The 52,821-nt window shown below is 69.8% G+C and carries 55 protein-coding genes and 1 pseudogene (1 of these 56 only partly in view); 27 read left to right on the top strand and 29 right to left on the bottom strand.

Translation table 11 applies throughout. From position 1 onward, the window contains the following. Both AC07NG_RS18990 and metH read left to right on the top strand, forming a co-directional pair. Positions 1-369: the 3' portion of a DUF4259 domain-containing protein gene (locus tag AC07NG_RS18990; protein WP_110120986.1), read on the top strand. It extends 30 nt beyond the left edge of the window; only the last 369 of its 399 coding nucleotides appear in the window; the start codon falls outside the window, past its left edge; the stop codon is at positions 367-369. Then, complete coding sequence (metH, locus tag AC07NG_RS18985) at positions 366-3,044, top strand: methionine synthase (protein ID WP_494595665.1); 2,679 nt, start codon at positions 366-368, stop codon at positions 3,042-3,044. The genes AC07NG_RS18990 and metH overlap by 4 nt, the downstream gene beginning before the upstream one ends. Before the next feature lie 136 nt (positions 3,045-3,180). Here metH and AC07NG_RS18980 read toward each other — a convergent pair whose 3' ends face one another. Together AC07NG_RS18980 and AC07NG_RS18975 are read right to left on the bottom strand one after the other, a co-directional pair. Further along, the gene (locus AC07NG_RS18980) at positions 3,181-4,302 is read right to left on the bottom strand and encodes a HupE/UreJ family protein (RefSeq protein ID WP_494595663.1); all 1,122 of its coding nucleotides are present in this window, start codon (positions 4,300-4,302) and stop codon (positions 3,181-3,183) included. Positions 4,303-4,552: 250 nt separating this feature from the next. Beyond that, entirely contained in the window at positions 4,553-5,698 is a 1,146-nt protein-coding gene (locus tag AC07NG_RS18975) for a DUF3500 domain-containing protein (RefSeq protein WP_494595661.1), read from the bottom strand. A gap of 204 nt (positions 5,699-5,902) precedes the next feature. Between AC07NG_RS18975 and AC07NG_RS18970 the strand changes: the two genes are divergently transcribed. Continuing rightward, positions 5,903-7,336 carry a GH1 family beta-glucosidase gene (locus AC07NG_RS18970; protein ID WP_494595659.1) on the top strand — a complete coding sequence of 478 codons (1,434 nt, stop codon included), beginning with the start codon at positions 5,903-5,905 and terminating at the stop codon, positions 7,334-7,336. Between the two features lie 121 nt (positions 7,337-7,457). Here AC07NG_RS18970 and AC07NG_RS18965 read toward each other — a convergent pair whose 3' ends face one another. Next, complete coding sequence (locus AC07NG_RS18965; RefSeq protein ID WP_494595657.1) at positions 7,458-8,348, bottom strand: hypothetical protein; 891 nt, start codon at positions 8,346-8,348, stop codon at positions 7,458-7,460. Between the two features lie 295 nt (positions 8,349-8,643). Here AC07NG_RS18965 and AC07NG_RS18960 point away from each other — a divergent pair, with 295 nt between their 5' ends. The 5 genes from AC07NG_RS18960 (at position 8,644) to AC07NG_RS18940 (ending at position 12,629) form a co-directional block, all read left to right on the top strand. After that, on the top strand, positions 8,644-9,339 hold the full coding sequence (locus AC07NG_RS18960) for a tellurite resistance TerB family protein (RefSeq protein WP_487288414.1): 696 nt from the start codon (positions 8,644-8,646) through the stop codon (positions 9,337-9,339). 124 nt (positions 9,340-9,463) lie between these two features. Further along, positions 9,464-9,763 carry a hypothetical protein gene (locus AC07NG_RS18955; RefSeq protein WP_110117930.1) on the top strand — a complete coding sequence of 100 codons (300 nt, stop codon included), beginning with the start codon at positions 9,464-9,466 and terminating at the stop codon, positions 9,761-9,763. A gap of 232 nt (positions 9,764-9,995) precedes the next feature. Further along, on the top strand, positions 9,996-10,286 hold the full coding sequence (locus tag AC07NG_RS18950; RefSeq protein WP_487288412.1) for a putative quinol monooxygenase: 291 nt from the start codon (positions 9,996-9,998) through the stop codon (positions 10,284-10,286). 73 nt (positions 10,287-10,359) lie between these two features. Beyond that, complete coding sequence (gene hisC / locus AC07NG_RS18945) at positions 10,360-11,418, top strand: histidinol-phosphate transaminase (protein ID WP_494595655.1); 1,059 nt, start codon at positions 10,360-10,362, stop codon at positions 11,416-11,418. Between the two features lie 119 nt (positions 11,419-11,537). Continuing rightward, on the top strand, positions 11,538-12,629 hold the full coding sequence (locus tag AC07NG_RS18940; RefSeq protein ID WP_487288410.1) for an NADH:flavin oxidoreductase: 1,092 nt from the start codon (positions 11,538-11,540) through the stop codon (positions 12,627-12,629). 129 nt (positions 12,630-12,758) lie between these two features. Here AC07NG_RS18940 and AC07NG_RS18935 read toward each other — a convergent pair whose 3' ends face one another. The 7 genes from AC07NG_RS18935 to AC07NG_RS18905 all read right to left on the bottom strand — a co-directional run bounded on the left by AC07NG_RS18935 (position 12,759) and on the right by AC07NG_RS18905 (position 18,366). Further along, positions 12,759-13,670: an SMP-30/gluconolactonase/LRE family protein gene (locus tag AC07NG_RS18935; protein ID WP_494595653.1), complete on the bottom strand. Its 912-nt coding sequence runs from the start codon at positions 13,668-13,670 to the stop codon at positions 12,759-12,761. Between the two features lie 80 nt (positions 13,671-13,750). Beyond that, positions 13,751-14,839 (bottom strand): NAD(P)H-dependent flavin oxidoreductase, encoded by a 1,089-nt coding sequence (locus tag AC07NG_RS18930; protein WP_494595651.1) that lies wholly within the window; start codon positions 14,837-14,839, stop codon positions 13,751-13,753. 8 nt (positions 14,840-14,847) lie between these two features. Next, complete coding sequence (locus AC07NG_RS18925) at positions 14,848-15,225, bottom strand: hypothetical protein (RefSeq protein ID WP_487288407.1); 378 nt, start codon at positions 15,223-15,225, stop codon at positions 14,848-14,850. Beyond that, positions 15,222-15,740 carry a dihydrofolate reductase gene (locus AC07NG_RS18920; RefSeq protein WP_492855915.1) on the bottom strand — a complete coding sequence of 173 codons (519 nt, stop codon included), beginning with the start codon at positions 15,738-15,740 and terminating at the stop codon, positions 15,222-15,224. The genes AC07NG_RS18925 and AC07NG_RS18920 overlap by 4 nt, the downstream gene beginning before the upstream one ends. A 44-nt stretch (positions 15,741-15,784) precedes the next feature. Next, positions 15,785-16,624 carry a thymidylate synthase gene (locus AC07NG_RS18915; RefSeq protein ID WP_492855916.1) on the bottom strand — a complete coding sequence of 280 codons (840 nt, stop codon included), beginning with the start codon at positions 16,622-16,624 and terminating at the stop codon, positions 15,785-15,787. Between the two features lie 97 nt (positions 16,625-16,721). Further along, positions 16,722-17,666, bottom strand: coding sequence for a CsgG/HfaB family protein (locus tag AC07NG_RS18910; RefSeq protein ID WP_494595726.1), 945 nt, complete (start codon positions 17,664-17,666; stop codon positions 16,722-16,724). Between the two features lie 145 nt (positions 17,667-17,811). Continuing rightward, positions 17,812-18,366, bottom strand: coding sequence for a DUF924 family protein (locus AC07NG_RS18905; RefSeq protein WP_494595649.1), 555 nt, complete (start codon positions 18,364-18,366; stop codon positions 17,812-17,814). Between the two features lie 105 nt (positions 18,367-18,471). On the opposite strand from AC07NG_RS18905, the gene AC07NG_RS18900 reads away from it, so the two are divergent. After that, the gene (locus AC07NG_RS18900; protein ID WP_494595647.1) at positions 18,472-19,377 is read left to right on the top strand and encodes an RcnB family protein; all 906 of its coding nucleotides are present in this window, start codon (positions 18,472-18,474) and stop codon (positions 19,375-19,377) included. Positions 19,378-19,481: 104 nt separating this feature from the next. On the opposite strand, the gene AC07NG_RS18895 is transcribed toward AC07NG_RS18900, so the two are convergent. Beyond that, a complete protein-coding gene (locus AC07NG_RS18895; RefSeq protein ID WP_487288404.1) occupies positions 19,482-20,006 on the bottom strand; it encodes an inclusion body family protein in 525 nt (174 codons plus the stop codon). Positions 20,007-20,332: 326 nt separating this feature from the next. Here AC07NG_RS18895 and ilvC point away from each other — a divergent pair, with 326 nt between their 5' ends. Further along, a complete protein-coding gene (gene ilvC, locus AC07NG_RS18890; protein ID WP_110117938.1) occupies positions 20,333-21,352 on the top strand; it encodes a ketol-acid reductoisomerase in 1,020 nt (339 codons plus the stop codon). Between the two features lie 100 nt (positions 21,353-21,452). Here the strand turns inward: ilvC and AC07NG_RS18885 are convergent, their stop codons facing one another. Further along, entirely contained in the window at positions 21,453-21,650 is a 198-nt protein-coding gene (locus tag AC07NG_RS18885) for a CopG family transcriptional regulator (protein ID WP_494595645.1), read from the bottom strand. Between the two features lie 94 nt (positions 21,651-21,744). Between AC07NG_RS18885 and AC07NG_RS18880 the strand changes: the two genes are divergently transcribed. Then, positions 21,745-22,191 carry an SRPBCC family protein gene (locus tag AC07NG_RS18880; protein ID WP_494595643.1) on the top strand — a complete coding sequence of 149 codons (447 nt, stop codon included), beginning with the start codon at positions 21,745-21,747 and terminating at the stop codon, positions 22,189-22,191. Continuing rightward, the gene (locus tag AC07NG_RS18875) at positions 22,178-22,522 is read left to right on the top strand and encodes an ArsR/SmtB family transcription factor (RefSeq protein ID WP_494595642.1); all 345 of its coding nucleotides are present in this window, start codon (positions 22,178-22,180) and stop codon (positions 22,520-22,522) included. The genes AC07NG_RS18880 and AC07NG_RS18875 overlap by 14 nt, the downstream gene beginning before the upstream one ends. Here AC07NG_RS18875 and AC07NG_RS18870 read toward each other — a convergent pair. After that, a pseudogene (locus AC07NG_RS18870) lies at positions 22,520-22,696 on the bottom strand (hypothetical protein); the annotation flags it as partial. The gene AC07NG_RS18875 and the pseudogene AC07NG_RS18870 sit on opposite strands and share 3 nt — an antisense overlap. Then, a complete protein-coding gene (locus tag AC07NG_RS18865; protein ID WP_494595641.1) occupies positions 22,669-23,469 on the bottom strand; it encodes a CAP domain-containing protein in 801 nt (266 codons plus the stop codon). The pseudogene AC07NG_RS18870 and the gene AC07NG_RS18865, both read right to left, overlap by 28 nt. 62 nt (positions 23,470-23,531) lie before the next feature. On the opposite strand from AC07NG_RS18865, the gene AC07NG_RS18860 reads away from it, so the two are divergent. Both AC07NG_RS18860 and AC07NG_RS18855 read left to right on the top strand, forming a co-directional pair. Beyond that, the gene (locus AC07NG_RS18860) at positions 23,532-24,095 is read left to right on the top strand and encodes a nucleoside 2-deoxyribosyltransferase (RefSeq protein WP_110121645.1); all 564 of its coding nucleotides are present in this window, start codon (positions 23,532-23,534) and stop codon (positions 24,093-24,095) included. A gap of 172 nt (positions 24,096-24,267) precedes the next feature. Beyond that, positions 24,268-25,635 carry an MATE family efflux transporter gene (locus AC07NG_RS18855; RefSeq protein WP_494595639.1) on the top strand — a complete coding sequence of 456 codons (1,368 nt, stop codon included), beginning with the start codon at positions 24,268-24,270 and terminating at the stop codon, positions 25,633-25,635. A 167-nt stretch (positions 25,636-25,802) separates the two neighbouring features. Here the strand turns inward: AC07NG_RS18855 and AC07NG_RS18850 are convergent, their stop codons facing one another. Both AC07NG_RS18850 and mdoH read right to left on the bottom strand, forming a co-directional pair. Continuing rightward, complete coding sequence (locus AC07NG_RS18850) at positions 25,803-26,705, bottom strand: cobalamin biosynthesis protein CbiG (protein WP_494595638.1); 903 nt, start codon at positions 26,703-26,705, stop codon at positions 25,803-25,805. Positions 26,706-26,861: 156 nt separating this feature from the next. Further along, a complete protein-coding gene (gene mdoH, locus AC07NG_RS18845) occupies positions 26,862-28,856 on the bottom strand; it encodes a glucans biosynthesis glucosyltransferase MdoH (protein WP_492855927.1) in 1,995 nt (664 codons plus the stop codon). Positions 28,857-29,140: 284 nt separating this feature from the next. On the opposite strand from mdoH, the gene AC07NG_RS18840 reads away from it, so the two are divergent. Continuing rightward, positions 29,141-29,491: a copper-binding protein gene (locus tag AC07NG_RS18840; RefSeq protein WP_494595636.1), complete on the top strand. Its 351-nt coding sequence runs from the start codon at positions 29,141-29,143 to the stop codon at positions 29,489-29,491. Between the two features lie 110 nt (positions 29,492-29,601). Here the strand turns inward: AC07NG_RS18840 and AC07NG_RS18835 are convergent, their stop codons facing one another. Then, positions 29,602-30,627 (bottom strand): NADP-dependent oxidoreductase, encoded by a 1,026-nt coding sequence (locus tag AC07NG_RS18835; RefSeq protein ID WP_494595635.1) that lies wholly within the window; start codon positions 30,625-30,627, stop codon positions 29,602-29,604. A gap of 121 nt (positions 30,628-30,748) precedes the next feature. Here AC07NG_RS18835 and AC07NG_RS18830 point away from each other — a divergent pair, with 121 nt between their 5' ends. Continuing rightward, positions 30,749-31,678 carry a Gfo/Idh/MocA family protein gene (locus AC07NG_RS18830; RefSeq protein WP_494595634.1) on the top strand — a complete coding sequence of 310 codons (930 nt, stop codon included), beginning with the start codon at positions 30,749-30,751 and terminating at the stop codon, positions 31,676-31,678. A 111-nt stretch (positions 31,679-31,789) separates the two neighbouring features. On the opposite strand, the gene AC07NG_RS18825 is transcribed toward AC07NG_RS18830, so the two are convergent. Beyond that, a complete protein-coding gene (locus AC07NG_RS18825; protein WP_494595633.1) occupies positions 31,790-32,980 on the bottom strand; it encodes an MFS transporter in 1,191 nt (396 codons plus the stop codon). Positions 32,981-33,109: 129 nt separating this feature from the next. On the opposite strand from AC07NG_RS18825, the gene AC07NG_RS18820 reads away from it, so the two are divergent. Continuing rightward, entirely contained in the window at positions 33,110-34,000 is an 891-nt protein-coding gene (locus AC07NG_RS18820; RefSeq protein ID WP_494595632.1) for a LysR family transcriptional regulator, read from the top strand. Positions 34,001-34,004: 4 nt separating this feature from the next. On the opposite strand, the gene AC07NG_RS18815 is transcribed toward AC07NG_RS18820, so the two are convergent. Then, a complete protein-coding gene (locus tag AC07NG_RS18815) occupies positions 34,005-37,061 on the bottom strand; it encodes a DUF3857 domain-containing protein (RefSeq protein ID WP_494595631.1) in 3,057 nt (1,018 codons plus the stop codon). A 197-nt stretch (positions 37,062-37,258) separates the two neighbouring features. On the opposite strand from AC07NG_RS18815, the gene AC07NG_RS18810 reads away from it, so the two are divergent. The 4 genes from AC07NG_RS18810 to AC07NG_RS18795 all read left to right on the top strand — a co-directional run bounded on the left by AC07NG_RS18810 (position 37,259) and on the right by AC07NG_RS18795 (position 41,808). Next, on the top strand, positions 37,259-37,813 hold the full coding sequence (locus tag AC07NG_RS18810) for a sugar O-acetyltransferase (RefSeq protein WP_494595630.1): 555 nt from the start codon (positions 37,259-37,261) through the stop codon (positions 37,811-37,813). Positions 37,814-37,889: 76 nt separating this feature from the next. After that, positions 37,890-38,297 carry a VOC family protein gene (locus AC07NG_RS18805; protein WP_494595628.1) on the top strand — a complete coding sequence of 136 codons (408 nt, stop codon included), beginning with the start codon at positions 37,890-37,892 and terminating at the stop codon, positions 38,295-38,297. 224 nt (positions 38,298-38,521) lie between these two features. Then, a complete protein-coding gene (locus AC07NG_RS18800; RefSeq protein WP_494595626.1) occupies positions 38,522-40,687 on the top strand; it encodes a TonB-dependent receptor in 2,166 nt (721 codons plus the stop codon). Then, the gene (locus AC07NG_RS18795) at positions 40,687-41,808 is read left to right on the top strand and encodes a PepSY-associated TM helix domain-containing protein (RefSeq protein ID WP_494595624.1); all 1,122 of its coding nucleotides are present in this window, start codon (positions 40,687-40,689) and stop codon (positions 41,806-41,808) included. Before AC07NG_RS18800 ends, AC07NG_RS18795 begins: the two co-directional genes overlap by 1 nt. On the opposite strand, the gene AC07NG_RS18790 is transcribed toward AC07NG_RS18795, so the two are convergent. Further along, positions 41,805-42,323 carry an MOSC domain-containing protein gene (locus AC07NG_RS18790; protein ID WP_494595622.1) on the bottom strand — a complete coding sequence of 173 codons (519 nt, stop codon included), beginning with the start codon at positions 42,321-42,323 and terminating at the stop codon, positions 41,805-41,807. The genes AC07NG_RS18795 and AC07NG_RS18790 overlap by 4 nt on opposite strands. Continuing rightward, positions 42,323-44,734 carry a UvrD-helicase domain-containing protein gene (locus AC07NG_RS18785; protein ID WP_492855939.1) on the bottom strand — a complete coding sequence of 804 codons (2,412 nt, stop codon included), beginning with the start codon at positions 44,732-44,734 and terminating at the stop codon, positions 42,323-42,325. The genes AC07NG_RS18790 and AC07NG_RS18785 overlap by 1 nt, the downstream gene beginning before the upstream one ends. A 112-nt stretch (positions 44,735-44,846) precedes the next feature. Between AC07NG_RS18785 and AC07NG_RS18780 the strand changes: the two genes are divergently transcribed. Both AC07NG_RS18780 and AC07NG_RS18775 read left to right on the top strand, forming a co-directional pair. After that, a complete protein-coding gene (locus tag AC07NG_RS18780) occupies positions 44,847-45,050 on the top strand; it encodes a flagellar basal body-associated FliL family protein (RefSeq protein ID WP_110121633.1) in 204 nt (67 codons plus the stop codon). Between the two features lie 15 nt (positions 45,051-45,065). Then, positions 45,066-45,302, top strand: a complete 237-nt coding sequence (locus tag AC07NG_RS18775; RefSeq protein WP_494595620.1) for a hypothetical protein — start codon at positions 45,066-45,068, stop codon at positions 45,300-45,302. Between the two features lie 148 nt (positions 45,303-45,450). On the opposite strand, the gene AC07NG_RS18770 is transcribed toward AC07NG_RS18775, so the two are convergent. After that, positions 45,451-45,660 (bottom strand): ribbon-helix-helix domain-containing protein, encoded by a 210-nt coding sequence (locus tag AC07NG_RS18770; protein ID WP_110121631.1) that lies wholly within the window; start codon positions 45,658-45,660, stop codon positions 45,451-45,453. Between the two features lie 90 nt (positions 45,661-45,750). On the opposite strand from AC07NG_RS18770, the gene AC07NG_RS18765 reads away from it, so the two are divergent. Further along, complete coding sequence (locus AC07NG_RS18765) at positions 45,751-46,533, top strand: Coq4 family protein (RefSeq protein ID WP_494595618.1); 783 nt, start codon at positions 45,751-45,753, stop codon at positions 46,531-46,533. A 5-nt stretch (positions 46,534-46,538) separates the two neighbouring features. Here the strand turns inward: AC07NG_RS18765 and AC07NG_RS18760 are convergent, their stop codons facing one another. After that, complete coding sequence (locus AC07NG_RS18760; RefSeq protein ID WP_494595616.1) at positions 46,539-47,459, bottom strand: LysR substrate-binding domain-containing protein; 921 nt, start codon at positions 47,457-47,459, stop codon at positions 46,539-46,541. A 95-nt stretch (positions 47,460-47,554) separates the two neighbouring features. Between AC07NG_RS18760 and AC07NG_RS18755 the strand changes: the two genes are divergently transcribed. Next, positions 47,555-47,728: a hypothetical protein gene (locus AC07NG_RS18755; protein WP_494595614.1), complete on the top strand. Its 174-nt coding sequence runs from the start codon at positions 47,555-47,557 to the stop codon at positions 47,726-47,728. 4 nt (positions 47,729-47,732) lie between these two features. Here the strand turns inward: AC07NG_RS18755 and AC07NG_RS18750 are convergent, their stop codons facing one another. The 5 genes from AC07NG_RS18750 to AC07NG_RS18730 are packed head-to-tail and all read right to left on the bottom strand — an operon-like array spanning position 47,733 to position 50,142. Continuing rightward, a complete protein-coding gene (locus tag AC07NG_RS18750; RefSeq protein ID WP_494595612.1) occupies positions 47,733-48,293 on the bottom strand; it encodes a hypothetical protein in 561 nt (186 codons plus the stop codon). Then, positions 48,290-48,442, bottom strand: a complete 153-nt coding sequence (locus AC07NG_RS18745) for a hypothetical protein (RefSeq protein WP_494595611.1) — start codon at positions 48,440-48,442, stop codon at positions 48,290-48,292. Before AC07NG_RS18745 ends, AC07NG_RS18750 begins: the two co-directional genes overlap by 4 nt. Beyond that, positions 48,439-48,615, bottom strand: a complete 177-nt coding sequence (locus tag AC07NG_RS18740; protein WP_110119937.1) for a DUF4169 family protein — start codon at positions 48,613-48,615, stop codon at positions 48,439-48,441. The genes AC07NG_RS18745 and AC07NG_RS18740 overlap by 4 nt, the downstream gene beginning before the upstream one ends. A 19-nt stretch (positions 48,616-48,634) precedes the next feature. Then, on the bottom strand, positions 48,635-49,555 hold the full coding sequence (locus AC07NG_RS18735; RefSeq protein ID WP_494595610.1) for a DUF6807 family protein: 921 nt from the start codon (positions 49,553-49,555) through the stop codon (positions 48,635-48,637). Then, on the bottom strand, positions 49,555-50,142 hold the full coding sequence (locus AC07NG_RS18730; protein WP_494595609.1) for a glutathione S-transferase family protein: 588 nt from the start codon (positions 50,140-50,142) through the stop codon (positions 49,555-49,557). The genes AC07NG_RS18735 and AC07NG_RS18730 overlap by 1 nt, the downstream gene beginning before the upstream one ends. A 155-nt stretch (positions 50,143-50,297) precedes the next feature. Here AC07NG_RS18730 and AC07NG_RS18725 point away from each other — a divergent pair, with 155 nt between their 5' ends. Then, positions 50,298-50,534, top strand: coding sequence for a DUF2171 domain-containing protein (locus AC07NG_RS18725; protein WP_110119940.1), 237 nt, complete (start codon positions 50,298-50,300; stop codon positions 50,532-50,534). A gap of 72 nt (positions 50,535-50,606) precedes the next feature. Here the strand turns inward: AC07NG_RS18725 and AC07NG_RS18720 are convergent, their stop codons facing one another. Beyond that, positions 50,607-51,809, bottom strand: coding sequence for a pyridoxal phosphate-dependent aminotransferase (locus AC07NG_RS18720; protein ID WP_487288373.1), 1,203 nt, complete (start codon positions 51,807-51,809; stop codon positions 50,607-50,609). Positions 51,810-52,095: 286 nt separating this feature from the next. Between AC07NG_RS18720 and AC07NG_RS18715 the strand changes: the two genes are divergently transcribed. After that, positions 52,096-52,680: a hypothetical protein gene (locus tag AC07NG_RS18715; RefSeq protein WP_494595608.1), complete on the top strand. Its 585-nt coding sequence runs from the start codon at positions 52,096-52,098 to the stop codon at positions 52,678-52,680. Positions 52,681-52,821: the final 141 nt, after the last annotated feature.

Raw genomic sequence — 52,821 nt, 5'->3', positions numbered from 1 at the left:
GACGAAGCCGCCGACTTCATCGCCGACCTGGCCGAAGCGCCCGACTGGCGCGCGGTGGTGCTGATCCTCGACCACGTGACCAAGGCCGCCGGCTATCTGGAAGCGCCCGAGGCCGAGATGGCCGTGGCCGCCGCCGCGGTGGTCGCCGCCGCCTTGAGCGAAGCCGCGCTGCTGCCGGCCGACCATCAGGGCCTGAAGGCGGAACTGGGCGCGCCGCCGGAAGGCGCGGCTCGCCTGGCCAAGGCCGCCCTGGCCCGCGTGGTCGGCCCGGCCTCCGAACTCGACGAACTCTGGCAGGAGGGCGACGGTCACGACGGCTGGCTGACCCACATCGCCGGCCTGCAAGCTATTCTGAGCGCATCCCAATGAGACCTGTCTTCGTCAACATCGGCGAGCGCACCAACGTCACCGGCTCGGCCAAGTTCAAGAAGCTGATCGTCGAGGGCAACTTCAGCGAAGCCCTGTCGGTAGCCCGCCAGCAGGTGGAAGCCGGCGCCCAGGTCATCGACGTCAACATGGACGAAGGCCTGCTCGACAGCGAGCAGGCGATGGTCACCTTCCTGAACCTGATGGCCGCCGAGCCCGACATCGCCCGCGTGCCGGTGATGATCGACAGCTCCAAGTGGGAGGTGATCGAGGCCGGCCTGAAGTGCGTGCAGGGCAAGGCGATCGTCAATTCGATCTCGATGAAGGAAGGCGAGGCCAAGTTCATCGAGCAGGCCAAGCTGTGCCTGCGCTACGGCGCGGCCGTGGTGGTCATGGCCTTCGACGAGGTCGGCCAGGCCGACACCGCCGCCCGCAAGATCGAGATCTGCGAGAAGGCCTACCGTATCCTGGTCGACAAGGTGGGTTTCCCGCCCGAGGACATCATCTTCGACCCCAACATCTTCGCCGTGGCGACGGGGATCGAGGAGCACGACAACTACGCCGTCGACTTCATCGAGGGCACGCGCGAGATCAAGAACCGCTGCCCCTGGGCCCGGATCTCGGGCGGGGTGTCGAACGTGTCGTTCAGCTTCCGCGGCAACGAGCCGGTGCGCCGGGCGATCCACTCGGTGTTCCTGTACCACGCCATCAACGCCGGCATGGACATGGGCATCGTCAACGCCGGCGACCTGCCGGTCTATGACGACATCGACCCGGTGCTGCGCGAGGCCGTCGAGGACGTGATCCTCAACCGCCCGCAGCGCGATCCGGTGCAGAGCAACACCGAGCGCCTGGTCGACATGGCCCCGCGCTACAAGGGCGAGAAGGGCGCGGCCCAGCAGGTCAATCTGGCCTGGCGCGAGGGCACGGTGGGCGAGCGCATCACCCACGCCCTGGTCAATGGCGTCACCGAGTTCATCGAGGCCGACACCGAAGAGGCGCGCCTGGCCGCCGAGCGTCCGCTGCACGTCATCGAAGGCCCGCTGATGGACGGCATGAACGTCGTCGGCGACCTGTTCGGCGCGGGCAAGATGTTCTTGCCGCAGGTGGTCAAGTCGGCCCGCGTGATGAAGCAGGCCGTGGCCTGGCTGATGCCGTTCATGGAGGCCGAGAAGGAAGGTCAGGTCCGCAAGGCGGCCGGCAAGGTGCTGATGGCCACCGTCAAGGGCGACGTCCACGACATCGGCAAGAACATCGTCGGCGTCGTGCTGCAGTGTAACAACTACGAGGTCATCGACCTGGGCGTGATGGTCCCGGCCGACCGCATCCTCGACGAAGCCAAGAAGCACCAGGTCGACATGATCGGCCTGTCGGGCCTGATCACCCCGTCGCTGGACGAGATGGTGTTCGTGGCCGCCGAGATGGAGCGCCAGGGCTTCAACATCCCGCTGCTGATCGGCGGGGCCACCACCAGCCGCACCCACACGGCGGTGAAGATCGAGCCGGCCTATCGGCGCGGCCCGACCACCTATGTCGTCGACGCCAGCCGGGCGGTCGGCGTGGTCTCGGGCCTGCTGTCGGAAAGCGAGCGCGACCGGATCATCGGCGAGACCCGCGCCGAATACGTCAAGGTGCGCGAGCAGTACGCCCGCGGCCAGACGGTCAAGGCCCGCACCGCCATCGGCGAGGCCCGCAAGCGCAAGTACGCCATCGACTGGAAGGGCTACACGCCGCCCAAGCCGCTGTTCACCGGTACGCGGGTGTTCGAGCCGAGCCTGGCTGAGCTGGAGCCGTTCATCGACTGGTCGCCGTTCTTCGCAAGCTGGGAGCTGATCGGCCGCTATCCGCAGATCCTGGACGACGACGTGGTCGGCGAGGCCGCCCGCGACCTCTATCGCGACGCCCGCGTCATGCTCGACAAGGTCATCGCCGAGAAGTGGTTCGGGGCCAAGGGCGTGATCGGCTTCTGGCCGGCCCAGGCGGTCGAGGACGACGTGGTGCTGTACAGCGACGAGACCCGCACGGTCGAGATCGCCCGCCTGCACACCCTGCGCCAGCAGATCGACAAGGGACCGGGCGAGGGCAAGGCCAACCTGGCCCTGTCGGACTTCGTCGCGCCCGTGGGCGGCCCGGCCGACTATGTCGGCGGCTTCGCGGTGACCGCCGGTCACGGCGAGGACGAGATCGTCAAGAAATTCAAGGACGCCGGCGACGACTATTCGGCGATCATGGCCTCGGCCTTGGCCGACCGCCTGGCCGAGGCCTTCGCCGAGTGGCTGCACCACAAGGCTCGCGTCGAGCTGTGGGGCTATGCGCCGGAAGAGGGCTTCGACGCCGATCGCCTGATCGCCGAAAAGTACCAGGGCATCCGTCCGGCCCCCGGCTATCCGGCTCAGCCCGACCACACCGAGAAGGGCACGCTGTTCCGCCTGCTCGACGCCGAGGCCGCCACCGGCATGGCCCTGACCGAGAGCTTCGCCATGAGCCCCGGCGCGGCCGTCTCGGGCCTCTATTTCAGCCACCCGCAGAGCCACTATTTCGGGGTCGGCAAGATCGACTTCGACCAGGTCGAGGACTACGCCCGCCGCAAGGGCTGGGACCTGGCCACGACCGAGCGCTGGCTGTCGCCGATCCTGAACTACGACCCGCTGGCCCGGGCGCGAGGGGCGGCGGCGTAACCCACTTTCCCTCCCCCTTGATGGGGGAGGGGCAGGGGTGGGGGTGGCTGCGGCGGTTGATGCTTGGCGTCGTCGCCGGCTCAGCAGGTCACCCCCATCCCCGACCCTTCCCCCATCGAGGGGGAAGGGAGCAGGCCTACGCCAACCGCGCGTACAGCCACACCATCGACGCCACGAGCGCGCCGGCCCCCAGCGCCCAGCGGGTCCACACGCCCGCCGCCCGCCGCCGCAGCACGAACACCACCGGCGCCACGGCCGCGACGATCAGCAGCTGCACCAGCTCGATCCCGAGGTTGAAGCCCAGCGTCGCGGCCACCAGCTGGCCGGTCGAGAGCTGCAGCGCGCTCAGCGTCTCGGCGAAGGCCAGGCCGTGGACGAGGCCGAAGCCGCCGGCGATCCAGGCCTCGCGCCGGGGGAAGATCGGCCGCAGGGCGTGCAGGGCCGAGATCCCGACCGACAGGGCGATCAGCGCCTCGACGATCTTGCCGCCCGGCGGCAGCCAGCCCAGGGCCGCGCCCAGCAGCGAGATCGAGTGGCCGACCGTGAAGGCGCTGACGCGGGCGAAGGTGGCCCACAGCGCCTTCCGGGCGTCGCCGACCGGCCGCCAGCGGCCGTTCTCGGCGACCAGCGGCGCGGTCAGGATCAGGGTGACCAGGAACAGCAGGTGGTCGGCGCCCTCCAGGATGTGGCGCGCGCCCATGACGACCATGCTGGTCCAGGCCGGCCAGGGCGAGCCCTGGACGCGGTCGATGCGGATCTGCCGGGTCTCGGCCCGCAAGGTTCCCAGCAGGCGCGGCTTGTGCGGCAGCACGTTGCGCGCCCAGTCCTGCTCCAGGGTCAGCACCGCCGAGTGGGTGGCGATCTCACGGACGATGACCTCGTAGTCCAGCACCAGGGAGTCCGGCGCCGGGCCGGGCGGCGGGGTCAGATCGACCTCGACCGTCCACTCGTCGGTGGGGAAGGGGACCTCGTCGACGCTGAGGACCTGCACGCCCCAGGCCGCGCCATTTGGCGAGCGCGGCTGGATGCGGTCCTGGACGTAGGCCGCCACGCCCGCCGCCGTCAGGGTGGGGCGACCGTCGCCGAGCGGCTTGGGGACCAGCCCGGCCTGGAGGAAGGCGACCTCCAGCCGGTCGGCCGGCAGCCGCAGATGCAGCCGCCAGGCGTGGTCGAGCACGCGGATCTGGACGAAGGACTTGGCCATCGGGTGGGCGATGGCCAGGCCCGTGGTCAGGAGGGCTATCGTGAGAACAGCCATCCATGCCGCGAGGCGTGGGAAAGAGCGCACTTCCTTCCTCCCGTCATTCCCGCCCCCCGGGACCAGCCGAAGGCTGGCCCGAGGGCAGGCCAAGTGGCGGGAAACCCTGGTTCCGCTCGCAGGTGAAGCGCCAGCGGACCGCCGGCGGTCCGCCCCATCGGCCCTTGCGGCTGACAGAGGGGTTCCCGCCACAAGGGCGGGAATGACGGGAGTGGGGGGAGAGGCGGCGTTAGTCATTGGACGGGCTGCCTCAGAACGTGAAGTTGCCGCCATAGTCCGCCGTCTTGTCGCGCCAGATGCTGTGATAGTGATTGGCGCTGAACACGACGCCGCTCTGGACGCTGAGTTCGATCCAGACGCGCGGGCCGTCGATGCGGACGTAGGAGCCCTTGGTCGACAGGTCCGAGTAGGACGCCCACGAGATGTAGGTCGAGGCCAGGGCCGTGTCGGTCGTGTAGGCGTCGGCCTGGCCCGTGCCGTTGGCGTCGGCGGCGTAGGCGTTGATCGCCGCCTTCACCAGCGCCTGCTGGGTGGAGCTCAGGCTCGAGACCGCCAGGCCCGACTGGGTCGAGGGGAAGTCGCCGTCCTCCTGCGGGCCGACCAGCACGTCGTCATAGGCCTGGGACAGCTTGGCCGAGGCCAGCTGGGTGGACGACAGGCCGCTGAGCATCGCCGCCAGGGTGTCGTGCCGGGTCTGCATCGGCGTGTAGGCCGTGCCGCCGTAGGTGAACGACAGCGGCTCCACCCCCACGAAGTTGGGGGTCATGCTGACATAGTCGCCCGTGACGCTGGCCATGAAGGTGTAGTGGTGGCCGGAGAACTCCAGGATCCACGGGCTGGAGGTCGAGGGCGTGCCCAGGAAGGCGACGTAGTAGAGGTTCTGGCCATAACCGCTGGCGGCGGTGGCCAGGTACCCGTCGGCGGCGCGCAGGCCGGTCATGGTCGACTGGCCCTGGGTGGTCAGGGCCGCGGCGATCAGGGCCTCGGCGGCGGTCTTCTGGTCGGTGCTTAGCGCGCTGAGCGCCAGGCCCAGGCGGCTGACCGAACCGACCGGCAGGTTCGACCAGTGGTCTGTGGCGTTGGACGAGGTCAGGCTGTAGCTGACCGAACTGAGCTGGCTGCTGCTGAGCGTGGCCCGGAACACGTTGGCCAGGCAGACCAGCTGCGCGCCTTGGGTGCTCTCCGAGCAGGACGTCGAGGCCGTGCTGCTGGAGCTGGAGCTGGAGCTGGAGCTGCTCGAGCTGCTGCTGGATGAGCTGCTCGACGATGAGCTGCTGCTGGAGCTGCTGGAACTGGAGCCGCCGCCGCCTCCGCAGGCGGCCAGGCCCGCGGTCAGGGCCATGGCGACGACCGCCGCGACCAGGGCTGAGTTTTTTCGGGCGCCTTCGAGGGCCATGGGTTCTTCCCAAAATGCGATGTTCTGGGACCCAGGGGTGAACGCCGTTCTTTCCCGACCTATGTCCGGCCTGACAAAATGTACGGCGGTTGAAGTGACAAAATCGCGGGCTGGCCAAGTATCCGGTTATAGCTGCATTGTTCCCCCAACGGAGGTTGTGAGCCTCCGATCCAAAGCTGGGGGTGGAGCGTGGATCAGGCGGGCATGAGCCGTCGGGCGCTGGGCGCGTTGGCGGTCGGCGGAGCGGCGGCGGGGTTGTCAGGGTGCGGGACGCAGCGGCCCGGCGACGTGCAGCCGAAGTCGCGCGATTTTCCCAGGGACTTCGTCTGGGGCACGGCCACCGCGGCCTTCCAGACCGAGGGCTCGCCCGACGCCGACGGGCGCGGCCCCAGCGTCTGGGACGTGTTTCAGGACCTGCCGGGCAAGATCGTCGACGGCTCGAACGCCAAGGTGGCCACCGACAGCTATCGCCGCTGGGCCGACGACGTGAACCTGGTGGCCGGGGCGGGGCTGGGCGGCTACCGGTTCTCGATCTCGTGGTCGCGGCTGCTGCCCACCGGGGCCGGAGCCGTCTCCCAGGCGGGGATCGACCACTACGCCCGGCTGATCGACGGCCTGCTGGAAAAGGGCGTCACGCCCTACGCCACGTTGTTTCACTGGGACCTGCCGCAGGCCCTGCAGGATCGCGGCGGCTGGGCGGCGCGCGACACGGCCCAGGCCTTCGCCGACTACGCCGCCCTGGTCGGCGAGCGGCTGGGCGACCGGCTCAAGCGGATCATCGTGCTCAACGAACCGGCCGTGCACGCGGTGTTCGGCCACGTCACCGGCGAGCACGCGCCGGGCCTCAAGGACGTCGCCCTGCTGGGGCCGGTGACCCATCACATGAACCTGGGCCAGGGACTGGCGATCCAGGCCCTGCGGGCGGCCAAGAGCGACTTTTCCATCGGCACCACCCTGGCCTTGCAGCCGTGCCGGCCAGCGGGCGGCGGGCTGGCGTTCTGGAACCGGCTGGCGTCGGACGGGCTCGACGCGCTGTGGAACCGGGCGTGGCTGGATCCCCTGCTGAAGGGCGAATATCCCGACGCCATGGACGAGTTCCTGGGCGACCGGGTGCGCTCGGAGGACCTTTCGACCATCCGCCAGAAGGTCGACTTCATGGGGGTGAACTACTACGCGCCGGCCTATATGCGCCTGGCGCCGATGTCGCCCGGCAAGATCGCGCCGGCCGCGCCGCCCAAGGGCGTGGAGCTGGACGCCTTCGGCCGCCATGTCGATCCGTCGGGCCTGGCCGAGGTGCTGGCGCGGCTGCGCACCGAGTACGGCAACCCGCCGGTGTTCGTCACCGAGAACGGCTGCTCGGATCCGTTCGGCGACGGGCCGGGCATCCAGGCCGACACCTTCCGCATCGCCTTCCTGCGCCGGCACCTGCAGGCGGTGAAGGCGGCCATGGAGGCCGGCTCGCCGGTGAAGGGTTTCTTCGCCTGGTGCCTGATCGACAACTGGGAATGGGCGCTGGGCTACCGCTCGAAGTTCGGCCTGGTGACCCACGACCGAGCGAGCGGGGTGCGCACGCCCAAGGCGTCGTACGCGTGGTACGCGGCCCTGGCGCGGAGCGGGGTGTTGCCGACGGCGCCGTGAGGACCGCCTGGCGGCGGCCCCCTCAGTCGCTCCGCGACAGCTCCCCCAGAGGGGGAGCATCTCCAGATCCTCCCCCTCTGGGGGAGGTGGCCCGGAAGGCCGGAGGGGGCTGGCGCCGCCCTCAGTCCGGCTTGCAGATCAGCACGTCCTTGCCGCCGCGCTTGGCGGGCAGGAGGCTGCCGGCGCAGGCCTGCGGGTTGGCGGGGTCGATGATGATCTCGCGGCCGGCCGGGATCTTGGCCGGGGTCGCGCCGATGGGGGCCAGGGGCTTCTTGACCGCCGGGGCGGCCACGGGCTTGGCGGCGACCGGCTTGGCTGCCGCCGGTTTCTGGACGGCCGGCTTCTGGACCGCGGGCTTGGGCGCTGGCGCGGGGGCCGAGACCTCGACCTTGGCGGCGGGCGCTTCGGCCGGCGCGGCGGGTTCCTCGACGGGCGGCGGCGGAGCCGGTTCGGGCGTTTCGGCCTGCGGCTCGGGCTGGGCCGGCACGGCGCTCTTCACGTTGTAGTTCAGGGCCTGGCCGAACAGGTTGGACTTCTTCTCCAGGGCCTTGGCGCGGGTCTCGCAGTCGCCGGGCGGCGACCAGCTCATCCACACCTGGGCCAGGCGCGCCTTGTCGATGGTTTCCGAGCCGCCCCAGATCGAGCGGCCCTTCTTCATGGCCGCCGCGCCGTATTCCGAGATCGGACGCGGGCTGGCCTTTTCGGCGGCGGTGATGGCCGAGGCGTAGATCCTGAGGTCCGAGCGCGCCTGGGTGCGCATCGCCGGATATTCCTTCAGCGCCGCGGCCGCGCCGTCGGGGCCGGGGAAGGCCTTCTCGATCCGCGTCACCTCGGGCATGACCCGGTCGTACAGGTCGATGTAGCCGCCGAGCGCGCCATAGCACCAGGCGATATAGCCGTACTCGTCGCTGGGCGGCGTCGCGGCGGGCTGGGTGCGCGGCGGCGGAGCGGCGGTGGTCACGGGCGCGTCCTGCGCCATCAGGGCGAGGGCGAAGAGAAGAGCGGTCGCCATACGGCCGGGAATCCTTTCGGTAGCGTCAGCGGACTGACTAGATCATTTCGGGCCGCAATGGGACCGCAGCATGGCGCCGGCGGGACCAACCCGCGCTCCAAGCTCGACCATAACGACGCAAGCGCCGGATGGCTCCGAAGTTCGCGGCGATTCTGAACAAGTTTACATGTGCGGCGCAGCAATCGCCGGGTGGGTGCGCCGCGAGGCGTGTGCTATGAGGCGCTTCCGGAGCGTCATCCTGGAGACGTTCGGATCCGTATCTCCCAGGACCGGCCGGCTTTTAAGACCCCTCCGCATGACCTTCTGGCGCAACATCGCAAGCATCGCGGCCCGCCGTCTGGACCTGGCGGAGTGCGCCGAGTGTCCGCCCGGACCGCCGGGACAGGATCCGGCCTTCTCGACCGCGGTCACGGCGCTGGGCGCCAAGCTGGCCAAGGCCGACGGCAGCGCCGACGGCCATGAGTTCGCGGCCTTCTCGCAGGTCTTCCACCCGGATCCGGCCTCCGAGCAGAACATCCATCGCCTGTACGACCTGGCCCGCCAGACCACCCACGGCTTCGAGAGCTACGCCAAGCGGCTGGCCAAGCGCTATCGCTCGTGCCCGCAGCTGTTGGAAGACGTGCTCGACGGTCTGTTCCACATCGCCAAGGCCGACGGGGCTGTGACCCAGGACGAGCTCGACTACCTGGAGCGGGTGGCCGAGCTGTTCGGCCTGTCGCCGCTGGCTTTCCGCCGTCTCAGCGCCACCCACCTGGGGGCGGGGGCGGATGATCCCTATGTGATCCTCGACGTGGCGGCCGACGCCGACGACGCCGCCGTGCGCAGCGCCTGGAAGCTGGCGCTGTCGGACGCCCACCCCGACCGGGCCCGGGCCCGCGGCCTGCCGGCCGAGTTCATCGAGGTGGCCGAGGCCAAGGCGGCCGCGATCAACGCCGCCTTCACCACCGTGATGCGCGAGCGCAGGGAACTCGGACTGGCCGCCGCGGGTTGAGCGGAAAAGTCTTTGTGATTGAACCCAATGGGTGTTCAGTTGACGTTCAGACCTCCGAAGCCAACCTAAGGGGCGAGGACGGAGATTCTGGGCGCTCCGGCGCCGATCGAGGACGACGATGACCATGACCCTGGGCGCGAACATCGGCGCGACGCAGTCTTCGGCTTGGCGCGGCCTGGCTGGAGTGATCGGCGGCGTGGCCACGGCGATCGCCGTTTCGGTGGCCGCCATCGTCGCCGTCGTGTTCGCCGCGACCCTGGTGGTGGTGGGCTTCATGGCCACCGCTCTGCTGGGCCTGGCCGCCTTCGCCCTGCGCGGCCGCCGCCACGCCCACGCCAAGGCCAACGCCGATCCCAACCTGATCGAGGCCCGCAACGTCGGCGGCCACTCGTGGGTCGCCTACGGCTGGAACGAGCGGCGGTAGCTTTTTTCCTTCTCCCCTTGCGGGAGAAGGTGTCGGCGCAGCCGACGGATGAGGGGTTTCTCAGACATCAAACGCCGCGACGGCTGAACCGCCGTCGCGGCGTTTCTGTACGTGCGACCCCTCACCCGACCTCCCTCCGGGAGGCCACCCTCTCCCGCAAGGGGAGAGGGACGCTTGTGTTCACGCTCGCGCTCGTCCAACCTGCCTTTCAAACAAACGTTGGGAGGCGAGCATGATCGGCGTGGTGGCGACCCTGAAGGTCCAGCCGGACAAGACGTCCGAATTCGAAGCGGTGTTCCTGGGCCTGGCCGCCAAGGTGAAGGCCAGCGAGCCGGGCGCGATCGTCTATCAGCTGACCAAGTCCAAGACCGAGGCCGGCGTCTACAAGGTGCTGGAGCTTTATGCCTCCGAAGACGCTCTCAAGCATCACGGCGGCACCGACTATTTCAAGGCCGCCGGCGCGGCCATGGGGCCGTTCATGGCCGGCCGTCCGGAGATCGAATATCTCGACGCGGTGGAGTAGGGGCCAACCCCGCGCTTGACGGGCGGCCCAGGCTTCGCGCATCCCGGCGGCGAAAGTCGTTGGGAGCAAGATCTTGAGCCGTTTCTGGAGCCCGCTGGTCCACAAGCTGTCGCCCTATGTGCCGGGCGAGCAGCCGAAGATCGCCGACCTGGTCAAGCTGAACACCAACGAGAGCCCCTATGGGCCTTCGCCCAAGGCCGTCGAGGCGATCGCGGCGGCGGCGGGCGAGGCCCTGCGGCTCTATCCCGATCCGACCTCCAGCGCGCTGCGCGAGGCCCTGGCCGCCTATCACGGCGTGGCCGTGGAGCAGGTGTTCGTCGGCAACGGCTCTGACGAGGTGCTGGCCCACGCCTTCCGCGCCCTGCTGGGGCACGATGCGCCGCTGCTGTTCCCCGACATCACCTACAGCTTCTATCCGACCTATTGTCGGCTGTTCGACGTGGCCTATGAGACCGTGCCGCTGGCCGATGACCTGTCGGTGCGGATTGAGGACTATCGCCGCCCGTCCGGCGCGATCATCGTCGCCAACCCCAACGCCCCCACGGGCGTCGCCCTGACCCGGGCCGAGATCGCCCGCCTGCTGGCCGAGCATCCCGACAAGCCGGTGGTGATCGACGAGGCCTATGTCGATTTCGGCGGCGAGAGCGCCATCCCGCTGGTCGCCGACCATCCCAACCTGCTGGTCGTGCAGACCATGTCGAAGTCGCGGGCCCTGGCCGGCCTGCGGGTCGGCTACGCCATCGGCGACGCGGCCCTGATCGAGGGGCTGACGCGGGTGAAGGACAGCTTCAACTCCTATCCTCTGGGCCGTCCCGCCCAGGCCGGCGCGCTCGCCTCGATCGAGGACGAGGCTTTCTTCCAGGAAAGCTGCGCCCGCGTGATCGCCGGCCGCCGTCGCCTGGTCGAGGGGCTGGAGGCGCGCGGTTTCTCCGCCCCGGCCTCGTCGGCCAACTTCGTCTTCGCCCGCCACGCCTCGCGGTCCGGCGCCGAGCTGGCGGCCGAACTGCGCAAGCGCGGCGTCATCGTCCGTCGCTTCGACGCCCCGCGCATCGGGGACCACCTGCGGATCACGGTGGGGACGGACGGCCAGATCGACCGCCTGCTGGCGGCGCTGGACGAAATCCTGGGATAGGGGTTTTCTTTCCGAACGGGCCACACCAGATACAACGACCGTTGCAGTATTTCTGCATGGCGGTCGCTCCGAACAAATGTTTGGATCGCATCGGTTCATACTCCTGCTGGAGCGCCCGCATGGCCCTCGACGCCCTCTTCAAGCCCTTCGAGTTCAAGTCGCTGAAGCTGCCCAACCGGGTAGTGATGGCGCCGATGACCCGGTCGTTCTCGCCCGGCGGCGTGGCCACCGACGACGTGGCGGCCTACTACGCTCGCCGCGCGGCCGCCCAGGTCGGCCTGATCGTCACCGAGGGCACGGGCGTGGCCCGCGCCGCCTCGCTGAACGACGCCAACATCCCGCGCTTCCATGGCGAGAAGGAACTGGCGGCCTGGAAGAAGGTGGTCGACGACGTCCACGCCGTCGGCGGCCTGATCGCGCCGCAGCTGTGGCATGTGGGTTCGGCCAAGGGCAAGGACGTGCTGGGCAAGATCGACAGCCCCTCGGGCGTGTCCAAGGCCGGCGGCTCGCCGTTCACCGAGCCGATGACCGACGCCGAGATCGCCGACACCATCGCCGCCTTCGCCACGGCCGCCGCCGACGCCAAGCGCCTGGGCTTCGACGCCATCGAGCTGCACGGCGCCCACGGCTACCTGATCGATCAGTTCTTCTGGAACGGCACCAACCTGCGCGACGACGGCTTCGGCGGTCCGACCATCGCCGAGCGCAGCGCCTTCGCGGCCGAGATCCTGAAGGCCGTCCGCGCCGCCGTCGGCCCGGACTATCCGGTGATCATCCGCCTGTCGCAGTGGAAGCAGCAGGACTACGCGGTGAAGAACGCCGAGACGCCGCAGCTGCTGGAGGCCTGGCTGCAGCCCCTGGCCGACGCCGGCGCCGATATCTTCCACTGCTCGCAACGCAGGTTCTGGGAGCCGGAGTTCGAGGGCAGCGACCTGAACTTCGCCGGCTGGACCAAGAAGCTGACCGGCGCCCCGACCATCACCGTCGGCTCGGTGGGCCTGTCGGGCGAGTTCATCGCGGCCTTCGGCGGCGAGGGCAGTCAGCCGGCCTCGATCGACGGCCTGCTCGAGCGCCTGGATCGCGGCGAGTTCGATCTCGTCGGCGTCGGCCGGGCGCTGCTGCAGGATCCCGAGTGGGTGGTGAAGATCCGCGACGGGCGCGAGGACGAGCTGCAGAGCTTCTCGCGCGAAGCGCTGGGGGTTCTGTACTAAGCTGCAGCCGCCTGCGGCGGCCCCCTCCGGCCCTCCGGGCCACCTCCCCCAGAGGGGGAGGATCTGTGCGCCGAGATGCTCCCCCTCTGGGGGAGCTGTCGCGGAGCGACTGAGGGGGCCGCGAAGCGGTCAGGCGTTATAGTTCAGCCTCAGCCCCGGCCGCTCCCACCGCCCGCGCCAGAGCTTCCCGGTCCCCGACCCGGTGATCCACACGTCCCGCAGATCCGCCCCGCCGAAGCAGAGGTTGGTGACGATCACGTCCGGAACCGCCACGTGCTCGGTCGTCCCGTCCGGCGAGAAGGCCGTGATCCCGCCGTTGATGATCGTCGCGACGCACACCCGCCCATCGGCCTCGACCGCCAGGCTGTCGAGCAGCTGGTAGCCCGGCAGGTTGCAGACCACGCGGCCGGGCTGGAGCGGGGCGGGCGGGGCGAGCTCGCCGGGGGCGACGACGTCGAAGGCCCATAGGCGGCCCAGCATGGTGTCGGCCACATAGACCACGTCCTGCGCCGGCGACAGGCCAACGCCGTTGGGCGAGATCAGGTGGTCGCGGGCGCGCACGATGTGGCTGCCGTCGATCCGGGCGTAGTACAGCGCGCCGTACTTGCGGCCCTCGGGCGTCGAGCAGCCGTGGTCGGTGAACCAGAACCCGCCCTGCTTGTCGAAAACGAGATCGTTGGGGCCGACCAGCCGCTTGCCGTCGCAGGCCTCGTAGAGGGTGGTCACCGCGCTGGTGGCAAGGTCCACCCGCTGGATCGAGCCGCCCTGGTGGCTGGCGGGCGTGGGGCCGGGGATGTTCAGCCCGCCCATGTCGAAGAACTCGAAACTGCCGCCGTTGTTGGTGACATAGACCGCGCCGTCCGGACCGATCGCCGCGCCGTTGGGGCCGCCGGGCAGGTCGGCGACGGTGGTGCGGGTTCCGTCCGGCGCGATGCGGGTCAGGGTCTGGCGCTGGATCTCGACCAGCAGCACCGAGCCGTCGGCCATGGCGATCGGGCCTTCGGGGAATTGCAGGCCTTCGGCGACGAGGGTCAGGTCCATGTCGTCTCGCTCCCTGGATGCGCGTCTCTGCTGGACGCTGCAGGGGAGTAAACGGTCGTTTGAACCGGGCCGCAACCCACTCAGGCGTCAGCGAGCAGCCGGGTCAGCTCCTCGGCGTTGAGGCCGCGCGGGGCCAGGCGCGCCGACTGGCCGGCCCAGAGGTTGGTGAAGTCGGGATCGGTCCCGTCCCGGCGCAGCGGCGTCAGCGCGCCGCCGGCCAGGGGGAAGGGCGGCACGACCTCGCCGCCGATCGGCCCGGCCTCAAGCATCAGCCGGTTGGCGACGCCCCGGGCCGGGCGGCCGGTGAAGAGATCGGTGATCATGGTGTTGTCGTCGCGGGCCTCGTCCAGGGCGGCGCGGTGGGCCGGCGGGATCCTGGCCTCGGGCGTGAAGAGGTAGGCCGTGCCGACCTGCACGCCTGACGCGCCCAGGGCCCGGGCGGCCGCGACGCCGCGCGCCTCGGCGATGCCGCCGGCCGCGATCACCGGTACGGAGACGGCCGAGACCACCTGCGGCAGCAGGGAAAAGAGGCCGGGCTGGGCGGCGCTGTCCAGGCGGTTGTCGATCGTCTTGTCGATCCCTTGGCCGAAGCCCGGCAGGAAGACGGCGCGATGGCCGCCGGCCTCGGCCCCCATGGCGATCACCACGTCGGCGCCGTTGACCTCCAGCCAGACGGCCTCGGCGACCGTGGTGGCCGAGGACAGCACCTTGGCTCCCGTCGCCTTCACCCGGTCGAGCAGCGCGGGCTCGGGCAGGCCGAAATGGAAGCTGACCACCTCGGGCCGCAGATCCTCGACCAGGGCGCAGAAGGCCTCGTCGAAGGGCGCGCGGCCGCCGGCGGGCGGCGGCTGGGCCGGATCCAGGCCCGCCTCGACATAGTAGGGCGCAAGGCGCGCGCGCCAGGCCATCATCCTCGCCGGATCCGGCGCCGGCGGCGTGTGGGCGAAGAAGTTGAGGTTCAGCGGCGCGTCGACGGCGGCGCGGAACTGGGCGATCGCTTCGCGGGCCTGGTCGGGCGTGTACTGCGCGCAGGGCAGGGAGCCCAGGCCGCCGCCGCGCGCCGCGCCGATCGCCATGGCCGGCGTGCTGGCTCCGGCCATCGGCGCCTGGAGCACCGGCGCCGCCACGCCCAGAAGGTCGATCAGCCGCCGGTCGGTCCAGGAGGTCATGGGCGCTCTCAGTTCAGGTCGAACAGGTCGTAGGCGATCAGCTTCAGCCGCGCGTCGAAGAAGGCCCGGCCGTAGCTGGAGCGCTTGAGGGCGGCCTGATCGACGCCGTGCTCGACGTCCGAACCGCTGGCGCCGGGCGCGGCGCAGGGCACGTAGAGGCGCAGGGTGCGGCCGACGGCCAGCTTCACCCCCGGCTCGGCCCGATAGACCTTGGCGACGACGTAGCAGCGGCCGCGCACGCCGCGCGGCACGCCCACGTGCTGGACCTGGACCACGGCGATCTCGGCGGCCTTGTCGCGCGCGGCCTGGCGGGCGTCCGCGGGCAAGGGCGGCGCGGGCGTCGCCGCCTGGGCCAGCAGGACCGCCGCGATCAGCGGGCCGCTCACTTGCGTTCCAGCACGCGGAAGACGAACGGGAAGTCGTCGCCCTCGCCGGCCGGGCGCTCCTCGCGCCGCACCTCGGTCCAGGCGTTCTCGTCGAAGGCGGGGAAGTGGACGTCGCCCTCGACCTCGGCTTGCACTTCGGTGACGTAGATCCGCTTGGCGCGGGGCAGGGCCAGCTCGAACAGGGCCGCGCCGCCGATCACGCAGACCTCCTCGACGCCGTCCTCGGCGGCCTGCTCCTTGCCGATCTGGACGGCTTCCATCCAGGTGTCGCAGACCACGGCGCCCTCGGCCTCGAACTTGTGGTCGCGGGTCAGCACGATGTTCAGGCGGCCAGGCAGGGGCTTGCGGGGCAGGCTGTCCCAGGTTTTGCGGCCCATGATCACCGGCTTGCCCAGGGTGGCGGCCTTGAACATCTGAAGATCCGACTTCAGCCGCCAGGGCAGGTCGTTGTCCCGGCCGATGACGCCGTTGAGCGAGCGGGCCACGGGGCCGACGGTAAGGATGGGGGCGGTCATGGGCGACTCTTAGCCGCCCGCAGCCCGATCCGGAAGGTCGGGTTTCAGACCGAGACCGCGGCCTTGATGTGCGGGTGAGCCTCGTAGCCCTCCAGCTGGAAGTCCTCGTACGCGAAGGCGAAGAGATCGGTCTTGTCGGCGATCTTCATCGTCGGGAACGGCTTGGGCTCGCGGGTCAGCTGTTCGCGGGCCTGGTCCAGGTGATTCAGATAGAGGTGGGCGTCGCCGAAGGTGTGCACGAACTCGCCCGGCTGCAGGCCGACGACCTTGGCCACCATCAGGGTCAGCAGGGCGTAGCTGGCGATGTTGAACGGCACCCCTAAGAACACGTCGGCGCTGCGCTGGTAGAGCTGGCAGCTGAGCTTTCCGTCAGCCACGAAGAACTGGAACAGGCAGTGGCAGGGCGGCAGGGCCATGTCCTCGACGTCGGCCGGGTTCCAGGCCGAGACGATGTGGCGGCGGCTGTTGGGATTGGTCTTCAGACCCTCGACCAGGTTGACGATCTGGTCGATCGAACCGCCGTCCGGGGTGGCCCACGAGCGCCACTGCTTGCCATAGACCGGGCCGAGCTCGCCATTCTCGTCGGCCCACTCGTCCCAGATGCGCACGCCGTTGTCCTTGAGCCAGGCGATGTTGGTCTCGCCCCTCAGGAACCACAAAAGCTCGATGATGATCGAGCGCAGGTGCAGCTTCTTGGTGGTCAGGACCGGGAAGCCCTTCGACAGGTCGAAGCGGATCTGGCGGCCGAAGACGCCCAGCGTGCCGGTGCCGGTGCGGTCGCCGCGTTGCACGCCGTTCTCGAGGATGTCGGCGAGCAGGGCCAGGTACTGGCGCTCGGGGTGATCGGCGGCGGCTTTCGGGGCGTCGAGGACGGCGGTGGTCATGGGGCGCACAATCGCGACGAATCGAGCTCGTGGCCAATCACAAAAACGCCCCGCGCGGCGAGCCGGCGGGGCGTTCTAGCTCAGGTGGCGAAGACGCCTATTTCGACGGTTCGAGGCCGGTGTTCAGCACCCAGCCGACATTGTCGTTCTCGTCGGCCACTTCCCACCACAGGTCCTGCTTCTTGCCGGTCGGGTAGACGATGGCGCCGGCGGGCAGGGCGCGGATCAGCTTGCCGGCGGCCACCGGGGTGGCGCGCATGTTGACGACGCGGGTGGCCACGAAGGTCTTGGCCGGGGCGTTCTGGGCCGCCGCCGGGCTGTCGCCGACCAGGCCAAGCTCGCCGACCATCTTCGAATAGGAGTTGATGAAGGCCAGGGTGATGATGCGGCCGATCTCGGTGTCCTCGTAGCCGCCGCCGACCGCGCCGCCGAAGCCGATGCCGCCGCCCGCGCCCCAGCCGATGTCGTTCTTCACGGCGTAGCCTTCCTGCACGGCCACGGTCTCGGTGGTGCGGACGTTGGTCAGCGACAGGACGGTGTTGGCTTCCAGCTTCTTGGTCTTGATGCCGCCGACCAGGGCGCCGGCCCGGCCGCCGATCAGGCCGCCGATGGCGCCGGCCACCGCGCCGCCGCCGGCGTTACTGTCGCTGGCCTGGACCTCGGCCACCAGCACGTAGTCGGCGGCCTTGATCTGGCCCTGGCCGACGTTGGAGCCGCGCTGCAAACCGAGATTGCCGCCGATGTTGCGCTCGATCTGGGCGGCGTTCAGGCCCGCGCCGCGATCGACGAGGTTGAAGCAGCCCGACTTCTGGACGATGGCCCGCAGCAGCTTCTGCGGCGAGGCGAGGTTGTACTGGGTCCAGCCGCGCGGATCGTCGCCGTCGATGATCGACAGGGTGCCCAGCTTACGCGAGCAGCGCGGCACCTCGGTCACCGCCTGGGTCTGCATCTGCTGGGCCTTGCTGGCCTTGGCCTGGGCGAAGGCCTCGGCCGGAACGACGGCGCAGACGATCGCGCCCGCCGCCAGCAGGCATTTCTTCATCGACATCAACTTGGCCTCCAGAGCCCTCGAAAACTGCGTGCGAACACTACAGTACCGATTGCACGCAAGCCAAGCTCGCCCGGAGGCTGATCCCCAAAAGTGGGGAGCAATTACAATCTTCGGGCTCTCTGGATCGTGGAGAAGCTTATCCGGCGAAGCCGCCTTCGTCGAGGAAGGCCTGTTCGGCCGGGGTGGTCTCGCGGCCCAGGGCGACGTTGCGATGGGGGAAGCGGCCGAAGCGGGCGATGATGTCGCGGTGGATCAGGGCCCACTTCATCGGCCCCTCGTCGCCGGTGTCGGCCTGCAGGCCGGCGCACAGTTCGATGCACAGCTCCTGGTCGGCCAGGGATTCGGAGTGCTCGAACGGCAGGTAGAAGAAATAGCGCAGCTCGGGGGTCACCTCCTGGTCGAAGCCGGCGGCGATGGCGGCGCGAGCCACGGCGCGGGCCTTGCCGTCGGTGGCGTAGCCGTGGCCGCTGCGGCGATAGAGATTGCGCGGGAACTGGTCGAGCACGATGACCAGCGCCAGGGCCCCCTCGGGGCTTTCCAGCCAGGCGTCATAGTCGCCGCGGGCGGCCTTGTGGTGGGTGGGCTCGTACTTCAGGCGGATCGCCTCGTCGAAGGCGTGGTTCTTCTCGAACCACTTCTTGGGCCCCGCCTGGGTCCAGAAGCCGAGAATGTCCTGGGGCTGAGCGGCCATCGAATCCTCGCTGCGGGTTTCGTTCAATTGCGGTTCATGCACCGAGCGCGACACTGTCATCAAGGGATGAGCCACGGGCCGGCGCAAGGCCTATTGGAGCTAGAAATGAAACGTCTGATCACCGTCGCCATGATCCTGTCGCTGACGGGCGGCGCGGCGGCGCAGGCTGGCAACGGGGCGTTCGCCGTCGCCCAGCAAGAACAGAACGATCGCGGCGATCGCCCCGCGCGCCAGGATCGTGGCTCGCGCGGCGGCGAGCAAGGCGGCCGCGCCCAGCAGCGTGGCGGGGATCAGGCCGCGCGTCCCGATCGCGCCGACCGCCCTGATCGCGGCGACCGCCAGGAAGGCGGCTGGCGTGGCGGCGGCGGCCGGGTGAACGACGGCGCGCCCCAGGCGCCGCGCGCCGCCGAGCCGCGTCCGGCTCAGCAAGCGCCCCAGGCGCCCCAGGCCGATCGCGGCCAGGACCGTGGCGGCCGTGGCGATCGTCCTGATCGTGGCGGCTGGCAAGGCGGCCAAGACCGTGGCGGCCAGGATCGCGGCGATCGCGGTCCCGACCGAAACGACCGCAATGATCGCAACGACCGTCCCGGCGGGCAGCCCGATCGTCGTCCCAATGACGGGCGTCCCAATGACGGTCGTCCCGGCGGCTGGCAGGGCGATCGCGGCGGCTCCCGTCCGGGCGCGCAACGCCCCGGCGACCAGCGCTGGCGCGACCGCGACAACGGCCGTCCGCAGTACGACCAGCGTCGCTGGCGGCCCAGCTACCGCTCGGCCCAGCGCTATCGCGCCCCGGCCTACCGCTATCCGCGTGGCTGGTACTCGTTCCGCTGGAGCTTCGGCGACTATCTGCCGGGCGGCTGGTACGGCAGCTCGTACTATCTCGACTGGTACCGCTACGGCCTGCCCATGCCGCCGATCGGCTGCGAATGGGTGAGGGTCGGCGGCGACGCCGTCCTGGTCGACGTCTGGTCCGGCCAGGTGCTGAGCGTCTACTACGACCTCTTCTGGTAAGAGGCCCAGTTCTGGTAAGAGGCTCAGGCCTCGCCGGTAGAAAGTCGAAAGCCGCGCTTCCGGAAGGAGGCGCGGCTTTCTCTCTTTCTGAGCGGGGGAAGGGCTCAGGAAGCGGTGATGGTCGGATCCCAGACGAAGTAGCCCAGCACCTGCAGCGAGCCGCTGTGGTACTGCAGCACCGCGAACGAGACGTTGTAGTTGCCCGTGCCGCTCTGGACGATGTCGGCCGTCAGGTAGAAGTCGTACTGCGGCGTCACCGAGTAGGTCGGCGGCAGGGCGATGTTCCCCGGGGTGGTGCCGGGCACCGGGGTCTCGACGTTCAGCAGCTTGCCGCCCGTCGTGGAGGTCACCTGCGTGCCCGAGAAGATCGCGATGTTCTGCAGGTCGGCCGAGTAGCTGGTGTTGCCCGACTGCGAGACCATCCGCCAGCGCACGGTGTCGCCCACGTCGGCCGAGATCGACAGGTCGCCCGAGGCCTGGCCGCTGCGGACATATTCGTTCGGCGCGACCATGTAGGCGTAGTTGTGCCCGATCGGGGTCGGGGCGTTCTGGTTCTGGCTGGGGTTCTGGACGCTCGCGATCAGGTTCGCGGTGTCGACCACGATCTGGATGTCGATGATCTCGCTCATGGGGATGCCCTCCCGTTCTCGCCTCCGGGTTGTGGAGGCGAGTTGAGGGTGTTCTTCGTGCAACTTTGAGTCAATTTATCTTATTTATATATCTGAGGTTGTTTTTGCACATTCTTCGCTGAAGGCGAGGCGAGAAAAGGCTTCGTCGCGATCCGCCTTGCCTTTCCGGGGGCTTTTTCGCCTCAGTCGCGGTATTAAGCGTCGCCGATCATCGCTCATGGGCGCGCCCCGCCTTGACGAGGCGGCAAAAAAACGCTCAAACGCCGGCCTTTCCCGCCTCCAGCTTGCGTGAGGCGGGCAGATTGACCAGTCCTGGAGAAGAAATCATGCGCGTCTACTACGACCGCGACGCCGACCTCGCCCGCATCCTGGACCGGAAGATCGCCATCGTAGGCTATGGCAGCCAGGGCCACGCCCACGCGCTCAACCTTCGTGACAGCGGCGCGTCGAACGTGGCCGTCGCCCTGCGCCCGGGTTCGCCCAGCGCCAAGAAGGCCGAAGGCGAAGGCCTGAAGGTTCTGTCGGTGGCCGAAGCCGCCGCCTGGGCCGACCTGATCATGATCCTGGCGCCGGACGAGCACCAGGCCGCGATCTACAAGAACGACATCGCCCCGAACATCCGCGACGGCGCGGCCCTGCTGTTCGCCCACGGCCTGAACGTCCACTTCGGCCTGATCGAGCCGAAGGACACCATCGACGTCCTGATGGTCGCCCCGAAGGGCCCGGGCCACACGGTCCGCGGCGAGTACCAGAAGGGCGGCGGCGTGCCCTGCCTGATCGCGGTGCACCACAACGCCACCGGCAACGCGCTCGACCTCGGCCTGGCCTACGCCTCGGCCATCGGCGGCGGCCGCTCGGGCATCATCGAGACCAACTTCCGCGAGGAATGCGAAACCGACCTGTTCGGCGAGCAGGCCGTCCTCTGCGGCGGCACGGTCGAGCTGATCCGCGCCGGCTTCGAAGTGCTGGTTGAAGCCGGCTACGCGCCGGAAATGGCCTATTTCGAGTGCCTGCACGAGCTGAAGCTGATCGTGGACCTGATCTACGAAGGCGGCATCGCCAACATGAACTACTCGATCTCGAACACCGCCGAGTACGGCGAGTACGTCACCGGCCCGCGCGTCGTGACCGCCGAGACCAAGGCCGAGATGAAGCGCGTGCTGGAAGACATCCAGTCGGGCAAGTTCGTCCGTGACTTCATGCTGGAAAACGCCGTCGGCCAGCCGTCCTTCAAGGCGACCCGCCGTCGCGCTTCCGAGCACCAGATCGAGGAAGTCGGCGCGCGCCTCCGCGGCATGATGCCGTGGATCGCCAAGAACAAGCTGGTGGACGTCACCAAGAACTAAGCTTCCGCCTCACGGCTGAAGACGGAAACGGCGGGCTCGCGAGGGCCCGCCGTTTTTCGTTTGGGCTACCGCTGCTGCTGGGCCGCGTGGCGGATTCGGATCAATCGCCTAGGGGCGGCGAGGGTAGCGCCTTGTCCGTTCCCCAAGAGCGAAGCCAGTGTTTCAGAGCTTCGCCGGAGACCACCCGTCCGGCCTTGATATCGCTCAGGCCTTCGGTGTCGGCGAGCGCTTCGGCCTCGTCGTCGATGGGAAGGGGTTCGGGCTTCATGCCGGCAGGATAACCCACAGTCGGAAACATGGGAGGCGTCCGTGCGCTAGTCTCGGTATGCAACTATCTGGTTGCGTGTGTAGCGGTTTGGAGTCATCAATCTAGCAACCAGAAGGTTGCTGAAATGACCGACCGCATCGAGAAGACCATCGTGCTGAACGCGCCGCTGGAGCGCGTGTGGAACGCCATCGCCGACCACGAGCAGTTCGGCGCCTGGTTCCGGGTCAAGCTGGACGGGCCGTTCGTGCCGGGAGAGGACTCGACCGGCCACATCACCTATCCAGGCTACGAACACATCCAGTGGCGCGCGCAGGTCATGGCCGTCGAGCCGATGCGGCGGCTGGCCTTCCACTGGCATCCCTACGCCATAGATCCCGAGATCGACTATTCGGGCGAGACCCCGACCCTGGTCGAGTTCCTGCTGACGCCGGAGGGGCAGGGCGTGCGGCTGGTCGTGATCGAGAGCGGCTTCGACGCCGTGCCGGCCCATCGCCGCGACGAGGCCTTCCGCATGAACGAGGGCGGCTGGGCCCAGCAGGTCGAGAACATCCGGGCCCATGTCGAGGCTTGAGACCGGGGCGCGGGCCGCGCCTGATCCGGCCGTCGTGTTCGCCGCCCTGGGCGATCCTACCCGCCTGGCCCTGCTGGACCGGCTCAGCGACGGCCGCCCGCGCTCGATCTCGGCCCTGGCCAGCGGCGGCGACATCACCCGCCAGGCGGTGACCAAGCACCTGCGGGTGCTGGAGGGCGCGGGCCTGGTCGCCAGCCTGCGCGAAGGCCGCGAGAGCCGCTTCGCCTACCGCCCCGAACAGGTGCGGCAGGCGCGGGCCTGGCTCGACACCGTCTCGGCCCGCTGGGACGACGCGCTTGGGCGGCTGAAGGCGTTTGTGGAGGGGGTGTAACGCCCCTCTCCCAGAGGGAGAGGGAGGGGCCCGCCGCGCAGCGGTGGGAGGGTGAGGGGTTACGACGTCGGACGATGTGCCGGCGCTCCGTCAGACGCCGTAACCCCTCACCCCAACCCTCTCCCTATGGGAGAGGGAGTACGCCGCTACCCCAGCACCACCACCGGCCCCCACGCCACCTGATAGCGGTGCGCGCCGCTCGACAGGTGGGGGCGCAACTGCCAGGCGCCGGGCGGGATCGCCACCGGCTGGGGGCGTTCGACATAGGTCTGGGTCAGCACCTCGCCGCCGGGATCCGACAGCGAGAACTGGTCGATGCGCGGGCTGGCGCGGGAGAGGGCGGCGGCGATGGCCTCGACCGAGGGGGCGCGCAGCGGGGCGGGGGCGGCCAGGCGGGCCGAGACCTCGGCATAGACGCCCACGGCGATGACCTCCGGCCCGTCGCGCAGGGCCGCGTAGCCGACATGGGTCAGGCCCGGCGCCAGCAGGTTGGCGCGATGGCCGGGGCTCGACTTCCACTGGCCCATGATCTGGTCGGGGCGGACGGCGCCCGAGGCGTTGCGGCGCATGGCGATATTCTCGGCCGGGGCGCCGACCATGTCGCGGGCCAGCAGGCCGACGCGGGCGGCGGGGCCGAAGCCTTCGCGGGTCATGTGGTCGTAGATGCGGGTGCGGGCGATGTCGGCGGCGTGGGCGCGGGCGGCCTGGGCCAGGCCGGGATCGAAGGTCAGGGGCGACAGGCGGCGCGCCTCGCGGAAGGCGTCGCCCTGGTCCTGCAGTTCGCGCTCGAAATCGGCGTCGAAGTCGCCGCGGCGGGCGGCCAGCTGGTCGCGCAGGCGGCGCTCATAGGCCAGCCAGGTCTGGGCCGGGGCGGCTTGCGCGAGATCCGGCAGGACGAAGGCCGCGACGCCAAGGCTGAGGACGGTTCGGCGGGGAAGGGCGGTCATCGGGGCGGGCTTTGGCTCCAATACAGTTGACAGGACAGGCCGGTCGTCCGCTCTAAGGCCGGATGCGACCCGTCCGTTCCCTTTGGCTGGCCGGCCCCGAGGCCTGGCTCCCCGATGCAGAAGCCCAAGACCTGCGGCGCAAGGCCCTGTGCCTGGACGCCGGCTTCACGGCCTTTTCCGGCGCCCAGCCGGCGCCGGGCGACGAGTTCAGCTCCGAGATCCAGGCCCGTGAACTCTACATGGAGCGCATGGCCCAATTGCGTCGGGCCGACGCGGCGATCGTCAACCTGACCCCCTGGCGCGGGCCGTCCTGCGACGCGGCCACGGCCTTCGAGGCCGGGGTGCTGGCGGGGCTGGGCAAGCCGATCTTCGCCTATCTCAACGTCGAGGACGAAAGCCTGGCCGAATATGTCGACCGGGTCGACGTGCTGGTCGGCGCCGAGCGCGGCGAGGACGGGATCTGGCGCGACGAGGACGGCTGCGTGGTCGAGGACCTGGGCCTGCCCGAAAGCGTCATGCTGTGGGCCGAGGCGCGGCGGCTGTTCGTGATCGTGACGCCCGAACCGCTCCACGACCTGACCGGGCTGGAGATGTGCCTGCAGGCCCTGCGGCTGTACGCGGAGTAGGGGGAGAGCCCCCTCAGTCGCTCCGCGACAGCTCCCCCAGAGGGGAGCATCTGGGCGCTCGAGATCTTCCCCCTCTGGGTGAGGTGGTCCGGAGGACCGGAGGGGGCTCGCCGCCCCTTGCCCTCCCATCGCGCATCAGCCACCTTCCGGCCCCGTTTCGAAAGGCCCTTCCATGTCGCGTCCCGCGGCCGCGCCGGCTTCCGGGAAGTCGCGCGGCGTCATCGCCCAGGATCTGATCGAGCTGCTGCGCCTGGCCGGGCCGGTGGTGCTGTCGCGCCTGGGCATCATGGTGATGGGCCTGACCGACGCCATCGTGGTGGGGCACTATTCGGCCAGGCAGCTGGGCTTCCACGCCATGGCCTGGGCCCCGACCTCGGTGTTCGTCACCGTGACGGTCGGCCTGCTGGTCGGGACCCAGGTGATGGGCTCACGGGCGCTCGGGGCGGGGCGGCTGCACGAGGCGGGAGCGGTGCTGCACCGGGGCGTGAAATATGGCCTGTGGCTGGGCCTGGCCGGCTCGGTGCTGCTGGCCCTGGCCGCGCCGCCGCTGCTGCACCACGTCGGCATCGACAAGGCCTTGGCCGACGGCGCGACCGCGCCGCTGATCGTCTTCTCGCTGTCGCTGACGCCCTACGCGCTGAGCGTGGCGCTGAGCTTCTGGCTGGAGGGCCTGGGCCGGCCGGGGCTGGTGACGGTGACCATGTGGATCGCCAACCTGATCAATCTGGGGGTCAACCTGCTGCTGGTGCCCGGCGTCATGGGCCTGCCGGCCCTGGGCGCGGTCGGCGCGGCCTGGGCGACCTTCGTGGCCCGCACCGCCTTCACGATCATGCTGGCGGTGGTCATCGTCCGGCTGAAGGACGCCCGGGCGCTGGGCGTGTTCGACAAGCCCGGCCGGGATCGCGCCGCCGAGAAGGACCAGCGCCGGGTCGGCTACGGGGCCGGCACGTCCAACCTGTTCGAAGTCTCGGCCTTCGCCGGCATGAGCCTGGTGGCCGGCTGGCTGGGCGGGCTGAACGTCGCGGCCTGGGCCGTGGTGCTGAACGTGGCCGGGGTGATCTTCATGGTCCCGCTGGGTCTGGCCACCGCCACGGCGGTGCAGGTGGGCCGGGCGCATGGCGCGCGCGATCCGGCGGGCATGAGCCGCGCCGGCTGGATCGCCTTCGGCGTCACGGCGGTGTTTTCGCTGATCGTGGCGCTGCTGCTCTATCCGCTGCGCCACCTGGTGGCCGGCGCCTACACCGCCGATCCCGCCGCCATCGCCCTGATCGCGCCGGCACTGGTGCTGACCTGCCTGTTCCTGGTGCCCGACGCCGTGCAGGTGGTCTGCGCCCAGGCCCTGCGGGCGCGGGGCGAGGTCTGGATCCCCGCCTGCACCCACATGGTCGCCTACGCCCTGATCATGGGCCCGCTGGCCTGGTGGCTGGCCCTGCCGATGAAGATGGGCGTTAACGGCATCGTCTGGTCGGTGATCGTCACCAGCTTCGCGGCGGCGGCGATGCTGCTGGGGCGGTATCGGATGCTGGATCTGAAAAGCTGATCCTTCTCCCCTTGTGGGAGAAGGTGTCGTCCGAAGGACGACGGATGAGGGGTCTCTCAGACGCAAAACGCCGCGACAGCTGACCAGCCGTCGCGGCGTTTCTGTTCGTGCGACCCCTCACCCGACCCCGCTCCGCGGGGCCACCCTCTCCCGCAAGGGGAGAGGGATCAGATCGAGGCTCCCAGGATCCAGCCTTCCTGTGTCTGCACGTCCTCGACCAGTTGGGCCGGCGCGTCCTTGCCCGGACCGAACAGAGCGGCCAGCTTGCCGGCCTCGTCGAGCTTGGCGAAGTGTTCGGCCAGGGTGCGCACCTGGGCCAGATCCTTGATCTCGCCCGGACCGGGGACGGCCTTGACCAGCGAGGGATAGACCTCGGCGGCCACGACCTCGACGCCGTCGAGATCGGCCTCGGTCAGGGTCTTGAAGCCGGTCTCGAACGGCCACACGCGAACGGTCTCGCCGCGGGCGTCCTTCAGGCGGCGCACCGCCGGGATGCCCATGATCGCCTGGCCGCCGACCGAGCCGTTGTAATAGAGCTTCCAGATCGAATGAGCGCCCTTGGCGGCCACGTCGGCGTGGCGGAACTCCGGCAGGTCGCCTGGACCATGCTCGCGGGTGCGCTTGGGCTGCAGGGTGGTCAGGGCGTCCTTGGGCGGGCAGCCCCAGAACGGGAACGGCCCGCCGGTCAGGCGGCGGTTGATCTCCGAGCCGACCCCGAAGCGGTTGTTGGTGTTGTCGGCCTTGTCCTTGACCATCTTGTTCAGTTGGTCCCAGACCGCGCGCCAGGGCTTGTCGCCCGGCAGGTTCAGGGCCTGGGAGAAGCCGCGCGGGAAGCCCAGCGGGAAGTCGAAGCCCAGCAGGGCGCGCTCGCCGCGCTTCTTCAGGTCGTCGAGGATGACGGCGATCTTGGCCTCGGCCTCCTGGCGGGTGGCCGGATTGAAGCTCTCGAAGGTCAGGCGGAAGCGCACGTCGCGCTTGAGCACGCCGATCCAGACGGAATCCGCGCCCGTGGTGGGCTTGGCCGCCGCGCTCCAGTCGACGATCACATAGGCGCTGAAAAGCCGCGACACAGCGAAGGCTCCGTCAAATCCAAACGAAGCGCGCTTCTACTCCCCCGGAGGGCGAGCCGCCAGACGTTGCGAAGCTTGAGTAGCTGTTTCTGGGCGGCCGAAAACAAAAAGCCCCGCCGGTGAGGGCGGGGCTTTTCACATTGTGGCGAAGAGTGATCAGGCCGCGTTCTGCTCGGCGGTCGCCAGCGGCGCGGCCGGGGCCTTGCCGACCTTCCAGCGGGCCGGCGGTTCGCAGACCGGGCCGAGGGCGGCGCGGACGATGGCCGGCGGGGTGCGCTCGTCGGGGGTCATGAACAGGCCGTTGGCCTTCAAAGCGAGGCCGGCAGCCTTGCTGGCGCCCAGCATGGTCAGCGGCACGGCCAGGATCAGGCCGGCCAGGATCGGGGCGGTGGCGGTCAGCAGGTCCGGCGTGAACCAGAACATGGCGGCCAGGCCCAGGCCCGTGGCGCTGATCCAGCCCATGGCGGCGCAGGCCTCCTTGAAGGCGACCTTGTCGGCGTCGCGGCGCTGGGCGCTCCAGCCGCCAACGCGGCCAGCCAGGATCTCGACCAGGGCACGGGTCTGGGTGAACATCAGCATCGGGGCGACCAGGGCCGAGAGCAGCATCTCGACGCCCAGGCCGGCCATCACCCGGCGACGGCCGCCGAAGCCCTTGATCTCGTGCTTGCGCATGAAGATCAGGGTGGCGCCCATGATCTTGGGGCCGAACAGCAGCACGAAGGTGATGATCATCGCCCAGGCGGTGGCCTGGATCTCGCGCCAGTCGATCAGGGCGTGGGCGGCGGCCTGCAGGTCGGCCATGGTGAAGGCGGCCTTCTTGACCTCGGGCATCAGGGCCCGCGAGATCACGCCGGCCGACAGGGCCACGAACCAGATCGGCGACAGGGCGTAGCTCAGCACGCCGATGACCAGGTGCAGGCGGCTCATCCAGTGCAGGCCCGGCAGGCCGATCAGCGGCACGTGCTGGACGTTGCCCCGGCACCAGCGGCGGTCGCGGGTGGCGAAGTCGAGCAGGTTCGAGGGGCTCTCCTCGTACGAGCCTTCCAGGTAGGGAGCCAGGTGCACGGCCCAGCCGCCGCGGCGCAGCAGGGCGCTTTCCAGGGCGTCGTGGCTCATCACCTCGCCGCCGAAGGGCTTGGGGCCGTTCAGCGAGGGCAGGCCGCAGGTCTGGGCGAAGGCCTTGGTGCGGATGATGGCGTTGTGGCCCCAGAACGAGCTTTCCGAACCCGACCACCAGGCCAGGCCCGTCCAGGCCACGCGGCCATAGAGCTTGGTGGCGAACTGCAGGGTGCGGGCGAAGATGGTCTGGCCGTTGATGATCGTCGGCATGGTCTGGATCAGACCCACGCCCGGGTGACGCTCCATGGCGTCGGCCAGGCGGACCATGGCGTCGCCGGTCATCAGGCTGTCGGCGTCGAGCACCAGCATGTGCTCGTAGTCGCCGCCCCAGCGGGCGACCCAGTCGGCGACGTTGCCGGCCTTGCGGCCCGCGTTGTCGGGGCGGCGGCGATAGAAGGCGTGGCTCGACGCCTCGCGACGGAAGCGGGCGAAGCAGGCCTGCTCGGCCAGGGCCACGGCGGCGTCGCGGGTGTCGGAGATGATGAAGATGTCGAAGGCGCGGCTGTTTCCGGTCTCGGCGATCGAGGCGTCCATGGCCCGCAGGCGGGCGAACACCGCCTGGGCGTCCTCGTTGTAGACCGGCATCAGGATCGCCGTGCGGGCGCGCGGCTTGGGCATGGGCTTGCTGCTGTCGATGCCCAGCGGATCCTTGGGCGTGCGCAGCAGCACCACGAAGCCGGCGACGGCGGTGACGAACCACAGGGCCAGCGCCAGGAACAGCGGGGCCAGCAGGGTCAGGCAGACGGCTTCCAGGCGGGTGACGCCGCCCAGGGCCACGGTGTCGAAGGTGGCCTTCCAGCCGGCCGCGCCCATGATGGCGGTGGCGATGAACACCACCCAGCGGCGCATGACCGTTTCCGAACCCGGGGTGCTGACGGCGCGAGCCGCGCCCTGCCAGAAGCCCAGCGGCTGGACCGGCATGGCCAGCGGCGCCTCGGTCGGGATTTCGACCCGGTCGCGCGGAGAGATCACGGTTTCGAAGGCCACCGGGGTGGAGGTGGCCAGGTCGAAGAAGGCGCCGCGTTCGGTCATCGGTTCCGTCTCGGTGATCCGACCGTGGTCGGACGAAATGCAGAGCTTCGATTTCACGCCGAACGCCTTCACGGGACGCCTCCGGTCCGCTAGGGATCGTTTGCGTTCAGGGAGGGGTCTGGCGTTGCACGAAGTCCGGCGGAGGAACCGCCGACGCATCTAGAGTAAAACTTCGATCACGAAATCGCTATCGAAAATGTGATCGATTTCGCAGGTGCGGTGAAAAATCTGTGCAAATGCGCGCAATGGCGCGGCCGGAAGTCGCTATGAGATTGGGTAAGGCTATGAAGTTCAAGGCAGTTTTGGCGTTTCTCGCGGTTGCGAGCCTGGCCGCCTGCGGGCCGGCTTCGAAGGGCGACAGCGCCACGCCACCCGCCGCCCGGCCCGCGCCGCCGATCTCGACCGCCCCCGAGCACGAGACTCAGGGCGTGATCGCCACCGTCGACGGCCAGGTCCTCACGCTCGATCACGACGGCGCGAGCGCCGCGCCGCTCCCCGCCGGTCGCACGACCTTCCAGGCCTATGGCGACGTCCTGGCCGAAGCCCCGCTCGAACCCGGCGCGCGGGTGACGTTCAAGTTCCGCAAGGTCGCCGTCGGCGAAGGCTGGGAACTGACGGAGATGCGGGGGCGGTGAACCCCCTCCGGCCCTCCGGGCCACCTCCCCCAAAGGGGGAGGATCTACGCCGCAGATGCTCCCCCTCTGGGGAGCTGTCGGCGAAGCCGACTGAGGGGGCCTTCGCCCCCCTACAGCTTCACCAGCATCTTCCCCAGGTTCTCGCCCGAGAACAGCTTGATGAAGGCCTCGGGCGCGCGGTCGACGCCTTCCAGCACGGTGTCCTTCCAGGTCAGCTTCCCCGAACCGATCCAGTCGGCCATGTCGCGCACGAAGGCGGGGAAGAGGTCGTAGTGGTTGGAGACGATGAAGCCCTCGAGGCGAAGGCTCTTGCCCACCGCCTGGATGATGTTGGCCGGGCCGGTCGGACGGCCGGTTTCGTTGTACTGCGAGATCATCCCGCACAGGGCGAAGCGACCGAACGGCCGGGCCGAGTTCAGGGCCGCTTCCAGGTGCGCGCCGCCGACGTTCTCGAAATAGACGTCGATGCCCTTGGGGGCGATCTTGGCCAGTTCGGCGACCACGTCGGGCGTGGCCTTGTAGTCGATCACGTGGTCGACGCCGATCGACTTGAGGAAGGCGACCTTCTCCGGTCCGCCGGCCGAGCCGATCACCGTGTGGCCCTTGATCTTGGCGATCTGGCAGACGACCGAGCCGACCGCGCCGGCGGCGGCCGAGACGAAGACGACGTCGCCTTCCTTCAGCCCGGCCACCCGCAGCAGGCCGGCATAGGCGGTCATGCCGGGCATGCCGGCCACGCCCAGGAACGCCTGGGGCGGCATGCCGTGGGTGGAAAGCTTCATGATCCCGCCCATCGGCCCGGCGGCGGCCAGGGCTTTCGGATGGGCGTTGTAGGCCTCGCGCCAGCCGAACATCGAGCTGACCAGGTCGCCGACCTTGAAGTCCGGGTCGTTGGAGGCCGTCACCTCGCCGACCGCGCCGCCTTGCAGGGCCTTGCCCAGCTCGAACGGCGGCACGTAGCTCTTCCGGTCGGTCATGCGGCCGCGCATGTAGGGATCGACCGACATGTAGAGGTTCTTGACCTGGATCTCGCCGTCGCCGGGCGGGGGCAGGTCGACGCTGGCCAGTTCGAAGTTCTCGGTCGTCGGCACGCCGACGGGACGGCTCTTGAGGCGGATCTCACGCGACGTGGTCATGGCGACCTCCCTTTTCTGGCTTTTGGGCCTTTGTGTACTGGTTCAAACGAATGTTTAGCGCTGGTGCGCGTCACCCGCCAAAGCTTTTCGCGGCATTCCGAAGCGGCTAGAGACAGCGCCCATGACCCAAGATGTTCAAGTCAAAACCCTCAAGGCTGGCGTTGTCGGCGCCGGCGTGTTCGGTGGCTACCACGCGAAGAAATACGCCGAGCTGCCGGGCGTCGATCTGGTCGGCGTGTTCGACATCGACCTGGCGCGCGCGCAAGCCCTGGCCGGCCCGCTGGGCGCCAAGGCCTATGACGACATGGACGCCTTCCTGGCCGCGGTCGACGTCGTCACCGTCGCCACCCCGGCCGTGCACCATGCCAAGGCGGCGCTGGCGGCGCTGAAGGCCGGCAAGCCGGTCTATTCCGAAAAGCCCCTGGCGGTGTCGCCGGAAGACGCCGACGCCCTGATCGCCGCCGCCGCCAAGTCCGGCGTGGCTCTGGCCTGCGGCCACCAGGAGCGGGTGGTGTTCCAGGCCATGGGCCTGCTCGACATCCCCGAACAACCCACGCGCCTGGAAGCGGTGCGTCGCGGCACGCCGTCGGACCGCAATCTCGACGTCTCGGTGGTGCTCGATTTGATGATCCACGACATCGACCTGGCCCTGGCGCTGTGCGCCGCCGATCCGGTGGCCGTGGAAGGCGAGGGCGAGGCCGCGCGCGGCTACGGCCTGGACTGGGTGAAGGTCGAAGCCACTTTCGCCAATGGTTTCACCGCCGTGTTCGACAGCTCGCGCGTCGCCGAGGCCCGCGAGCGGACGATGAAGGTGGTCTATCCCTCGGGCGAGGTCGAGATCGACTTCCTGGCCCGCACCTTCCGCAACACCACCCCGTTCCCGCTGATCGAGGACTTCACCGAAACCCCGGCCGGCAAGGACCCCCTGGGCCAGAGCGTCGCCGGCTTCCTGAAGGCCGTTCGCGGGGAAGCGCCGCGTCCGGTGGTCACCGGCGAGGAAGCCGCCCGGGCGCTGGACCTGGCGCTGGCGGTCGAGCACTCGGTGGATTGAGGCGTGAAATCCTCGTCCTTCGACAAGCTCAGGATGAGGATTTCAACTGCATGGGCTTCGAATTGGTCCTCACCCTGAGCTTGTCGAAGGGCGAGGACCACGCAGAGCGTTTCAGCCCTTCCGCCCCTTCAGGCTCGTCACCTGCAACACGCTGGCCACCGCCGCCAGGCCCGCGCCCATCAGGGCCACGCTGCTCCAGCCGCCGAGGTTCCAGGCCGCCGCGGCCGCCGCCGAGCCGGCCGCGCCGCCAAGGAACATCCCGCCCATGAACAGGGTGTTCAGCCGCGCCCGGGCCTCGGGCCGCAGGGCGTAGACGAGGTGCTGGTTGGAGACCAGCGCTCCCTGGATGGCGAAGTCGAGCAGGACGACGCCCGCGATCAGGCCGGCGATCGAGATCCAGGTCCCGAACAGGATCCACGAGGCCAGGGTCAGCACGGCCCCCAGGGCGATCGTCAGGTGCGGGCCGCGCTTGTCGGCGACGCGTCCGGCGATCGGGGCGGCCAGCACGCCGACCACGCCGACGATGCCGAACAGGCCGGCGACGTCGGCCCCCAGGTGGAAGCGGGCCTGAAGCTGCAAGGCCAGGATCGTCCAGAAGGCGGTGAAGGCGGCGAACAGGCTGGCCTGGGTCAGGGTCGCCAGGCGCAGGGCCGGGAACTCGCGCCACAGCTTGCCCAGCGAGCCGAGCAGACCGGCGTAGGTGAGGTCGGCGTCCGGCTTGCTGCGCGGCAGGGCCAGGGCCATCAGGCCGGCGGCCGCCAGGGCGATCGGCGCGCCCAGCCAGAACATCGCCCGCCAGCCGCCGTGCGCGCCCACAAACCCGGCCAGGGTGCGCGACAGCAGGATGCCGCACAGCAGGCCCGACATCACGACGCCCACGGTCTGGCCGCGCCGCTCGGGCGCCGAGAGGTGGGCGGCGAAGGGCACGATCTGCTGGGCCACGGTCGCGCCGGCCCCGACCAGCAGCGAAGCGACCAGCAGCAGGCCGGTGTTTGGCGCCAGGGCGGCGGCGACCAGGGCCAGGGCGAGCACCAGGAACTGCACGACGATCAGGCTCTTGCGCTCGACCCGGTCGCCCAGCGGCGTCAGCAGGAAGAGACCGGCGGCGTAGCCCAGCTGGGTGGCGGTCGGCACGAAGGCGGTCAGCGGGCCGGGCAGGTCGCGCTCGATCAGGCCCAGCATCGGCTGGTTGTAATAGATGTTGGCCACGGCCAGGCCCGCGGCGGCGGCCATGGCGAAGGTCAGGCCCTTGCCCAGGGCATGGGTTTGGGCCGTGTCGGCGGGGAGGGCGGCTGTGCTCATGATCGGCTCCAGGCCGCCCGACGAGGGGGAGGGGGCGGCGTTCCGTGTCAGTCGCCCGGCTATATAGAGTATCCCCGATCCGTTTATAGTACGGTCTTGCGTTAAGTCGGCATAACGGAATTCGATAGAATGGATCTCGCGGACGTCGGCGTCTTCGTGGAGGCCGCGCGGGCCGGCAGCCTGGCGGGCGCGGCCCGTCGGCTGGGCGTCACGCCCATGGCCGCCTCGCGCCGCATGGCCGCCCTGGAGCAGGAGGTCGGGGCGCGCCTCGTCCACCGCACCACCCGGGCCCTGTCGCTGACCCCCGAGGGCGAGGCGTTCCTGCCCCACGCCCAGGCCATGCTGGAGGGCGAGGCCGCCGCCCGCGCCGCGATCCGGCCGTCCGACGCCGGGGCCTCGGGCCTGCTGCGCGTCACCGCCTCGGCCGCCTTCGGCCGCAAGGTCGTCGCCCCGGCGGCGGCGGCGTTCATGCACGCCAATCCCGAGGTCTGCATCGACCTGCTGCTGACCGACAGCGTGGTCGACATCGTCGCCGCGGGCCTGGATCTGGCCATCCGCATCGCGCCCCTGCGCGACAACTCGCTGGTCGCCCGCCGGCTGGCCGGCAATCCCCGCGCCCTCTACGCCGCGCCGGCCTATCTGGAGCGTCGCGGGGCGCCGGCCCGCCTGGCCGATCTGGCCGAACACGAGTGCCTGGCGATGAGCGGAACCACCCACTGGTCGTTCGAGGCCGGGGGGCGGGCCGTGCAGCAGAAGGTCGCCGGCCGCTTCACCGCCTCGGGCATCGAGGGCCTGCACCAGGCCTGCCTCGGCGGGCTGGGGATCACGCCGCTGTCGGCCTGGGACGTACGCGACGAGGTCGCCGACGGCCGGCTGGTCGAGCTGCCGCTGGCCGACGCCGCCTTGCCCGGCTGGTCGATCTGGGCCGTCTATCCGACCTCCCGCCTGGCCCCGCCCAAGGTCCGCCTGTTCGTCGCCGCCCTGGCCGAGCGGCTGGGTGAAGGCTTGGGCGAGGTCTGAGCCGTCAGTCGCCCTTGGCGGCGGGCGCCAGGCCCGCCTCGTCCAGTTCGTCGCCGGCCTTGGCGTTGAGCACCTTGGCGGCGGCGATGTCTCCGCGACCGCCGGCTTCGTCGCCCCGGCGCAGCTTCACCAGGCCGCGCCCGTAGAGGCTGGGGGCCTGCTGAGGCTCGAGCTTGAGCGCCTGATCGTAACGCTTGAGGGCTTCGTCGAAGCGGCCGTCGCGCAGCGCCACCAGGGCGTAGCTGTCCCAGTAGGCGGCGTCCTTGGGCTCCAGCTTGACCGCTTCGGCGCAGTCGCTCTCGGCGCCCTTCAGCTCGACATTGGCCAGGGCGCGCTCCCAGCAGCGGCTGTTCAGGGCCCAGCCGTCGCGTCGGCGCGCGATCGAGGCGTCGTACAGCGCGGCCGCTTCGGCGCCGCGGCCGGCGGCGCGCAGGGCCAGGGCCTTGGCGTTCAGGTTGTCGCTGTCGACCGGGTTCATCCGCAAAGCCTCGTCGAGATCGGCGAGGGCCTCGTCGGTCCGGCCCAGGCGGCGCAGGGCGTAGGCCCGGTTGCGCAGGTTGATCGGGTCTTCCGGCTGCAGGCGCACGGCGGTCTCGAAGTCGGCGAGCGCGGCCTCCATGTGGCCCAGCTGGATGTTGAGCGCGGCCCGGCGGCGCAGGGCGACGATGTTGTCGGGCGCCAGCTTCACGGCCCGCTCGGCGCCCTTCAACGCGAGGTCGCTGCGGCCCATGGCCTGGGCCGTATCGGCGAAGGCCTCGGCGACCTCCAGCTCGTCGTCGCGCGACGCCAACGTCGCTTCCATCGCCGCCAGGCCGGCCTCGGTCTGGCCAAGACCGGCCAGGATCCCGCCGCGCTGGATCGCCAGCACCGGGTCGTCGTCGGTCTTCAGCGCCTTGTCGACGAAGGCCAGGCCCTTGGCCGGCGAGGTCGCGGCGATCGCCTGGGCCTTGAGGCGGACGGCCGGACGGAAGCCGGGGCTCTTGGCCAAAGCCTTGTCGGCCACGGCGAGCGCCTTCTCCGGCTTGCCTGTCGTCTGGTAGTAGGCGCCGATCCCCACCAGGTTGGCGGGATCCTGAGCCGTCTCCTCGGCCGGCCTGTCGGGGCCTTCGTCCGCCGCGCGGTACTGGAAGATGCGCGAGACCTTGTTGTCGAACTTCGGAAGCTTCTTGTTGAGCAGCTTGGCCTCTTCGGCCGAGACCTCGGGCTCGTAGACGCGGCGGGTCATGGTGGTGCGCATGACGCCGCGCTCCAGGTCGGCCTGGCGCCAGTAGGCGGTTCCGCCCAGCCGGTCGTCGACCGGACTGGCCATGAAGCTCCATTTCCAGCCGTCGGTTTCCGGCGGCAGGCGAATGAGGGTGGTCCAGCGCCGATAGATCGGGAATTCGGTCAGCCAGGGGGCGGTCTGGTCCTGCTCCTTGGGCCGCTTGTAGGGCGAGGGCGGGCTGAAGCCCGCGCTGGGGATGTCGAACGTGCGGCCGTCGGTCGCGTCGCCTTCCCAGTCGAGTTCGCCTTCGCCGGTCATGGTCAGCAGCATCTGCTTGCGGACCGCGTCGTAGGTCCAGCTGACGGTCTCGGGCTCGACCCAGTCGTTGGCCTTGCTCCAATAGCCCTTGAGGGCGCGGTCGGCGTCGTCCTTGGAGAGCTGGGCCAGCGCGGTCTTGAAGGCGAAGGCCTGGTCGCCGCGGACGATGTTCTCGGCGGTCACCTTGGCCGGGGCGTCGAAGCCGGCCGAGGCGTCGATCTCCAGCAGGAAGCCTTCCTGCGCCAGCAGCGGCGCCTCGGGCTTGAAGGCGGTCAGGCTGGTCGCGCCGGCGCGGACGGGCAGGAACCAGTGGAAGTCGGGCTCGGGGATGGACTTGAGGTCCAGGTCGCCCATGCGCGTGCCGTCCAGCCAGTAGGCGCGGCCGCCGATGACGGCGCGCACCAGGATGTGGTCGAAGGCGCTGACCATCGGCAGGCGCTTGTCGAGGCCGTCGTCGTTCTGGCTCTGGATCAGGACCGGCTCGGCCTCGATCCCCAGTTCGCGCAGCAGGGCCAGCAGCAGCACGGTCTTGGCCTTGCAGTCGCCGAACCGCCGCGACCAGGTGTCCTCGGCCGAGGCCGGACGATAATTGCCGTCGTCCAGGCCGATATAGACATAGCGGATCTGCTCCTGGACCAGGGCCAGGGCCGCCGCGGCGCGGGCCGTCGGGTCCTTGTGGGCGGCGGCGATCCTGGCCGCCTCGGCCTTGATCGGCGAGGTCGGCGCCAACTGGGCGGCCTTGTCGTAGATCGGCCAGAGCAGGTTCGACACCTCGCTCCAGCCGCCGAAGCTGCTGAACTGCACCAGGCGGCGGATGTTGTAGCGCAGCGGCGCGCCGTCGGCGGCGATGGCGCTCTTGGGGTCGCGCATCTCCAGGGTCAGCACGTTGTCGGCGCCCTGGCGCACGGGCTCCAGCTTGCCCAGGTCCGGCGAGGCCGACCATTGCAGCGGCCGGTCGACCGGCCAGACCAGCCGGGTGCGATAGGCGCCGGCCGCGCCGACCGAGGGCAGCATCATGCCGCCCTGCGAGCGGTCGCCCAGGGTCGGGTCGCGCCGGCTGATGGTGGCGGCGAACTGCAGCTCGTCGCCGACCTGCAGGCCCGGCGCCTGCAGATTGGCGGTCAGGTCGCCGGCCAGCATGGCCGCCTCGAGATTGTTCTCGCGCTGGATGACGCCGAACTTGGTCTTGGCCAGCACGTCGATCTCGCGGCCGTCGCGCAGGATCTTCAGCATGTGCACGCGGATCTCGTCGGACGACGGGTTCCACACCGCCATCACATTGCCCAGGGCCAGGGCCTCGGGCTTGAGGATCTTGATGCGGTAGCTGGTGTAGAACTCGTCGTGGTCGGCGCCGAGGCGGGTCTGCACGTCGTTGTAGACGAACTGGGCGGCGGCGCCTTCGGGCGGGGCCGTGTCGGTCGGGGCGGGCGGCGCGGCGACCCAGGCCGGGGCGGGTCCGTACTTGACCACGTTCGATCCCGCATGCGCCACGCCGGCCGCGGCCACAAGCGCCGTCGCCGCAATACCCCAGACTCGCATTTCACGCCCCCGCTACTCGGAGCGGGACAATAGCCGAGCTTGCGGCGCAGGCAACTTTCGGACGAGCGATCGCGCGAGGTCTCGCGAACCTGTCGCTCGGGCGAGCAGCGATATCCCTCTTCGTCGCATGGTTTTCATTGTTTGCAGGCCGCCGCCGGTCCATCCGGGGGTCTGTCCATATCTGCCGGAGCTCCGCCTTGACCGACGATCGCACCCACAAAGCGCGCATGCTGGCCGGCGACCTCTACGACCCGCTGGACGCCGAGATCGTCGCCGACCAGGAGCAGGCGCTGGACTGGATGGAGCGCTACAACGCCCCCGGCCAGACCCTCGCCCAGCGCATGGCGTTGCTGAAGGAGCGGTTCGGAAGCGTCGGCCTGGGCGCCAACATCCGCGCGCCGTTCCACTGCGACTACGGCTACAACATCGTGCTGGGCGACGGGGTGTTTATGAACTTCGGCTGCGTGATCCTCGACGTGACCACGGTCACGATCGGCGACCGCACGATGATCGGCCCGCACGTGAAGATCTTCGCCGCCGACCATCCGCGTGACGCCGAGACCCGCCGTTCGGGGCTGGAGTTCGGCCGCCCGGTGACCATCGGCAAGGACGTCTGGATCGGCGGCGGGGCGATCATCGTCCCGGGCGTCACCATCGGCGACGGCGCGGTGATCGGGGCCGGGGCGGTGGTCACCCGCGACGTGCCGCCAGGCGCGACGGCGGTCGGCAACCCGGCCCGCGTGAAGGGCTGACAAAAAGATCCGGCAGGATGTCGGGAGCGTCGAGGGTCAAACGTCCTCTGGCCGACACAGTTTAGGGAGCCGCCTCATGCGCATGATCTTCGTCAACCTGCCGGTCGCCGACCTCGACCGCTCCAAGGCCTTCTTCGAGGCCCTGGGCTTTTCGATCAATCCGCAGTTCACCGACGAGACCGCCGCCTGCGTGGTGGTGTCCGACGTGATCCACGTCATGCTGCTGACCCACGACAAGTTCCGCCAGTTCATCAACGGCGACATCGCCGACGCCTTCAAGGCCACCGAGGTCCTGACCTGCCTGTCGGCCGACAGCCGGGCCGAGGTCGACGCCCTGCTGGCCAACGCCCTGGCCAACGGCGGCCGCGAATGGAAGCCGGTCATGGACATGGGCCCGATGTACGGCGCCAGCTTCCAGGACCCCGACGGCCACGTCTGGGAGGTGATGTTCATGGACATGGCGGCGATGGCGCAGTGCGGCTGATCAAGGCTAGGCCGGAAGCGACATTCATCCGCTCGCTCCCCAAATCCGTGTTTCCCCGCCTTCGCGGGGAGGCTCGGTAGAAAAGTGGTTCAAGCTCGTCAGGGGGGCAGGGACGTGTCGGTCGGGCGGCTTGAGGGCGGCTGATCGTCTGCCGGAGATCATTTCAGGATTGAAACTCAGTCGCAGTTGCGCCAATAGCCGGCCCTCTCTTTCAGGGGATGGTCATGCGACTTTGCTTCTCGCGCGCCGCCGCTCGGCGCGCCCTGTTCTCGACGCTCAGCCTGGCGGCGCTGTCGATCGCCGCCGGCGCCCACGCCCAGGCGCCTAAAGCTGACGACGTCGAACAGGTGGTCGTCACGGCCGCCCGCACCAAGCTGCCGGTCACGGCCCTGCCGCTGACCGTCGACGTGGTCGGCGCCGAGGCGCTGAACCAGCAGGTGGCCATCAGCGGCTCGATCGTCGACGCCCTGTCGACCCTGTCGCCGTCGTTCTCGCCGACCCGCCAGAAGCTGTCGGGCTCGGGCGAGAGCCTGCGCGGCCGCTCGCCGCTCTTCGCGATCAACGGCATCCCGCAGTCGACCCCGATCCGCGACGGCTCGCGCGACGGCTACACCATCGACCCGTTCTTCGTGGACAGGATCGAGCTGATCTACGGCTCCAACGCCCTGCAGGGCATCGGCGCCACCGGCGGCGTGGTCAACCAGGTGACGGTCGGCCCGCCCAAGAACGACGGCGTCTCGGGCCGCACCCTGGTGCAGAGCACGATCGGCCATGACCTGGGCGACAGCGTCGGCGGCAAGGTCGCGGGCCTTCTGGCCTGGCGCGGCGGGGCGTTCGACGCCACCGGCGGCGTGGCCTACGAGACCCGCGGCGCCTTCTACGACGCCGACGGTCGCCGCATCGGCATGGACAACACCCAGGGCGACGTCCAGGACTCCAAGAGCCTGTCGGTGTTCGGCCGTTTCGGCTGGCAACTGGGCGACACCACCCGCCTGGACGTGGTCGCCAACCGCTTCGAGTTGAAGGGCGACGGCGACTACGTGACCGTCACTGGCACGGCCGCGGCGGTGACCGACGGCAATCGCGCCACGCGGCTGCCGACGACCTCGGTGCGCGGTCCGGTTCCGGGCAAGCCGGCCGCCAACCGCGTCGAGACCCTGTCGGCCTCGCTGACCAGCGGCGAAGTGCTCGGCGGCGACTTCACCGCCCAGGTGTTCTTCAACCGCTCGCGCGACACCTTCGGCGGCGACCGCAACGCCACCTTCCAGGACGTCAGCATCGCCCCGTCGGGCACGCTGTTCGACCAGTCGTCGAACCGCTCGCGCAAGCTGGGCGCGCGCCTGAACTACGAGCGCGAAGTGCCCGGCATCCAGGGCCTGACCGCCACCGTCGGCCTCGACGCCATGAACGACCGCACCGAGCAGCTGCTGATCGCCACCGGCCGCGCCTGGGTGCCGCCGACCAAGTTCCAGAGCGTCGCGCCCTTCGTGCAGGGCAACTACGCCCTGCTGGACGGCAAGCTGCGTCTGGCCGGCGGCGTGCGCTTCGAGAACGTCCAGCTGAAGGTCGACGACTTCACCACCCTGGCCTCCTACGGCTCGCGCAAGGTCGCGGGCGGCGATCCGGAGTTCAAGTCGACCCTGGCCAACGGCGGCGTCGTGCTTGAGCCGGCCTCGGGCCTGCGCCTCTACGCCAGCTACGCCGAGGGCTACACCGTGCCGGACGTCGGCCGGATCCTGCGCAGCATCAACGTCAACGGCGTGGACGTGGACAGCTACCTCAACATCGAGCCGATCGTGTCGAACAACCGCGAGATCGGCGGCGAGTGGAAGCGCGGGCCGTTCGACGCCAGCGTCGCCTATTTCTGGTCGTCGTCGAAGCTGGGTCAGCTGCTGGTCAAGAACACCGGCGGCATCTTCGACGTGCAGCGCCAGAAGGTGGCGATCGAGGGCCTGGAGCTGAACGTCAAGGCCAGGACCCCGGTCCCGGGCCTGGGCGTCTCGGCCGGCTACGCCCGCCTGCGCGGCGAGACCGACGCCAACGGCGACGGCAAGCTCGACACCGATCTCGACGGCGCCAACATCTCGCCCGACCGGGTGAACCTGGCGGCCGACTACCGCGCTGGCAAGCTGACCCTGCGCCTGCAGGTGCAGTCCTACCTGCAACGCGACATGAGCCACGCCCTCGTGAAGGACGACTTCTCGGGCTACACCCTGGTGGACGCCTTCGCCCGCTACGAACTGCCGGTGGGGGCGCTGTCGCTGGGGGTCCAGAACCTGCTGAACGAGCAGTACATCACCTACAACTCCGACACCGTGCTGCCGGCCAAGGACAAGTTCTACGCCGGCCGGGGCCGCACCGCGACGCTGGGCTGGGAAGCGCGCTTCTGATGAAGACGCTGCGGCTCCTGCATCGCTGGGCCGGCGGCCTGATTGGCCTGCTGCTGGCCGTGCTCGGCTTCACCGGCGCGCTGCTGGTGCACGAGGACGCGTTCCTGCGCGCCACCGTGCCCCACGCGGCCGACGCCCAGCGACAGGACACGGCCACCCTGGCGGCGGCCGCGACACGGATCTTCGCCGCGCAGGACCGTCCGCGCTCCATCGTCCTGGCGAGCGAGCGCAAGGGCCTGCACAAGCTGTCCTATCCCGGCGAGACCGAGAAGGGCGCCTATGCCGACCAGGACGGCGCGATCGTCCAGGCCTGGACCAGCAACTGGGCGCGGCCGGAGATCTGGCTGTTCGACCTGCACCACCACCTCTTCGCCGGCGACACGGGCGAGATCGTCGGCGGGATCGCCGGATTGGCGGGCCTGGGCTTCGTGGTCACGGGCCTGATCCTGTGGTGGCCGACCCGGCGGATGTTCCACCTGCGGCTCTGGCCGCGGATGGCCAAGCGGGCCGCCATCGTCCACCACCATCGCGACCTCGGGGTGCTGGTGGCGCCGCTGCTGATCCTGTCGCTGGCCACTGGCGCGACCATGAACCTCAAATGGTTTTCGCAGGCCCTGCGCGCGCCGTTCTCGTCGCCGGCGGTGATGGAGAAGGCCGCCGCCGCGCCGAAGATCAAGGGCGGCAAGCTGGTCAGGGACCTCGACTGGGCCTTGGTGATCGGGCAGACCCAGGCCCGCTTCCCGGGCGCTGAGGTGCGGACCATCGGCCTGCCGGCCAAGACCGGCGGCCTGGTCGCCATCCGCCTGCGCCAGCAGGCCGAGTGGCTGCCCAACGGCCGCAGCATGGCTTGGTTCGATCCCGCCACTGGCAAGATGGTCGCCGCGCGCGACGCCCAGGCCATGCCGCTGGGCTCGCGGATCACCAACGCCGACTTCCCGCTGCACGCGGCCAAGGTCGGCGGCCTGGCCTACCGGCTGGTGATGACGGTCTCGGGTCTGGCCCTGACTCTGCTGGGCACGCTGGCGGTGGTCACCTTCTGGGGCAATCCCTCGGGCCTGCCCAAGCGCCGCAGGAAGCCGGCCGCCAAGGCCAAGACGGCGCCGGAGCCGGTGACGGCCTAGGAGGCGACCCTCACCGCGTCGTCCACCGCGATCTCGCCGCCCTCGATGACCCGGGCGGTGAGGCCGCCGCGGCCGCGCACGGCGTTGTAGCCGCCTTCGCCGAGGATCTCGTTCATGCGGCTGCACGGGTGGCAGCCGCCGGTGGCTTCCAGCAGCACGGCCCCGACGCGGAAGCGCTTGTCGGCCAGGCCCAGCAGGTTGATCCCCTCGACCACCAGGTTGCGGCGCAGCTCGAAGGGGGAGGCGGGTTCGCTGTGGCCGAGGAAGCCGGCGATCGCGGCCAGGTCCTCGGCCTGGATCAGCGTCACCTGGCGCGGACCGCCGGGCCGGCCGGCATAGCGGTCGCCCACGAGGCCGGATTCGATCGTGACCTCTGCCCGTTCGACAGCGACCAGCGGCGCGCGGCGGGCGGGCCTCAGGCCGATCCAGGCCAGGCGGCCGGGGCGCATCGGTCCGGCGATCAGCCGGGCGAGGGGGCTGTCGGGATTGATCCCGCGCTTGGCCCCCGCCGTCATCAGGCCTTCTCGACGAAGCTGTCGATGACCTTCTTCTCGCCGGCCTTGTCGAAGTTGACGGTCAGCTTGTTGCCCTCGATCGAAGCGACCTTGCCGTAGCCGAACTTGACGTGGAACACGCGGTCGCCGCGGCTGTAGGCGCTGTTGGTCGGGGCCGAGACGGCGACGAGGCGGCCTTCGCCCTCGATCGGCTTGGACCGAGCCGCCGAGCCGCCGCCGCGCCAGGCCGCGTGGCCGCCGCCCTTTTCGGCGAAGCCGCGCGCCTGCACCCGGTCCTGGGCCCGCTTCCAGCCGGGGCTGTCGTAGCTGCCGCTCTGGAAGGCGCTCGTGCCCGGATCGTCCCAGCGCGACGAGGCCGTCTGCTGCATGCCCGGACCGCCGCCGTAATAGCCGGTCTCCGAGCCCGCATCGACGTGCTCCAGCGGCAGTTCGTCGACGAAGCGGGAGGGCAGCTGGCTGGTCCAGCGGCCATAGACCTGCCGGTTGGCCACGAAGCTGATGCGGGCCTCCTCGCGGGCGCGGGTGATGCCCACGTAAGCCAGCCGCCGCTCTTCCTCGAGGCCCTTCTCGCCCTTGTCGTCCATGCTGCGCTGGCTGGGAAACACGCCTTCCTCCCAGCCGGGCAGGAAGACCAGCGGGAACTCCAGCCCCTTGGCCGAGTGCAGGGTCATGATCCAGACGGCGTCGCCGGTGGCCTCGCGGTCGAGGTCCATGACCAGCGACACGTGCTCCAGATAGGCCTCCAGGCTGTCGAACTGGCCCATCGACTGGACCAGTTCCTTGAGGTTTTCGAGCCGCGTCTGGCTCTGCGGGCCTTTGTCGAGGCGCAGGGCGTCGGTGTAGCCGCTTTCCTCCAGCACCATCTCCAGCACCCGCTGGTGATGCATGTTCCCGATCTGGGCGCGCCAGCGGTCGAGGTCGCGGATGAAGTTGGAGAGCGCCGTGCGGGTGCGGGCCGGCAGGTCGTCGCTGCCGATGATCACCCGGGCAGCCTCGACGGTGGAGATGCCTTCGCCGCGCGCGATCTGCAGCAGCTTCTGCACCGAGGTGTCGCCGATGCCGCGTTTGGGCGTGTTGACGATGCGCTCGAAGGCCAGATCGTCGTCCGGCGACTGGATCAGGCGCAGATAGGCGTGGGCGTCGCGGATTTCCGCCCGTTCGAAGAAGCGCGGACCGCCGACCACCTTGTAGGGGATCTGCAGCATCACGAAGCGCTCTTCGAAGGCCCGCATCTGGAAGGAGGCGCGCACCAGAATGGCCATCTGGTTGTAGCGGCGGCCGGCCTTCTTGGCCTTTTCGATCTCGTCGGCGACCATCCGGCTTTCGGCCTCGCCGTCCCAGACGCCCGAAACCTTGACCTTCTCGCCGCCGGTCGCCTCGGTCCACAGGGTCTTGCCCAGGCGGCCCTTGTTGGCGGTGATCAGGGTCGAGGCGGCTGCCAGGATGTGCTCGGTCGAGCGGTAGTTGCGCTCCAGCCGCACCACCTTGGCGCCGGGGAAGTCGCGCTCGAAGCGCAGGATGTTGTCGACCTCGGCCCCGCGCCAGCCGTAGATCGACTGGTCGTCGTCGCCCACGCAGCAGACGTTCTGGCGGCCCTGGGCCAGCAGGCGCAGCCACAGGTACTGGGCGACGTTGGTGTCCTGGTACTCGTCGACCATCACGTACTGGAAGCGGCGCTGGAAGTCGGCCAGCACGTCGGGATTGCCCGTGAAGATCGTGATGTTGTGCAGCAGCAGGTCGCCGAAGTCGCAGGCGTTCAGGATGCGCAGGCGCTCCTGGTACTGGCGATAGAGGCTGATGCCCTTGCCGTTGGCGAACTCGCCGGCCTCGCTGGGCGGCACGCGGTCGGGCGTCCAGCCGCGGTTCTTCCAGGCGTCGATCAGGCCGGACAGGATGCGCGGCGTCCATCGCTTGGCGTCGATGTTCTCGGCCTCGATCAGCTGCTTGAGCAGCCGCTCGTTATCGTCGGTGTCGATGATCGTGTAGTTCGACTTCAGGCCGACGAGCTCGGCGTGGCGGCGCAGGATCTGGGCGGCCACCGAGTGGAAGGTGCCCAGCCACCGCAGGCCCTCGGCCTCCGGGCCGATGATGTGGGTGATCCGCTCGCGCATCTCGCGGGCGGCCTTGTTGGTGAAGGTGACGGCCAGGATCTCCCATGGCCGGGCGCGACCGGTGGCGAGAATGTGGGCCAGGCGCGTGGTCAGCACCCGCGTCTTGCCGGTGCCGGCGCCGGCCAGCACCAGGACCGGGCCCTCGGTGGTGACGACGGCTTCGTGCTGCTCGGTGTTGAGGCCGTTCAGGTAGTCGGGCGCGGGGCCGCCGCCGCCGGGAGCCTGCGGACGGGCCAGGTCGGAGATGCGCGGAGCGGGGAGGTCGCCGAGAGGGTCGGTCGAGTCGAAGCCGGAAGACATGGGAACATATGTAGCACAAACTTCCTCCGGCTTAAGCCCCGTGGCGCCTGCTTAGGGAACTCCGGCCGCGACGCTCCCGTTGATCCGCAGGGACGAAGCAGGAGCAGGAAGAATGGCGGAAGAAACCAAATCGGGCGGCAACGCGGGTCTGGCCTTCATCGTCGGCGCCCTGGTGGTGATCGTCGCGGTGCTGGCCTTCATGATGTTCTCCGGCGGCTTCACGCAGAAGAAGACGGTGGACGTCGACATCTCGGCCTCCGCGCCCAAGCTGCCGGACGCGCCGAAGGTCCCCGAAGCGCCCAAGGCGCCGGGCTAACGGAAGGAGGCGGGCATGGCTCGCCATCATGAAAATCATCACGAGGGCGCCCATCACGAAGGAGCATGGAGTGGAGCGGCCATGCTGGCCGTCCTGCTGTTCGTCGCCTTGCTGATCTACGCGATCTGGAACTCGGGCCTGCTGGCCGTGCGGCCGGACCTGGCCGAACTGCGGCTGCCGAACCTGGCGCCGCCGACCATGCCGACGCCCAATCCCGAACCGCTGCCGGCGCCGGTTCCTCGGCCGGGGTAGGGAATAGGGAACCTCCCCCTCTGGGGGAGGCGGCCGAAGGCCGGTGGGGGGACGTTTTCAGCTTCCGCCGCGCCGGCCGTCCTCGCAGCTACGCCCCCACCGATCGCTGCGCGATCGCCTCCCCCAGAGGGGGAGGTTCCTGCGGGGGTTAGCCCCCGGCCCGTTCCAGCGCGTACACCCGACACGCCGAGGCCAGCGGCCGATCGGCGCGGCCGACGTCGATGCGCTGGATCAGGGCCGCGATGCTGACGGCGTCCTGCTTGGCGATGCGCTCCAGCGCGGCCCAGAACTCTGGCTCCAGCGCCAGCGAGGTGGCGTGGCCCGCGAGGTTCACCGATCGCTTTTTCAGACTGCCCATCGACGTGGGTCCCCTGTGATCGCCTGTTCGGCCCTTGAATAAAAATGACGTCGTGTCATCTTTACTCACGTCACGCCGGGAGCATGCCTGATGAACGCAGCCGCGCAAGCCCTTGACGCCGGTTCGGCGCGTCCGCCGCTCGGCGCCCGCGATGCGAGCTTCCGCTTGCAGCCTTTGCGGGCGTTTCGCGCCGTCCGCCGGTTGATCGCCGACAAGGAGGACACCGCCCAGGTGTTCGAGATCATGCGGGCGCTTTCCGGCCGCGCGATCCCCCGCGGCTACGCCCGCCTCCTGAAGACGCCGCAGGGCGGGGCGATCGCCTATCGCCGCGAGGAATTCGCCGACCGGCTGTCGGACGCGGCCTGGCTGGCGCGGTTCGAGCCGGGGACGGTGGGCGCGGCCTATCGCGACTTCATCGCCCCGCGCGGCCTGACCGCCGAGGGCCTGGCCGACGAGAGCCGCAAGGTCGCCGACGCCGACATGGACGCGGCCCATCCGCTGCTCTGGTACGCCCGCCGCCTGCGCGACGTGCACGACGTCTGGCACGTGCTGACCGGCTACGGGGCCGACGCTCTGGGCGAGGTCTGCGTCGTGGCTTTCTCCTACGCCCAGACCCGCAGCCTGGGCTTCGCCTTGATCGCCCTGGCGGGAACCCGCGAGTTCCGCCGCCTGAAGGACGGCCAGCCCTACGGCCGGGCCGTGCGCGAGGCCTGGCGGGCGGGACGCAAGGCCGCCTGGCTGCCCGAGGTCGACTATCCGGCCCTGTTCGCCATGCCGCTGAATGAGGCCCGGCGAACCTTGCGCATCGTTCCGCCGACCACCTACGACGCCATTCCGGCGGACCTGCGCCAGCACTTCCATCGGGCCGCCTGATCAGGTCAGGCGATGTCCCTGTAGCGGGCGACGGCCGGGTCGGCGGCGACCGCTTCCAGCAGCCAGTCGCGGAAGGCGGCGATCTTGCGCACGCGCCGGCGCTCCTCGGGATAGGCCAGCCAGTAGCCGCCGCCGTAGCGGGGCGCGATGTCGAACGGCTGCACCAGGCGTCCGGCGGCGATGTCGGGCGCGAAGAAGATCGGCGAGCCCAGGGCCAGGCCCTGGCCGGCCATGGCCGTGGCGACCTCCACCGACTGGGCGTCGGCGGCCAGGCGCGGCGCTTCGGCTCCCTCGGGCGGCGTGACGCCGGCGGCGGCGAACCACACGGCCCATTCGCCGGGCGAGCCGATGCGGGGCGCGTCCAGCAGGTCGGCGGGGCGCTCGAAGCCGCCCATCCGGGCCAGGAAGTCCGGCGAGCACAGCGGCGTCTGCACGAAGGGCATCAGGAAGTGGGCGGTCAGGCCCGGCCAGTCGCCGTTTCCGGCGCGCAGGGCCAGATCGGCCTCGCCGCGCGTCAGGTCGCGCATGGCCGAGGTGGTGTCGAGGCGCACGGCGATGCGCGGATGGGCCAGCTGGAACGCGCCCAGACGCGCCGCCAGCCAATGGCTGGCCAGGCTCTGCATGGTGGTCAGGGCCAGCACGCCCTCGTCCGCCTCGATCAGGTCGGCGAAGGCCGAGCGCAGCAGGCCCATGGATTCAGTCGCCGCCCGTGACAGCCGCTCGCCGGCCGGGGTGAGATCGACCTCGCGCACCTTGCGCACGAACAGGGCTTGGCCCAGCCGCTGCTCCAGCGCCTTCACCTGCCAGCTGACGGCGGCCTGGGTGACGCCCAGCTCGTCGGCGGCGCGCGTGAAGCTTTTCAGCCGGGCGGCGGCTTCGAAGGCGCGGACGGCGCCGAGCGGTACGGATGCGAGGATGTCTGCCATAAGGATGGCTTATCCATAGCTCAGCGAACCACGTTTGTCGCGGGCCGCGATCAAGCCGATCTTCCTGATGCTGAAAGGCGTCAGGAGGCGCGATCATGGAAGAGTTCCACAAGACCCATAAGGAAACCACGTTCGGCTGGGTGTGGGCGATCGAACGCCTGATCGCCGCCTGGAAGAACCAGGCCGCGACCCCGCCGATCCCGACGGCGCCGGTGATCGGCTGCTGCGACGCCCTGCCCAAGGGCGCGCGCTACCTCGTTCCGCGGTGAGGGCTCAGCGTCGGAAGCGGCGGTAGAGCAGAAACCCAATGAAGCCGGCCGCCAGGGTCAGGGCCGCCGAGATCGCCGCCCGCCAATGCACCTTGCGGTTCTTTTCGCTCTTGGCCTGGGCCGCCAGCCGCGCCTTCTGGTCCTCGGGCCGCAGCAGCCAGTCCGGGCCCGACTTGGCGCCGAGCAGGACCCGCCGGGGCGCGCCGCCGGCGCCGTCGGCCAGTTCATAGTAGCGCACGGTGGCGTAGCGGCCCGCATGATCGCCCAGCCGTCCGCCGCCGTTCAGGCAGTCGTCGGCCGCCGCGCCGACCGGAGCGCACCGCAGGCGCAGGCGGCGACCATCGACGCTCTCGTAGTCGTAGCCGTCGGCCTGGGGCTTGTCGGTCGGACTCTTGAGGACGCCGATCGTCAGCACGGTCTTGTCGCGCGGCGGCGGCGTCCAGGCCGGATCGAGCGGCGTCGCCCAGGTCCAGATGGTGTTCCACGCGATCACCGCCACGAGAACCGGCGCGAAGCGGACGGCCAGGGCCTGGAACGGCCAGGGAGAGGGGGAAGGCTTGGTCATTCGGGCCGGGGCGAAGGCGCGGCTGAGGCCTTGCGGCGTAGCACATGGAAGGTGCCGATTCCGACGACGTAGAGCGCCAGTTCGGCGAACTTTCGTTCCTGGTCGGAAAACGATTCCGCCCGCCGCGTGCGGAAGAACGGCTCCGTCATTCCTCGCGTTTCGCGCCGTCCAGGGTGCGCGACAGCTTCTCGGCGCGGGCGGCGTCGAGGGTCTTTTCGGCCTTGGTGCGGCCAAAGCGAGCGCGGTTCTCGGCCGCGACCTGCTTGGCGTCGGTCTTGGCCTTGGCCTTGCGGGCCTGGTTGAGGTTGAGGATCTCGGCCATGGGTTCGGTCTTGCGGTCTTCAGGGCTTCGGCGCCGCGGCGGGCTTGGGAGCGCGCTTGCTGGCCGGGCGGATGATCAGGGTCTCCTGCAGGCGCAGGCTTTCACCCTTCTTGATCACATAGGGCGCGCGTCCGGGGAAGACGCAGTTCTGCATGGAGAGCTCGTTGCGCAGGATCCAGCGGGTAATCGGCTTGTCGTTCGCCTTGCAGCTCAGCCCCACGGTCCAGGCCGGAACGCCCGAGCCGCTCGCGGCCGATGACCAGGCAAAGCCCATGGCCTTGCCGGCCTCGACCGGTTCGTTCTGCGGCTTGATCTGCTTGCCGCCGGCGCCGAACACCAGGGCGTCGGGACGGATCAGGCGGATCGAGAAGCCGCCATAGCCCTTGGCGTCGTCGCTGCCGCCCAGGGCCAGGGTGTCGACGCGGGCGGTGATGGTCGTGTCGAAGTCGATCCGCCGCGCGCCGCCCTTCAGCGGATGGACGGTGACCTTGGTGGTCTCGGCGGCGGCGTAGACCACCTCCGGCCCCGAATTGACCAGCCAGTCGGCCTTGATCGTCACGATCCCGCGCCCGGCCGCGTCGCCCTCGAAGCCGCGGTCGTGCACGTGGAAGCTCAGGCCCTGCATGAACCAGCCGTCTCCGACGCTCTTGCCGTTCACCAGCACCTGATGCCAACTCCAGAACGCCCCGCGCTGGTGCAGGTGGTCGGCGGGCCGGTCCTCGGTCAGCACCGTTCCGTCCGGCGCGTAGATCGGATGGACGTAGTTGGCGCGGCCCGGCTCCTTGGCCGGATCCAGCGGCTTGGTGCGGTAGACGAGGGCGGTCTTGCCGTCTTCCGTCACGGTGATGGCGTCGTCGCTGAGCGCGGCGTCGATGCGGCCGGCGAAGGCGGGCGACGCGAGCGTAAGAAGCGCGGCGGCGAGCAGGGCGGCTTTCTTCATCAGGAGAGGTCGTCCTTGGTCAGGGCGCGGGCGAGGGCGGGGCGGGCGTTGGCCCGGGCCAGCCAGTCGTCGTAGACCGCGTGGGGCGGCAGCATCTGGCGGGCGAACTGCAGCAGGCTGACGAACAGGATGTCGGCCGCCGAGAAATGCTCGCCCAGCAGCCAGGGCTGCTTTTCCAGGGTGATGCGCAGGCGCTCGTCGAGGGCGGCGTACTGGGCCTTGTCCTGGTCGTCCTGCCGCTTCTTCCAGAGATTGGTCACCGCCGGCTCCAGCACGCCGGCGTAATAGGCCAGCCAGCTGAGATAGGGGCCGCGATGCGGGTCGCTGATCATCGGCCCCAGGCCCGCGGTCGGAAACTTGTCGGTCAGGTAGAGGGCGATGGCCGCGCTTTCGGTGATCAGCACGTCGTCGTCCAGCAGGGCCGGCACCTGGCCGTGCGGATGGGGGTTGCGCGGGTCGGGCGCGCCCGTGCCCGTGGTGCTGCGGAAGATGTCGACCTTCTCGATCTTGTAGGGCGCGCCCAGTTCCTCCAGCAGCCAGAGGAAGCGGGTCGAGCGCGAGCGCGGCGCGTGAAACAGGGTGAGCATGGCGGCGTCTCCTGGGACCCGTCTCTTTCGCGGGTCTCGCCAGCGAACGTATGGCGAACGCGAGGCCTCGGCAATCGGGAAACCAACGGTCGCCCACGGCCGTTGATGCGGTCAGGGCCGCGCTATGACGGCGCGGCCGATGGGAGGACACATCCATGATGGATGCATCTCAAATCCACGAACATCTGGAAGTCGTCGGATCGGACGGCAAGCACGTCGGCCGGGTCGATCATGTGGTCGGCACTGAGATCGAACTGGCCAAGTTCGACCTCGGCGGCGGCCTCAAGCACCACATGATCCCGCTGTCGTGGGTCGACTATGTCGATGACGACGCGGTGCACCTGAGCCTCACCCAGGAAGACGCCAAGGCCCGCTGGCGCGAAAAGCACTGAGGGGCGCAGGCTCAACGAAAAGGGGACCGGCCATCGGCCGGTCCCCTTCGATCGATCTGACGCTCTGAACGCCTACTTCACGCTGGCGCAGAAGCGCTGGATGCGCTGGCAGGCGTCTTCCAGCACGTCGTTGCTGGTGGCGTAGCTGATGCGGAAAAACGGCGACAGGCCGAAGGCCGCGCCGTGCACGACCGCCACGCCCTCGGCTTCCAGCAGTTCGCCGGCGAAGTCCTCGTCGGTCTCGATGACCTTGCCCGACGGGGCCGTCTTGCCGATCACGCCGGCGCAGGACGGATAGACGTAGAACGCGCCTTCCGGGGTCGGGCAGTGCAGGCCCTGGGCCTGGTTCAGCATCGACACCACCAGGTCGCGGCGCTCCTGGAACAGCTTGGCGTTCGGCTTGATGAAGTCCTGCGTGCCGTTCAGGGCCTCCAGAGCCGCCCACTGCGAGATCGAGCAGGGGTTGGAGGTCGTCTGGCTGATCATCTTGCCCATGGCCTTGATCAGCGCTTCGGGACCCGCGGCGTAGCCGATGCGCCAGCCGGTCATCGAATAGCCCTTCGAGACGCCGTTCATCGTCAGGGTGCGGTCATAGAGCTTGGGCTCGACCTGGGCGATGGTGGTGAACTCGAAGTCGTCGAACACCAGGTGCTCGTACATGTCGTCGGTCAGCACCCAGACCTGCGGGTGGCGCAGCAGCACGTCCGCGATCGCCTGCAGTTCGGCGCGGGTGTAGGCGCCGCCCGAGGGGTTGGACGGGCTGTTGATGATCAGCCACTTGGACTTGGGCGTGATCGCCGCTTCCAGCGCTTCCGGCGTGATCTTGAAGCCGCTCTCGGCGGTGGTCTCGACCGAGACAGGCGTGCCGCCGGCCAGCAGGGTCATGTCGGGATACGACACCCAGTACGGCGCGGGGATGATCACTTCGTCGCCCGGATTCAGGGTGGCGACCAGGGCGTTGTAGATCACCGGCTTGCCGCCCGGAGCGACGTGCACCTGGCTCGGCTTGTACTCCAGGCCGTTCTCGCGCTTGAACTTGTCGCAGATCGCCTGCTTCAGCGCGGGCATGCCGTCCGGGTCGGTGTACTTGGTGTGGCCGGCCTTGATGGCGGCGATGGCCGCGTCCTTGATGTTGTCCGGGGTGTCGAAGTCCGGTTCGCCGGCGGAGAGGGCGATCACGTCGCGACCGGCGGCTTTCAGCGCGCGCGCCTTGGCGCTGATGGCGATGGTGGCCGAAGGTGCGATGCGCCGCAGGGCGGCGGACTCGAGCGACATGGTCTTGGACTCCCCTGGAAAGGACCGGTTTCAGGATTGCGGCGGTCTTTACGCCCGACCCCTTCGCGGCGCAACGCGAGACCGGACTAAAGCTGCGCTTCTTGCCAGGCTGTGGCGGTCGCGCTACCGCTACCATTCGATAACAAGGGTCCGCCGCGCGTACGGCGGAGCCACGCGTCGGGGGACGTGGTCGGAGCAGTTCGACATCCCCCTGGGAAGGAAACGGCCCGCCGACTCGCACAGGCGAGCGGTCACAAGTCACGCCTTTCGGAAGGGGGAACACCTGATGAAGAAGACCATCCTCGGAGCCGCCGTCGCGGCCCTCGCCCTGTCGCTAGCCTCGCCGGTCGCCTCGGCGCGCGACGAGGGGATCATGAAATACGCCCTCAACAAGCCCTCGACGGCCTGGAACGTCTACGGCCCGGGCCAGACCAACGGCTACGTCAAGGACAAGGCCGTGGCCGGCGGCGGCGGGGTGCGGGTCGTGGTCGCCACGCCCGACCCGGCGGCGGCCTGGCGGGTCTCGGGCGGCCAGGCGGTCAACGGCAAGATCACCAAGGGCGACGTCATCACCCTGGCCTTCTGGGCCAAGGCCGAAGCGGTGGAGGGCGGCCCGGCCGCGGCCACGGTCGCTTCCGTGCGCGTCCAGCAGTCCAGCGAGCCGTGGGGCGGCATCGTCGAGGGCGGCTCGGTGAAGGTCGATGGCGCCGAGTGGAAGATCTACAGCGTCAGCGGCCGCGCCACGATGGACGCCGACAAGGGCGGGGCGGGCGTCGCCCTGCATCTGGGCTCGACCAAGCAGACCATCGTGCTGGGTCCGCTGTTCGTGCTGGACTTCGGCCCGAACTACGATCCGTCGCAGCTGAAGTAGGGGGCGGGCGCTTAGATGCTCCCCCTCTGGGGGAGCTGTCGCGGAGCGACTGAGGGGGTCTGCTCGGCATAGGCCGGCGCGGGGGGGGGGGGGGGGGGGGGGGGGGGGGGGGGGGGGGGGGGGGGGGGGGGGGGGGGGGGG

The organism is Caulobacter sp. GW821-FHT10C03, assembly GCF_059415485.1.
The sequence above is the reverse complement of the archived record's forward strand: the minus strand, read 5'-3'. Positions and strand labels throughout refer to the sequence as shown.

What these genes read in the sequence shown, in the direction of transcription:
- metH (WP_494595665.1), top strand. Translation starts at nt 366, where the DNA reads ATGAGACCTGTCTTCGTCAACATCGGCGAGCGCACCAACGTCACCGGC.
- AC07NG_RS18980 (WP_494595663.1), bottom strand. Translation starts at nt 4,302, where the DNA reads ATGGCTGTTCTCACGATAGCCCTCCTGACCACGGGCCTGGCCATCGCC.
- AC07NG_RS18975 (WP_494595661.1), bottom strand. Translation starts at nt 5,698, where the DNA reads ATGGCCCTCGAAGGCGCCCGAAAAAACTCAGCCCTGGTCGCGGCGGTC.
- AC07NG_RS18970 (WP_494595659.1), top strand. Translation starts at nt 5,903, where the DNA reads ATGAGCCGTCGGGCGCTGGGCGCGTTGGCGGTCGGCGGAGCGGCGGCG.
- AC07NG_RS18965 (WP_494595657.1), bottom strand. Translation starts at nt 8,348, where the DNA reads ATGGCGACCGCTCTTCTCTTCGCCCTCGCCCTGATGGCGCAGGACGCG.
- AC07NG_RS18960 (WP_487288414.1), top strand. Translation starts at nt 8,644, where the DNA reads ATGACCTTCTGGCGCAACATCGCAAGCATCGCGGCCCGCCGTCTGGAC.
- AC07NG_RS18955 (WP_110117930.1), top strand. Translation starts at nt 9,464, where the DNA reads ATGACCCTGGGCGCGAACATCGGCGCGACGCAGTCTTCGGCTTGGCGC.
- AC07NG_RS18950 (WP_487288412.1), top strand. Translation starts at nt 9,996, where the DNA reads ATGATCGGCGTGGTGGCGACCCTGAAGGTCCAGCCGGACAAGACGTCC.
- AC07NG_RS18940 (WP_487288410.1), top strand. Translation starts at nt 11,538, where the DNA reads ATGGCCCTCGACGCCCTCTTCAAGCCCTTCGAGTTCAAGTCGCTGAAG.
- AC07NG_RS18935 (WP_494595653.1), bottom strand. Translation starts at nt 13,670, where the DNA reads ATGGACCTGACCCTCGTCGCCGAAGGCCTGCAATTCCCCGAAGGCCCG.
- AC07NG_RS18930 (WP_494595651.1), bottom strand. Translation starts at nt 14,839, where the DNA reads ATGACCTCCTGGACCGACCGGCGGCTGATCGACCTTCTGGGCGTGGCG.
- AC07NG_RS18920 (WP_492855915.1), bottom strand. Translation starts at nt 15,740, where the DNA reads ATGACCGCCCCCATCCTTACCGTCGGCCCCGTGGCCCGCTCGCTCAAC.
- AC07NG_RS18915 (WP_492855916.1), bottom strand. Translation starts at nt 16,624, where the DNA reads ATGACCACCGCCGTCCTCGACGCCCCGAAAGCCGCCGCCGATCACCCC.
- AC07NG_RS18910 (WP_494595726.1), bottom strand. Translation starts at nt 17,666, where the DNA reads ATGAAGAAATGCCTGCTGGCGGCGGGCGCGATCGTCTGCGCCGTCGTT.
- AC07NG_RS18905 (WP_494595649.1), bottom strand. Translation starts at nt 18,366, where the DNA reads ATGGCCGCTCAGCCCCAGGACATTCTCGGCTTCTGGACCCAGGCGGGG.
- AC07NG_RS18900 (WP_494595647.1), top strand. Translation starts at nt 18,472, where the DNA reads ATGAAACGTCTGATCACCGTCGCCATGATCCTGTCGCTGACGGGCGGC.
- AC07NG_RS18895 (WP_487288404.1), bottom strand. Translation starts at nt 20,006, where the DNA reads ATGAGCGAGATCATCGACATCCAGATCGTGGTCGACACCGCGAACCTG.
- ilvC (WP_110117938.1), top strand. Translation starts at nt 20,333, where the DNA reads ATGCGCGTCTACTACGACCGCGACGCCGACCTCGCCCGCATCCTGGAC.
- AC07NG_RS18885 (WP_494595645.1), bottom strand. Translation starts at nt 21,650, where the DNA reads ATGTTTCCGACTGTGGGTTATCCTGCCGGCATGAAGCCCGAACCCCTT.
- AC07NG_RS18880 (WP_494595643.1), top strand. Translation starts at nt 21,745, where the DNA reads ATGACCGACCGCATCGAGAAGACCATCGTGCTGAACGCGCCGCTGGAG.
- AC07NG_RS18875 (WP_494595642.1), top strand. Translation starts at nt 22,178, where the DNA reads ATGTCGAGGCTTGAGACCGGGGCGCGGGCCGCGCCTGATCCGGCCGTC.
- AC07NG_RS18865 (WP_494595641.1), bottom strand. Translation starts at nt 23,469, where the DNA reads ATGACCGCCCTTCCCCGCCGAACCGTCCTCAGCCTTGGCGTCGCGGCC.
- AC07NG_RS18860 (WP_110121645.1), top strand. Translation starts at nt 23,532, where the DNA reads ATGCGACCCGTCCGTTCCCTTTGGCTGGCCGGCCCCGAGGCCTGGCTC.
- AC07NG_RS18855 (WP_494595639.1), top strand. Translation starts at nt 24,268, where the DNA reads ATGTCGCGTCCCGCGGCCGCGCCGGCTTCCGGGAAGTCGCGCGGCGTC.
- mdoH (WP_492855927.1), bottom strand. Translation starts at nt 28,856, where the DNA reads ATGACCGAACGCGGCGCCTTCTTCGACCTGGCCACCTCCACCCCGGTG.
- AC07NG_RS18840 (WP_494595636.1), top strand. Translation starts at nt 29,141, where the DNA reads ATGAAGTTCAAGGCAGTTTTGGCGTTTCTCGCGGTTGCGAGCCTGGCC.
- AC07NG_RS18835 (WP_494595635.1), bottom strand. Translation starts at nt 30,627, where the DNA reads ATGACCACGTCGCGTGAGATCCGCCTCAAGAGCCGTCCCGTCGGCGTG.
- AC07NG_RS18830 (WP_494595634.1), top strand. Translation starts at nt 30,749, where the DNA reads ATGACCCAAGATGTTCAAGTCAAAACCCTCAAGGCTGGCGTTGTCGGC.
- AC07NG_RS18825 (WP_494595633.1), bottom strand. Translation starts at nt 32,980, where the DNA reads ATGAGCACAGCCGCCCTCCCCGCCGACACGGCCCAAACCCATGCCCTG.
- AC07NG_RS18820 (WP_494595632.1), top strand. Translation starts at nt 33,110, where the DNA reads ATGGATCTCGCGGACGTCGGCGTCTTCGTGGAGGCCGCGCGGGCCGGC.
- AC07NG_RS18815 (WP_494595631.1), bottom strand. Translation starts at nt 37,061, where the DNA reads ATGCGAGTCTGGGGTATTGCGGCGACGGCGCTTGTGGCCGCGGCCGGC.
- AC07NG_RS18805 (WP_494595628.1), top strand. Translation starts at nt 37,890, where the DNA reads ATGCGCATGATCTTCGTCAACCTGCCGGTCGCCGACCTCGACCGCTCC.
- AC07NG_RS18800 (WP_494595626.1), top strand. Translation starts at nt 38,522, where the DNA reads ATGCGACTTTGCTTCTCGCGCGCCGCCGCTCGGCGCGCCCTGTTCTCG.
- AC07NG_RS18795 (WP_494595624.1), top strand. Translation starts at nt 40,687, where the DNA reads ATGAAGACGCTGCGGCTCCTGCATCGCTGGGCCGGCGGCCTGATTGGC.
- AC07NG_RS18790 (WP_494595622.1), bottom strand. Translation starts at nt 42,323, where the DNA reads ATGACGGCGGGGGCCAAGCGCGGGATCAATCCCGACAGCCCCCTCGCC.
- AC07NG_RS18785 (WP_492855939.1), bottom strand. Translation starts at nt 44,734, where the DNA reads ATGTCTTCCGGCTTCGACTCGACCGACCCTCTCGGCGACCTCCCCGCT.
- AC07NG_RS18780 (WP_110121633.1), top strand. Translation starts at nt 44,847, where the DNA reads ATGGCGGAAGAAACCAAATCGGGCGGCAACGCGGGTCTGGCCTTCATC.
- AC07NG_RS18775 (WP_494595620.1), top strand. Translation starts at nt 45,066, where the DNA reads ATGGCTCGCCATCATGAAAATCATCACGAGGGCGCCCATCACGAAGGA.
- AC07NG_RS18770 (WP_110121631.1), bottom strand. Translation starts at nt 45,660, where the DNA reads ATGGGCAGTCTGAAAAAGCGATCGGTGAACCTCGCGGGCCACGCCACC.
- AC07NG_RS18765 (WP_494595618.1), top strand. Translation starts at nt 45,751, where the DNA reads ATGAACGCAGCCGCGCAAGCCCTTGACGCCGGTTCGGCGCGTCCGCCG.
- AC07NG_RS18760 (WP_494595616.1), bottom strand. Translation starts at nt 47,459, where the DNA reads ATGGCAGACATCCTCGCATCCGTACCGCTCGGCGCCGTCCGCGCCTTC.
- AC07NG_RS18755 (WP_494595614.1), top strand. Translation starts at nt 47,555, where the DNA reads ATGGAAGAGTTCCACAAGACCCATAAGGAAACCACGTTCGGCTGGGTG.
- AC07NG_RS18750 (WP_494595612.1), bottom strand. Translation starts at nt 48,293, where the DNA reads ATGACCAAGCCTTCCCCCTCTCCCTGGCCGTTCCAGGCCCTGGCCGTC.
- AC07NG_RS18745 (WP_494595611.1), bottom strand. Translation starts at nt 48,442, where the DNA reads ATGACGGAGCCGTTCTTCCGCACGCGGCGGGCGGAATCGTTTTCCGAC.
- AC07NG_RS18740 (WP_110119937.1), bottom strand. Translation starts at nt 48,615, where the DNA reads ATGGCCGAGATCCTCAACCTCAACCAGGCCCGCAAGGCCAAGGCCAAG.
- AC07NG_RS18735 (WP_494595610.1), bottom strand. Translation starts at nt 49,555, where the DNA reads ATGAAGAAAGCCGCCCTGCTCGCCGCCGCGCTTCTTACGCTCGCGTCG.
- AC07NG_RS18730 (WP_494595609.1), bottom strand. Translation starts at nt 50,142, where the DNA reads ATGCTCACCCTGTTTCACGCGCCGCGCTCGCGCTCGACCCGCTTCCTC.
- AC07NG_RS18725 (WP_110119940.1), top strand. Translation starts at nt 50,298, where the DNA reads ATGATGGATGCATCTCAAATCCACGAACATCTGGAAGTCGTCGGATCG.
- AC07NG_RS18720 (WP_487288373.1), bottom strand. Translation starts at nt 51,809, where the DNA reads ATGTCGCTCGAGTCCGCCGCCCTGCGGCGCATCGCACCTTCGGCCACC.
- AC07NG_RS18715 (WP_494595608.1), top strand. Translation starts at nt 52,096, where the DNA reads ATGAAGAAGACCATCCTCGGAGCCGCCGTCGCGGCCCTCGCCCTGTCG.